Source organism: Streptomyces sp. a15 (genome assembly GCF_059026085.1).
Genome location: NZ_JBWLKM010000023.1, coordinates 72217 through 128456, shown reverse-complemented (window position 1 = coordinate 128456; position 56240 = coordinate 72217). Strand labels below are relative to the sequence as shown.

Here is a 56240-nt window from a genome sequence, read left to right as displayed (position 1 = left end):
GTGCCGACCATGGCGACCCGCTTGCCGCGCAGGTCGTAGTCGTGGTCCCAGCGGGCGGAGTGGAAGACCTTGCCGGGGAAGGTGTCGAGCCCCGGGATGTCCGGGATGCGCGGATCGGACAGCGGACCGGTGGCGGAGACGACGAAGTCCGCGGAGAGCGGGCCGGCGGCCGTCTCGATGTCCCAGCACAGCCGCTCCGCGTTCCAGGTCATCGTCTTGACCTCGGAGTCGAAGCGGATGTGCGGGCGCAGCCGGAAGACGTCGGCCACGTGCTCCAGGTAGGCGCGGATGTGCTGCTGCCCGGAGAAGGTGCGCGGCCAGTCGGGGTTGGGTGCGAAGGAGAACGAGTACAGGTGCGACGGCACGTCACAGGCGCACCCCGGATAGGTGTTGTCCCGCCAGGTCCCGCCGACACCGCCGGCCCGCTCCAGGACCACGAAGTCGGTGACACCCTCGCGCCGCAGCCGCACGGCGGCCCCGAGTCCGCCGAACCCCGACCCGATCACCGCCACCCGGACATGTTCGTGCTCGTGCTCGGCCATCCCGAAGCCTCCACGCATCGCCATGAACTCCGCCAGTGAACACTGGCGCAATGGGGAGAGTAGAGCAGCTCCGTACTGATGGGTAGGGGCCGCGCCGACGAAAGTTACCGCGGGTACGACATAGGCTGCGCACGTGACGGAGAAGCGCGAATACCGCATGGAGGAACTGGCACGACTGGCCGGCATCCCCGTACGCACCCTGCGCTTCTACCGCGAACGCAAACTCATCGCGCCGCCCCGCCGCGAGGGCCGTATCGCCTGGTACGACGACCACCACCTGGCCCGCCTGCGCACCATCGCGGCGCTGCTGGAACGCGGCCACACCCTCAGCAGCATCGCGGAGCTGGCGGAGGCCTTCGAACACGGCCGCAACGTCGGCGAACTCCTCGGCGTGGACACCCCCACCGAGGAGGAACCGGTCCGCCTCACCCCCGAGGAACTCGCCGCCCGCTTCGAGGGCGAGGTCACCCCCGAGAACTTCGCCGCCGCCCTGGAGCTCGGCTACCTCGGCACCGACGGCGACGAGATCGTCCACATCAGCCGCCGCCTCCTGGACGTCTCCTCGGCCCTGGTCCGCGAGGGCATCCCCCTGGCCGAGGTCCTCGACGCGGGCAAACGCGTCCGCGAACACACCGACGCCCTCGCCGAACTCTTCGCCGACCTGATCCTGCGCCACGCCCCCGCGGAAGACCTCCCACGCCTGCGCCCGCTGGCACGGAGCGTGGTGGAGGCGGAGCTGTCGCTGGCGATGGACCGGCGGATGCGGAAGCGGGACTAGAGGTCGTAGACCACGGTCACCGGCGCATGGTCGGACCACCGCTCGGCATGCGTGGCCGCGCGCTCGACGTACCCCTTGACCGCCTTGGCCGCGAGACCCGGCGTCGCCACTTCGTAGTCGATGCGCCACCCTGAATCGTTGTCGAAGGCCCGCCCCCGATACGACCACCACGTGTACGGCCCGTCGACGTCCGGATGCAGCGCCCGCACGACGTCGAGGTACCCGCCCTCCGCCGGGTCGAAGACCCGCCCCAGCCACTCGCGCTCCTCCGGCAGGAACCCGGAGCTCTTCTGGTTCGCCCGCCAGTTCTTGAGGTCGGCCTGCTGGTGGGCGATGTTCCAGTCGCCGCAGACGAGGACCTCGCGGCCGTCGGCGGCGGAGCGCTCGCGGAGGTCCTTGAGGTAGGCGAGGAACTCGTCCATGAAACGGACCTTCTCGTCCTGGCGCGTGGTGCCGACCTCGCCGGAGGGCAGGTAGAGGGAGGCGACGGTGACGCCGGGCAGGTCGGCCTCGACATAGCGCCCGCTGCCGTCGAACTCGGCCGAGCCGAAGCCGACCCGGACGCGGTCCGGCTCGCGGCGCGTGTAGAGGGAGACGCCGGCGCGGCCCTTCGCGGCGGCGGGTGCGTGGACGACGTACCAGCCGTCGGGCGTACGGACGTGCTCGGGCAGCTGCTGCGGCTCCGCGCGCACCTCCTGGAGGCAGAGCACGTCGGCGGAGGTCTCCGCGAGCCACTCCACGAAGCCCTTCTTCGAGGCGGCGCGCAGTCCGTTCACATTGGCTGAAGTCACAGTGAGCACCCCGGCACGATACCGGCACACTGGACCGAGTCCTTGTTCGAGTATGAATTAATATACGGTGATCAGTATGAATATCCGCCGCGTCCCCTTCGACCACCCGGACGCCGTCAAGCTCAACGACCAGGTCCAGGCCGAGTACCACCTGCGCTACGGCGACGGCGGCGACGCCACGCCCCTGGACCCGTCGGACTTCGACCCGCCGAACGGCGTTTACTTCATCGCGTACGACGAGGACGGCACCCCCGTCGCCACGGGCGGCTGGCGCTGCCAGGACACCAACGGCGAGGGCAACCTGGACGGGGACGCCGAGCTCAAGCGGATGTACGTCATAGACGCGATGCGCGGCCGCGGCCTCGCCCGCCGCATGCTGGCCGCGCTGGAGGAGGACGCCCGCGCGGCCGGCCGCAGACGCATGGTCCTGGAGACCGGCACCGAGCAGCCGGAGGCGATCGCCCTCTACACGTCCAGCGGGTACGAGCCGTGCGGCAAGTTCGGCTACTACCGGCACTTCGAGTCGAGCCGGTGCTTCGCCAAAGAGCTGTAACGCCGTAGCGCCGCCCAGTCGTCATGAGGCTGCCGCCGCCTGGACGGCGGCAGTCACTCAGCCCCGGCGGCTTCCTCGGCGATCTGCTCGAACCGTGCCCCCATGGCCTCGGAGAGGGCCCGGGCCGCCGAGAGCGGGCGGACCATGACCATGAAGTCGTCGATCCTGCCGTCCTCGTCGAAGTGCAGGAAGTCGCAGCCCGTGAGCTGCTTGCCGTCGACGGTCGCGGTGAAGACGAAGGCGTGGTCGAGCCCGTCGGGGTTCGCGATCTCCCGGGTGTAGGTGAGGTCTTCGAAGACCTGCGACACGGCGCGCAGGATCGCGGCGGTGATCGCCCTGCCCTCGTACGGCTTGAAGACGACCGGACTGGTGAAGACGACGTTCTCCGCCAACAGGGCGGCCACCGCGTCCATGTCAGCGGTCTCGACGGCTTTCCGGAAGGGATGCATGAGATCCTCCACCTCTCCCCTGATACCCACTTGGACTTGATACTCACTTTTTTGATTAATCAACGGGATGCTAGCATCGGATCATGGCTCTGCGTCATGCGGTGATGGCCGCACTGCTGGAGGGCGAGGCGTCCGGGTACGACCTCGCGAAGGGATTCGACGCCTCGGTCGCCAACTTCTGGACGGCCACCCCTCAGCAGCTCTACCGGGAACTGGAGCGCATGGAGAGCCAGGGGCTCATCTCGGCCCGCGTCGTCGAGCAGGAGCGGCGCCCCAACAAGCGGCTCTTCACCCTCACCGAAGCCGGTCTCGAGGCCGTGCGTGCCTACACCGCCGAACTCCCCGGCAAGCCGACGGCGATCCGGGACGAGCTGATGGTGAAGGTCCAGTGCGTCGACGCCGGCGACACCGAGGCCGTACGCGCCGCGATCGCCGAACGCATGGAGTGGGCCACGGCCAAGCTGGCTTCCTACGAGCGTCTGCGCCGGCGCCTGCTGGACGGACGGACCGAGGACGAGTACGTCACCACCGCCGAGCGCATCGGCCCCTACCTCACCCTCATGCGGGGCATGGCCTTCGAACGGGACAACCTGGAGTGGGGCAAGCTGGCCCTGAGGCGGCTGGAACAGCGCGCCTCGGCCGCCAACGGGCGGGCCTGAGAGGGCGATTGGCGAGGCGGAACACAAAGATCCCGCCCGATCGGTCAGATCGGACGGGATCTCGTCAACTGCCCCCGGGTTACCCCGGAACAGTCGTTGCGGTGGACCTGTGGGGATTTGAACCCCAGACCCCCTCGATGCGAACGAGGTGCGCTACCAGACTGCGCCACAGGCCCTTGCAACGAGTGAAACTCTAGCATCCCCGTCCGGGTGCTTGGAAATCCGTTCCCGGGCTGGTCAAACACCTCGGGTTACTCGTTCGCGGCCCGCGGCCGGTCCCCGTCCTCGTACTGGTCGAACAGCGGCGTACGGCCACGCTCACGGGCGCGACGGGCGGAGGCGGCGCGACGGGCGTCACTGCGACCGTCGGCCGCCGGTTTGTCGTCCGCGTCGGCGGCCTGTTCCTCCGCTCCCGCGTCCCGCGCCCCGGGCCGCGCCTCCTGCTCGGGCGTGACGGCGCTGGACCGCGCCGAACTCCACGCGTCCGGCGCCCCGAGGTCCACGTCGGAGGTGGCCCGCGGAGCGACCGGCGCGGTCACGTACGTCGGCAACGGCACCGGCACCGGGTCCCAGCTGTCACCGTGCGCGGGCCGCTGCTGGCGCTCCCGCTGCTGGTCCACCCACTCCGCGTGGTCGGTCTGCTCGACGAGCGCACGCCGGTCCGCGGCGAGCGCCGACATCCCGGGGTCCGTCTCCGGCTCAGGGCCTTCGTCCGGCTCCTCGGAGTCGGCGCCGGCGTCGACGGCGGCGCGGCGGCGGGGCTGGCGGGTGCGCTCGCGCAGTCGCTGCGCGGCGGCCTCGGCCTGGCGCCGGTCCATCTGGTAGGCGAAGCGTCTGCGCTCCTGGGAGCGCAGGTACGCGATGTACCCACTGAGCAGGACCGCGGGCACGCCGGGCGCCCACAGGAAGGCGAGCCCGCCGACCGCGGCGACGATCGCGCCGAGCGAGAAGGCGATGAAGAGCATGACCGTCGTACGCCGTCGGCGCGCGAGCACCTTCGTACGCCGGGCGCGCGCCGCGGCCGCTTCTTCGGAGGGCGTGCGCCGGGGACCCGGTACGCGCTTGCGCGCGGGCGGCGCGCTGTCGGATGCGCGCGCCGGTTCGCGCACCTGCTCACGAACCTGTTCGCGCTCCGGTTCACGCGCTTGCTCACGAACCTGTTCGCGTACCTGTTCCGACCGTGCGGGCGCCTGTGCCTGGACCGTTGCTTGTGTCTGTGGCCGGGTCGGAGGCATGGCGAAGGCCCGGACGTCCACCGAATCGGTGACCGCTCCCGGGTCCACGGCGCTGGGCTCCCCCTCTTCGGTGGAGCGCGCCCGCAGGTCCTTGGCGTATCGGCGCTCCATCCCCGCCCGTCCGGACAGCAACCGGATGGCTGTGCTGAAGCGTTCCGTCGGACGGGCCTCGTTCAGCTCGTCCTGCCTACGGAGCCACATCGGCACCAAGTAGGCGGCCCAGGCCCCGACAATGACTGCGTAGATGAGGCCGCTGCTGCTCACGCCTCACACGGTAGAGGGGTTTGCGTGAGGCCATCTGCCAATTGAGCCGGTGTGTCGCACGATCTGGCTGATATTTCGAGCTTTTTTTGTGACCGATGCGATCAACAGGTCGCCCAGGTAGCGAATTCAACGCCCCGAGGCGGTCATCCGCCGATCAATTTCGAACACTTATTCAATTTCCTGGCTATGCGGGATTGTCGTGGGGCGTGCTCCTGGATCGTGCCCGCTGCCAGCGCCTCAGCAACCCGTCGGGCACCTCTTCCGCGGTGAGTGCGAAGACGAGGTGGTCGCGCCAGGCGCCGTCGATGTGGAGATAGCGCGGGCGCAGCCCCTCCTCGCGGAATCCGAGTTTCTCCACGACCCGGCGACTGGGCCCGTTCTCCGGGCGAATGCAGACCTCGATGCGGTGCAGACCGACGGCTCGGAAACAGTGGTCCACGACGAGCGCCACGGATGTCGGCATCACTCCGCGGCCGGCCACCGACTCGTCGACCCAGTAACCGACATGGCCCGAGCACATCGAGCCCCAGGTGATTCCGGCGACCGTCAGCTGTCCGACCAGTCGCCCCTGGTACTCGATGACGAACGGGAGCATCCGGCCCGCGTTCGCCTCGGCCCGCAGATGCCGGACCATCTGGCGGTAGGTCGGCCGGTGCGCGATGGGCCCGCTGGGCGTGGGCGGCGGGATCGTCGCCTCCCAGGGCCGCAGCCAGTCCCGGTTGCGCCGGTTGACCTCGCGCCAGGCCCGCTGGTCGCGCATCTTTATCGGCCTCAGGACGACATCGCCGTCCACGAGCACGACGGGCCAGGATGGGCTGTTCAGCTCGCACCCCCACTACTGGCGGCGGGTCTGGGGTGATCGCCGCCGCGGATCTGGTCGACGGCGTGCGCCAACAGGGGCTCCAGGACGGCCAGTCCGTCCTTCACCCCGCCGGAAGAACCCGGCAGGTTGACGATCAAGGTCCGCCCGGCGACTCCGGCCAGGCCCCGGGAGAGCACCGCAGTCGGCACCTTCTCCCGTCCGAACGCCCGGATGGCCTCCGCGATGCCCGGCACCTCGTGGTCGATGACCCGGCGGGTCGCCTCGGGGGTGCGGTCGGTGGGTGAGATGCCGGTGCCGCCGGTGGTGACGATCACGTCGTACCCCGCGTCGACGCCGGCGCGCAGGGCGGCCTCCACGGGGTCGCCGTCGGGCACTACCTGCGGGCCCTCGACAGTGAAGCCGAAGCCCTTGAGGCCGTCGGCGATCAGCGGGCCGCCCTTGTCCTGGTAGACACCGGCGGCGGCCCGGTTGGAGGCGGTGACCACGAGGGCGCGATACGTCATGCCCGGCTCCAGTCGCCCGACTTGCCGCCCGTCTTCTCTTCCACCCTGACGTCCGTGATGACCGCTCCCTTGTCGACCGCCTTGATCATGTCGATCACGGTGAGCGCGGCGACGGAGACGGCGGTGAGGGCTTCCATCTCGACGCCCGTGCGGTCCGTCGTCTTCACCGTGGCCAGGATCTCCACGGCGTCGTCCGCGACTCTCAGGTCCAGTTTCACACCGGACACCGACAAGGGGTGGCACAGCGGGATCAGATCAGGGGTGCGCTTGGCGCCCATGATGCCCGCGATCCGCGCGGTGGCCAGGGCGTCGCCCTTGGGTACGCCCTCGCCGCGCAGCAGCTCGATCACGCGGGGCGAGACCAGGACGCGGCCGCTGGCGCGGGCGGTGCGCGCGGTCACGTCCTTCCCGGACACGTCGACCATGCGGGCCGCGCCCGCCTCGTCGATATGGGTCAGTCGGTCCTGCGTACTCATACTGTGTCGTGCTCCCGGTCCGGGCCTGTTGTGCGCGACACGGTACCGCCAACCAGGAGTGCTCAGCCGAGCAGGACGACCTCGACCTCGGCGCCGGGCTCCACGGACTCCACGTCCTCGGGGACGACGATCAGCGCGTCCGCGTGCGCGAGGGCCGCCACCAGGTGCGATCCGGCGCCCCCGACAGGGGTGACCGCGCCGTCCGCGTACGTCCCGCGCAGGAACTGCCGGCGGCCCTTCGGCGAGGTCAGCGCCTTGCCGGTGGTGAGGGTCGCCCTGGTGGTCGGCCGGTGGACGTCGTCGAGCCCCATCAGGGTGCGGATCGCGGGGCGGACGAACAGCTCGAAGGAGACGTACGACGAGACGGGGTTGCCGGGCAGCGCCAGCAGCGGTGTGTGGTCGGGTCCGATGGAACCGAAGCCCTGGGGCTTGCCGGGCTGCATGGCCAGCTTGCGGAACTCGATGCCGCTGCCGGGTTCGTCCTCGTCGCCGACGTACGACAGCGCCTCCTTGACGACGTCGTACGCCCCGACGCTCACGCCGCCCGTGGTGACCATGAGGTCGGCGCGGACGAGCTGGTCCTCGATCGTCGACCGGAGCGTTACGGCGTCGTCGGCCACGGCGCCGACCCGGTAGGCGATGGCGCCGGCGTCGACGGCGGCGGCGGTGAGGGCGAAGCTGTTGGAGTCGTAGATCTGGCCGCTGCCGAGTTCCTCGCCGGGCTGGACGAGTTCGCTGCCGGTGGACATGACGACCACGCGCGGGCGCGGGCGTACGCGTACGGTGGCGCGGCCGATCGCGGCGAGCAGGGCGATCTGCGGCGGGCCGAGGACGGTGCCCGCTTCCAGGGCGCGGTCCCCGGCCCGCACGTCACTGCCCTTGGCGCGCACGTGCGCGCGTGCCTCGGCCGGCCGGTACACCTGCACGTGTCCCTCGGCGCCGTCGGGTGACAGGGCGCGGGCGCGCATTCCGGTCACCGGGCCCTCGCCGAGGCCGCCGTCGGTCCACTCCACGGGGACGACGGTCTCGGCGCCGGGCGGCAGCGGGGCGCCCGTCATGATGCGGGCGGCCTGGCCGGGCCCCACGTGCAGCAGGTCGGCCTGGCCCGCCGCGACGTCCCCGACGACCTCCAGGGCCGCCGGGAACTCCTCGCTCGCGCCCGCGACATCCGCGACCCGCACCGCGTACCCGTCCATGGAGCTGTTGTCGAACGGCGGCAGGGAGACCGGCACCGTGACGTCTTCGACCAGGACGCAGCCCTGGGCGTCGAGGAGTTGCAGCTCGATGGGTTCGAGGGGGCGGACGGTCGCGAGGATGTCGTCCAGGTGCTCGTCCACCGACCACAGCTGGTCCTGGCCGGTGGTGCGGGGCGCGGCGCTGCTCAACGTTGCTACATCTCCTCGGCTACGTAACTGCGAAGCCAGGTCCGGAAGTCCGGGCCCAGGTCCTCACGTTCGCATGCGAGTCTGACAATGGCACGCAGGTAGTCGCCGCGGTCGCCGGTGTCATAGCGGCGGCCCTTGAAGACGACGCCGTGCACGGGGCCGCCGACCTTCTCGTCCTCGGCGAGCTGCTGGAGGGCGTCGGTGAGCTGGATCTCGCCGCCGCGGCCGGGCTCGGTCTTGCGGAGTATGTCGAAGATGTGCGGGTCGAGGACGTAGCGGCCGATGACCGCGTAGTTGGACGGGGCGTCCACCGGGTCGGGCTTCTCGACCAGGCCGCTCACCTTGACGACGTCGCTGTCCTCGGTCTCCTCCACGGCCGCGGAGCCGTAGAGGTGGATCTGCTCGGGGGCGACCTCCATGAGGGCGATGACGCTGCCGCCGCGCTGCTCCTGGACCTCGACCATCCGCTTGAGCAGCGGGTCGCGCGGGTCGATCAGGTCGTCGCCGAGGAGGACCGCGAAGGGCTCGTGTCCGACGTGCGGGGCGGCGCACAGCACGGCGTGGCCGAGGCCCCTGGGGTCGCCCTGGCGGACGTAGTGCATGGTCGCGAGGTCGCTGGACTCCTGCACCTTGGCGAGCCGGTCGGCGTCGCCCTTCTTCTGAAGAGCCGATTCAAGCTCGTAGTTGCGGTCGAAGTGGTCCTCGAGGGGGCGCTTGTTGCGTCCTGTGATCATGAGGACGTCGTCGAGGCCGGCGGACACGGCCTCCTCGACCACGTACTGGATCGCCGGCTTGTCGACGACCGGCAGCATCTCCTTGGGAGTGGCCTTGGTGGCCGGCAGGAACCGGGTGCCGAGACCTGCTGCGGGAATGACAGCCTTGCTGATCCGAGGGTGCGACTGAGTCATGCCCGCAACCTTATCCGGTGTCTTTGCAGGGAATCTGAGGCTCCGGTTAATTAGCTCTCATATGAGCGTATTGGAAGGGTACGGGTGCAACCTTTGAGTCCCGTCGGACGTCCGGCCGAGCCTGACAAGCGTATGTTGCGGCAAGAGATCCTCGCTGTGAGGAACACGTTGACGGCCGGTGACGTGCGGGAAGCCGCCGTCGCGCTGGCCGGGCGGGCGCTGGAGCTGCCCGAGCTGGCGCGGGCGCGCACGGTGGCGGCGTACGTCTCGGTGGGGAGCGAACCCGGGACTCTCGCGCTGCTGGACGCGCTGCGCGCGCGGGGCGTGCGGGTCCTGCTTCCGACGCTTCTCCCGGACAACGACCTGGACTGGGGCGCGTACACCGGGGAGGGCTCCCTCGCGCGCGTCCAACACGGCTCGAAGATGGCCCTCTTCGAGCCCACGGGGCAGCGTCTGGGCCCGGACGCCGTGTCCTTGGCCGACGCCGTGCTGCTGCCGGGCCTGGCGGTCGACGCGCGCGGGATGCGTCTGGGGCGCGGCGGGGGGTCGTACGACCGTGTGCTCGCCCGTCTGGAGCGCGCGGGCGCACATCCCTCCCTGGTGGTGCTGCTGTACGACTCCGAGGTCGTCGCGCGCGTGCCCGCCGAGGCGCACGACCGGCCGGTGGACGCGGTGGTGACGCCGTCGGGGGTGCGGCGCTTCCGGCACGGTTCCTGAAACGTGAAACGCCGAACGGCCCTCCACGCGCGCGTGGAGGGCCGTTCGGACGATGTCGCGTCAGCCGCTCGGCTTCAGTTCCAGCGTGTCGCTCGTGTTGTCGTCGACCGCCTTGGACGAGAAGGACCAGTCCAGCAGTTCGCCCTTGACCCACTTGCCCGTCTGGTCGATGTAGTGGGCGCTGTAGGCGTGCCCGGAGGCGCCGGTGAGGTTGATCCACTTCGACTTGTCGAGGTCGTCGAGGTTGACCACCATCCGCATCGACGGCACCCAGACGACGTCGTATCCGCCGGCCGCGTTCCAGCCGGTCGCGTTGACCGCAGCCTCGCCGCCGCTGAGCTTCCAGGGGCCGCGGTTGAGCATGTACTGCAGGAAGCCGGGGCCGTCGGTGCCCAGGGTCTGGTTCTTCAGGAACAGGCGGTGCAGCCGGCCCCAGCTCCAGGTGTCGATGTCCTTGCCGAGCTTGGCGGTCAGCTCCCAGCGGGCGTCGATCATGGCGCGCTCGAACAGCTTGTCGCGGTTCTTGGCGACGCCGATGCGGTTGCGCGATTCGGGCGTCGTCCACCAGTCGCTTTTCTCGTCGTCCATCAGGTTGCGGACCACCTCGAACCAGCGGTCGCCGCCGTCGGGCTGCGCCTGGTCGGCGTCACGCTGACCGCACTCGCGCACCTTGCCGGTCTCGTCGACGGGTGCGGTGGTGCTGACCGGATCGACCCACAGGCACTGTCCCTCGACCCGCAGCTCCTTGGGCAGCTTGTTGCCGAAGGCGAGCTTGAGGATGTTGCGCCAGACCGAGTTGAAGTACGCGGCCGCCGCCGAGTCGGCGTCCTGGGTGTAGTCCCAGCCCTCGAGGAGTTCCTGGGCCTCACGGACGTCGGGGTCGTCGACGTTGATCTTCAGCAGCTTGGGCACGAGCAGTTTGGCGATCTCGCTGCTGTTGTCCAGCTGCATCTGGCGCATGTCGTCGGTCGAGATCTTGCCGCCGCCCTTGATCTTCGACTCGATCAGGTCGGTGATGCGCTGGCTGCGGGTGCCGTAGCCCCAGTCCGTGGTGAGCGTGTAGGGGTACTTGTCCTTGTCGATCACGGCCTGGTTGGCGGTGACGATGTAGCCGCGTTCCGGGTTGTACTCGTAGGGCAGCTCGTCCTGCTTGATGTAGCCGGTCCACTCGTACTTGGAGTCCCAGCCCGGCGCCGGGATGGAGCCGTCGTCGCCCTCCGCGCGCGTGGGGATCTTCCCGGGCAGCGTGTAGCCGATGTTGTCCTCTGTGTCGGCGTAGACCAGGTTCTGCGAGGGCACGTCGAACAGGGCGGCGGCCTTGCGGAAGCCGGTCCAGTCGCTCGCCTTGTCCATCGCGAAGACGGCGTCCATGGAGGTGCCCGGGTCCAGCGCGGTCCAGCGCAGCGCGATGCCGTAGCCGTCTCCGCGGTCGGGTGCGGAGGTGCCGACGGCGGCCTTCTTGCCGACCTTCACCAGCTCGTCGTTACGGTCGGACAGCAGGGGTCCGTTGTTGGTCTCCCGGACGACGATCTTCTTGGACTCACCGCCGGCGACCTTGATGGTCTCCTCGCGGGTGGTGAAGGGCTTCACCTTGCCGTCGTAGAGGTAGCCGTCGCCGGAGAGCTTCTCCAGGTAGAGGTCGGTGACGTCGACACCGGAGTTGGTCATGCCCCAGGCGATGTCCTGGTTGTGGCCGATTATCACGCCGGGCATTCCGGCGAAGGTGTAGCCGCTGACGTCGTACTGGCACGTGCTGGAGACGGTGCGGCAGTGCAGGCCCATCTGGTACCAGACGGACGGCAGCGAGGCCGACAGGTGCGGGTCGTTGGCCAGCAGCGGCTTGCCGGTGATGGTGTACTTCCCGGCCACCACCCAGGAGTTCGAGCCGATGCCGTTGCCGTTCACGCCGACGGCCGTGGGGACGTCGTCCAGGACGTTCTGGAGGTCCGACAGCTGGCTCTCCAGGGCGGAACCGGCCGTGGACGACTGGGTGCCCGTTCCGGTGCCGCCGGCGCCGCTCGTGGAGTTCTCGTCGCCGGACGTGCCGCCGCTCCCCTCGAACGTCCCGGTGAGCTCGTCGTACTGGCCCTGCTGGACGATCGTCTGGTTCCGGCTGTACGGGTACTGCGGGTACAGATCCGCGATCTGCTGGGGGCCGAGGCGGCTGGTCATCAGGGCGCGGTCGATCTCGTCCTGCATGTTGCCGCGCAGGTCCCAGGCCATGGCCTTCAGCCACGCGACCGAGTCGACCGGGGTCCACGCCTCGGGCTTGTAGTCGTTCTCGAAACCGAGGGCCGCGTACTCCAGGGAGATCTCCTTGCCGTCCTTGCCCTGGAGGTAGGCGTTGACTCCCTTGGCGTACGCCTGGAGGTAGTTCTTCGTGGACGCCGACAGCGTCTTGTCGTACTCCTCCTTGGCGACCCGGTCCCAGCCCAGGGTGCGCAGGAACTCGTCGTTCTTGACCTGGCCCTTGCCGAACATCTCCGACAGACGCCCGGAGGTCATGTGACGGCGCACGTCCATCTCGTAGAACCGGTCCTGCGCCTGGACGTAGCCCTGCGCCATGAACAGGTCCGCGTCGGAGTCGGCGTAGATCTGCGGGATGCCGTAGCCGTCGCGCTTCACCTCGACCGGCCCCGACAGGCCCTCGATCGTGATCGAGCCGTCCGTCTGTGGGAAGGAGGCACGGACGGTGCTGACGGACCAGTACGCCCCGTAGGCGACGCCTCCGATGATGGCCAGCACCAGCACGAGGACGAACAGGCGGGCTTTGCGCCCCTTTTTCCTGCCGGACTTGCCGGGCTTCTGGCCCGAAGAGGCGGTGGTGTTGGGGGGCATCGCTGTCCTTGCTGTCCTAACGCGAGCGGCAGGGCGGGCTGTGCTTTTGACTGAACGCTGGAGCAACCATAGGCGCAGCGCCCAGGGGCCCTTGACGCGGAGTCGGGAACCAGAACGGACGAACGTTCGCTCACACCTCGGGGAGCGTCAAGAAATCGTCAAGAGTTAGGTAAGGTAACGAAGTACTTGGGTGCGGAGAACCGCCGCTTCGTGTCCTATGTACGTGAGCTCCCGCGCGCGCGAAGCGCGGAAGCCAGGGAAGGGAACGGCCGCTGACTGTCCACGACCTCAACCAGCTCCTGCTCGTCTGCTCGCTCGTCCTGCTCGTCGCCGTGGCAGCGGTCCGGATCTCCTCGCGCAGCGGGCTCCCCAGCCTGCTCGTGTACCTGGGGATCGGCATCGCCATGGGCCAGGACGGCATCGGCGACATCCACTTCAACAACGCCGAACTCACCCAGGTCATCGGATACGCGGCCCTCGTCGTGATCCTGGCCGAGGGCGGCCTCGGCACGAAGTGGAAGGAGATCAAGCCGGCCCTGCCGGCCGCCTCCGCGCTGGCGCTGGTGGGGGTCGCGGTGAGCGTGGGGGTCACGGCGACGGCCGCGCACTATCTGATCGACCTGGAATGGCGCCAGGCGCTCATCATCGGCGCGGTGGTGTCCTCGACGGACGCCGCGGCGGTCTTCTCGGTGCTGCGGAAGATTCCCCTCCCCGCGCGCGTGACGGGCACCCTGGAGGCCGAGTCCGGTTTCAACGACGCTCCCGTGGTCATCCTGGTGGTCTCCTTCTCCACCGCGGGCCCGGTCGAGCACTGGTACCTGCTGATCGGCAAGATAGTCCTCGAACTGGCCATCGGCGCCGCCATCGGCATCGCGGTGGGCTGGCTGGGCTCCTGGGGCCTCAGGCACGTGGCGCTGCCCGCCTCCGGCCTCTACCCGATCGCCGTCATGGCGATCGCCGTCACGGCGTACGCGGCGGGCGCCATGGCACACGGCAGCGGCTTCCTCGCCGTCTACCTCGCCTCGATGGCGATGGGCAACGCGAAGCTGCCGCACTGGCCCGCCACCCGCGGCTTCGCCGACGGGCTCGGCTGGATCGCCCAGATCGGCATGTTCGTCCTGCTCGGCCTGCTGGTCACCCCGCACGAGCTGGGCGACGACATCCTGCCCGCCCTGGTCATCGGACTGGTCCTGACGATGGTGGCGCGCCCGCTGAGCGTGGTGCTCTGCCTCACGCCGTTCCGGGTGTCGTGGCAGGAGCAGACGCTCATGTCCTGGGCCGGACTGCGCGGCGCCGTGCCCATCGTTCTCGCGACGATCCCCATGGTGGAGGGTGTCGAGGCCAGCCGCCGGATCTTCAACCTCGTCTTCGTCCTGGTCGTCGTCTACACCCTCGTCCAGGGGCCGACCCTGCCGTGGCTCGCCCGCAAGCTGAGTCTGGGCGGGGACGCGGAGGCCGCCGACCTCGGCATCGAATCGGCCCCCCTGGAGCGGCTGAGCGGACATCTGCTGTCCGTCGCGATCCCCAAGGGGTCGAGGATGCACGGCGTCGAGGTCGCCGAGCTGCGCCTGCCGGCCGGGGCCGCGGTCACCCTGGTCGTACGCGAGGGAAAATCGTTCGTACCGTTGCCCACGACCGTGCTGCGACGGGGCGACGAGCTCCTCGTGGTCGCCACCGATCCGGTCCGGGACGCGGCCGAGCGACGGCTGCGCGCGGTCGGGCGCGGCGGCAAGCTGGCCGGATGGCTGGGCACGGACGGCACCGACACCGGGCGTTAAGGGCGTGTTTCACACGGTTCACGCCCCGCCCATCGCAGGTGAACGCATCCATGGTGCTCGTTTTCACAGGCCCACCAGGCTTGATCCCTGTATGATGAAGGCGCATTCCGATCGAACCACCTCTGCCTGACGCAGTGCTGGCGCGACCGTATGGCGGCCGGGGCGCCCCCGCAGTGGGCGACGGCATCTACCGCAGTCGGCGCAAGAGGACAGCTCTCGGTGCCGCCCCAGAAAACGGGGGCCGCGCTACCAGGCGGCAGAAAGGCACGGGCCGTGGCATCCACGGTCACCTCCCGCCCCGGCTACGGGCAACTGCTGCGCACGCGCGGCGCCTGGACGTTCCTGCTCCCCGGCTTCGCGGCACGCCAGCCGTTCGGGATGCTCACCGTCTCCATCGTGCTGCTCGTGCAGCACACCACCGGCTCGTACGGCGCGGCCGGCGCCGCCGCGGCCGTCACCGGTGTCTCCATGGCACTGTTCGCGCCCTACACCGGCCGGCTCGCCGACCGCCACGGACAGCGCGCCGTACTGATCCCGGGCGTGCTCGTGCACTCGCTGTCGGGCCTGGCCCTGACCGTGCTCGCGCTGTCCCACGCGCCCCTGTGGGCGCTGCTCGTCGCCGCCGTCCCCACGGGCGCCTCGCAGCCGCAGATCGGCCCCATGGTGCGGGCCCGCTGGGGCGTGAAGCTCAAGGACTCGCCCCTGATGTCCACCGCGGCCGCGTTCGAGTCCGTCACCGACGAGCTGACCTTCGTCGTCGGCCCGCTGCTGGCCACCGCCCTGTGCACGGCCGTCCACCCGGCCGCGGGCCTGGTGACCGAGGCATCGCTCACCCTGATCGGCGGGCTGCTGTTCGCCGCACAGAAGAGCACACAGCCGCCGGTCGCCGTCGACGGGCACGCACGCGTGGAGCACGGTTCCGCACTGCGCATCCCCGGGGTGCGGGTCCTGATCGTGGCTTTCCTCGGCATCGGTTCCGTCTTCGGCGGTATGCAGGTCTCGCTGGCCGCGTTCTCCGAGTCGATCGGCGAACCGGGCATGAACGGCGTCCTGTACGGCACCTTCGCCGCGGGCAACATGCTCTCCGGGCTGGTCTGCGGCGCCGTCGCCTGGAAGGTCGCCCCGCAGCGGCGCCTGGTCGTCGGGTACGTCGCCCTCGCGCTGACCGCGTCCGGCCTGTGGGCCGCCGACTCGGTGCTCGTCCTGGCCGGCCTCGGTCTGCTCGTCGGGATGTGCATCGCGCCCGCCCTGATCACCGGCTACACCCTGGTCGAGGGCCTGGTTCCGGCCGGCGCCCGCACCGAGGCCTTCACCTGGCTGACCGGCGCGGTCGCGCTCGGCCAGGCGGCGGGCGTCACGGTCGCCGGACAACTGGAGGACGGCTTCCGGGAGGGCGCCGGGTTCCTGGTGCCAATGGGCGGCACGCTGCTCGCCCTGGCGACCGTGCTGGCGCTGCGCTCACACCTCGCGGTGCGGCCGCACAGCCGCACCGTCGCACGTGGCGTCGGTCACCGCGTGCCGGTGGCGGTGGACTGATCCTCGGGAATACGTCACTATGGACCCTCGTTAGCACTCATTGAGTGAGAGTGCCAGGAGGAAGACAGTGCCCACCTACCAGTACCAGTGCACCGAGTGCGGCGAGGGCCTCGAGGCGGTGCAGAAGTTCACCGACGACGCCCTTACCCAGTGCCCCAGCTGCAGTGGACGCCTGAAGAAGGTGTTCTCCGCGGTCGGCATTGTCTTCAAGGGCTCCGGCTTCTACCGCAACGACAGCCGCGGCTCCTCGTCGAGCAGCGCGCCGGCGTCCGCGAAGTCGTCGACGTCCTCGGACTCGAAGTCCGACTCGAAGTCCGCCTCGACCTCGACCTCGTCTTCTTCGTCGTCCTCGGACTCGAAGCCGTCGAGCACCGGCACCTCGTCCAGCAGCAGCTCGGCCGCGTAAGGCGTACAGCTCGCTCACGAAACCCCGCCCTCGTACGACGGCGGGGTTCTCGTTGTTCCCGAACCCGTGCTCCGGGTTCCCGAACCCGTGCTCCGGTCCCGGACGACGCCGGTTAGTGTGCTGGTCATGGCGAACGCAGAGATCGGCGTAATCGGCGGCTCCGGCTTCTATTCGTTCCTCGACGACGTGACCGAGATCCAGGTGGACACCCCCTACGGGCCACCCAGCGACTCCCTCTTCCTCGGCGAGGTGGCCGGTCGGCGCGTCGCCTTCCTGCCCCGGCACGGCCGCGGCCACCATCTGCCGCCGCACCGGATCAACTACCGCGCCAACCTGTGGGCGCTCAGGTCGGTCGGCGTGCGCCAGGTCCTCGGCCCGTGTGCGGTGGGCGGTCTGCGCCCCGAGTACGGGCCGGGCACGCTGCTGGTGCCGGACCAGCTGGTCGACCGTACGAAGTCCCGGGCCGGCACGTACTTCGACGGGCTGCCGCTGCCGGACGGCGCGGTGCCGAACGTGGTGCACGTGTCCCTGGCCGACCCCTACTGCCCGACCGGGCGGGCGGCCGCGCTGAAGGCGGCCCGCGGACAGGACTGGGAGCCGGTGGACGGCGGCACGCTGGTGGTGATCGAGGGGCCGCGCTTCTCGACTCGCGCCGAATCGTTGTGGCACCAGGCACAGGGCTGGTCGGTGGTGGGCATGACCGGCCATCCGGAAGCGTCTCTCGCCCGTGAACTCGAGCTCTGCTACACGTCGTTGACCCTGGTCACGGACCTCGACGCCGGCGCCGAGACCGGTGAGGGCGTCTCCCACGACGAGGTGCTGCGGGTGTTCGCGGCCAACGTGGACCGCTTGCGGGGCGTGCTGTTCGACGCGGTGGCCGCGCTGCCTTCGACCGAGGAGCGGGACTGCCTGTGCACGAACGCGCTGGGCGGGATGGACCCGGGGTTCGCGCTGTCGTAGCGGAACGGGTGGCCACTGTTGTCGTAATGGCGGGGTGACGGCTGTTGTCGTAGAGGAGCGGGCGGCGGCCGTGTCCTGGCGGAGCGGGCCGCATTCATGTCGTAGCGGAGCGGGCCGCGGCTGTGTCGTAAGGGCGGAACTTCCCGTTCGGGTGAGCGAGTTGTCCACAACCCGCCAGTAGCCCACCGGCCTCAGCGGGGATCGGTGCGAAGCCTCATCGTGGCAGGGCAAGCCGATCCCTCGTCGCAGGTGGTGGTTCTCATGCCGTACGCCCCTTCTCCCTCCTCCTCCCCTTCTTCCTCTCCCGTCCCCCCGCGCCCGCTCGGCACGGACGCTCCCCCCACGTGCGAGGTGCCGCACTTCGCCCCCGTGCGGGTCCGCGGCGGGCGCTATCAGCTGCAGCGCCTCGTACGGCAGCGGAAGCGGGCCGTCGCGGTCGGCCTCGCCGTCACCGCGGCCGCGCTCGTGGCGGCGGGCCCGCGCGACGCGGAGCGGACCCGTGGGCATCCACCGGCGGATCCCGGCCGGGAACGCCGCGCCGTCCAGACCGTGACGGCGCCGGTGCGAATCGCCGACGGGGCCACGGTCCGACTGCTGCGGCCCGGCGACCGGGTGGACGTCATCGCCGCCGAGGAGACGGCGACCGGCGGCGACGCGCGCGTGGTCGCACGCGGGGCGCGGGTGACGAAGGTGCCGGAGCCGCTGGACGGCGCGACCGAGAGTGGGGCGCTGGTCGTGCTCTCGGTGCCGCGCTCCACCGCGGCGAGCCTCGCCGGCGCGAGCGCCACGGCCCGGCTGGCGGTGACGCTGTGCTGAGCCGCGCGGTTCCTGCCCCGCGCACTATCCCGTCAAGCCCCTCGTCGGAGCCACCCAATTGGACAGGGTCGCCTCGCCCTGACGTAGGTTGCGGAGCTGTTTGCTCCACAACCTGCGTGTGCGGCGCGGCGGCGGCGAGGAGAGTCCCCTACTTGAATCCTCCCCTCCCTAAAGGGAGGGGATTCCTGGCTCACGATGACTGCGGACCGGCGGTCCGGCAGCTCTTACACGATCAGCACCAGCCGGGTTGAGACCAGCCCGGACGAGCATCACGCGGGCGGAGTTCTTGTCCCTGGGGGACACGGCTCCGCACGCGGTGCAGACGTAGGTTCGTTCTGAGAGAGGCAGTGCGTGCTTGGTTCTCGCTCCGCACCGTGCGCAGTCCATGGTGGTGTGCGCGGGGTGTACGAGGTGCAGTTCACGGCCGTGCTTGCGGGCCATTTGAATCAGCGCCTGCTTGGTCGCGCCGATCGCGGCGTCGGCGGCCTTGCGGGCCATGGTGGACTTGGCGAGGAACTTCGGGCGGAAGTCCTCGACGGCCAGGCGGTCGTGGTCGGTCACGACCTTCTTCGCCCACTTGCGGCCGGTGTCCTCGCGTTGCCGGGCGATCTTCTTGTGCAGCTTGGCCGTGTGCCGCTTCGCCTCGCGGTAGCCCTTCGACCCGGGCTGGCCCTTCTTCGGCTTCCGGCGGGCCATCATCCGCTGGTAGCGGGCCAGGCGCTGCGCGGCGTTCTTGCCGTGCTGGGCGTGCGGGAGGTCGTGGGCGTCGGAGGTGGTGGTCGCGGTCTCCTTGACGCCCCAGTCGATGCCGATGTCCCGCCCGGTGGCGGGCAGCGCCTCGCTGGTCGTCGCCACGACGAACGAGGCGTACCAGTGCCCGAGGCTGTCGCGGTAGACGCGGACGGAGGACGGCGGCTTGGGCAGGTCCCGCGACCACACCACGCTCAGCACGATCCCGCCCGCGAGGTGCAGGCGCCCGCCCTTGATGCGGAATCCGCGCTGCGTGTAGTTCAGCGACGGGTCGGCGGCGCGCTTCTTCTTGTACTTAGGCATCCCCGCGCGCTGCCGCTGCGGCAGCCCGGCCTTGATGTCCTTCAGGGCCTTCGTGCGGGACTTGGCGAAGTCGCGGATGATCTGCTGCTGCGGAACGCTGCTGCCCGCGCGCAGCCACGCGTTCGCGCTGCGGGCCTCGGTCAGCATCTTGTCCAGCCGGGCCGGGCCGCACTTCTCGTCCTCGGCATGCGCCTTCTTCGAGCGGGCACAGCACTCGTTCCAGATCCACCGGCACCGCGCCCACTCCGCGAGCAGTGCGGTACGGGCGGTCGACGACACGCGGAGCCGGTAGGTGTACCGGGCGTGCCCGGCATCCTCGCTCAAGTCCTGTCGTGTCGTCATGGTGTCAATCTTCCACTTCTTAAGTGTTGGGAAACAACTACAGTGGGGTCATGGATGAAGAGAAGCGCATCACCCTCCGCCTGCCCGTCGGTCTCCACGAGTGGCTGGTCGCCGAGGCAAAGTCCGCCCGCAGGTCCCTCAACTCCGAGATCGTCTACCGGCTGGAAGTCGAGCGCGACACCGCCGTGGCGGACGGCGACTCGCCCTGACGGCGACTCGCCTTTCTCTGCCCTGCTCCGCAGGAGTCCGATTCCTCCCCGGCCTGAAGGCCAGGGCATCCTCGGAGGAGCCAGGTGAGCGAGAAGAAGCCGAGCGTCTGGGAGGGCTTCAAGGCCTTCCTGATGCGCGGGAACGTTGTCGATCTGGCAGTGGCGGTGGTCATCGGCGCCGCTTTCACCAACATCGTCAACTCGGTGGTGAAGGGGCTCATCAACCCGCTGGTCGGAGCGATCGGCACCAAGAACCTCGACAACTACAGCTCCTGCCTGAGCGACAACTGCCAGGGCGCCGTGGGCATCCAGCTCCATTGGGGCTCGGTCCTCGGGGCGACGCTCACCTTCGTGATCACCGCGACCGTCGTCTACTTCCTGATGGTCCTGCCCATGGCGAAGTACCTGGCCCGGCAGGAGGCCCGCAGGAAGGCGAAGGAGGGCGCGCACGAGGTCATCGAGGTGACCGAGCTGGAGGTCCTCAAGGAGATCCGCGACGCGCTGATCGCACAACAGCCGCAGCGCGGCTCGGGCCACGACGAGCCGTAGCGGTGGGGCGGGTGGGCTGCGGCCCGCCCGGGCTCACAGGTGGTGGGGCGGCTTCTCGTCGAGGAAGCGCTTCAGGTCGGCCGCGCTGTCGGTGCCGGGTCGCTCGCCCCACCCGCGGTCCGTGTCGTCCGAGGACTGCTGGTCGAGCGGGTCGTCGAAGATCAGCGCGGGCTTCGGCGCACGCGGCTCCGGCTTCGGCTCGCGCAGTTCGGGCTTCTGCTCGCGCGGCTCGGGCTCGGGGGCGGTGGTCATGCGTCCAGGGTACGGCCCCGGACTTCGGGCCCCTACCGAGCTGCGAACCCGTTCACAAGTAAGGCGGGGCGCGCGCTGGACGACACTGGCCCCATGACAGTCGACGCTTTGACGGACGTCGCCGGTGTGCGCGTGGGGCACGCCACGCGCACCGGCGACGGTTGGCTCACCGGCACCACGGTCGTGCTCGCCCCGGAGGGCGGCGCCGTGGCCGCCGTGGACGTGCGGGGCGGCGGACCCGGCACCAAGGAGACCGACGCCCTCGACCCGCGCAACGTGGTGCAGAAGGTCGACGCGATCGTGCTGACCGGGGGCAGCGCGTACGGGCTCGACGCGGCGTCCGGGGTGATGGCCTGGCTGGAGGAGCAGCGGCGCGGGGTGCGGGTGGGACCGGATCCGGCGCACGTCGTGCCGGTGGTGCCGGCCGCCTGTGTCTTCGACCTGGGGCGCGGCGGCGACTTCCGGGCCAGGCCGGACGCGGCCACCGGCCGGGCGGCCGTCGAGGCGGCCGCGGCGAGCGAGCCCGGCGCACGGGTGCGGGAGGGATGCGTGGGCGCGGGTACGGGCGCCGTGGCCGGGCCGATGAAGGGCGGCGTGGGTACCGCGAGCATCGTCCTCGATTCGGGGATCACGTTGGCCGCGCTGGTGGTGGCCAACGCGGCGGGATCGGTGACGGATCCGGAAACGGGGGTGCTGTACGGGGAGTTGTTCCAGGGCCGGGTGACCTACCCGGAGGCGCGCGTGCACGACGCCGCCCGCCTGCGCCTCGCCGACCTCGCGGCGAAGAGCGCGCCTCCCCCGCTCAACACCACGCTCGCGGTGGTCGCCACCGACGCGGACCTGTCGAAGGCGCAGGCGCAGAAGGTGGCCGGCACGGCCCACGACGGCATCGCGCGGGCCGTACGGCCGGTGCATCTGCTCCACGACGGCGACACGGTGTTCGCGCTGGCGACCGGGGCCCGCCCGCTCGACACCGAGCGTCCCCTCCCGCTGAACGAGATCCTCGCGGCGGCCGCGGACGTGGTGACCCGCGCGGTCGTGCGGGCCGTACGCGCCGCCGAGTCGGTGGACGGGCCGGGCGGGGTGTGGCCGTCGTACGAGGAGTTGTACGGGAGCCGCTGACGCGAAAATGTGTCCTGGTTCTGTCACGTGATGGCGTTCACGGCGGTCTGTGGGAACCCGACCACCGACCGATCCCCTCTTTCTCCACGGACTGGAGCGGATCGAACACACCACCTGAACCTGGAGCAGCTCGTGACAACGCCGGACAAAGCAGCGCGGCGCGTACTCGGGGCCTGTGCCGCCCTGATGGTCGGCGCCCTCACCCTCACCGCGTGCGGTGGCAGCACCGATGCCGGGAAGAGCGACGACAAGGGCGGCGGGGACTCCGCCACGTCCTCGGCGGCGAAGATATCCATCTCGGCCGAGGACGGCTCGACCCGTGCGTCGATCAACACGACCGGAGTGAAGGTCAGCGACGGGAAGCTGACGGACGTGAAGATGACGGTGGCGGACGCCGGGACGGCCGTACCGGGGGCGATATCCGCCGACGGTGTCAGCTGGAAGCCGAAGGAGCAGCTGGAACGGGGAACGAAGTACGAGATAACGGCGAGGGCGAAGGACGCGAACGGGCGGGCCACGGCCGCCGAATCGACCTTCACCACCGTCAGCCCGGCGAACAGCTTCATCGGGACGTACACGCCGGACGAGGGGACGACGGTGGGTGTCGGGATGCCGGTGTCGTTCAACTTCGACAAGGCGATCAGCGACAAGAAGGCCGTGCAGTCGCACATCACGGTGTCGTCGAACAGTGGGCAGGAGGTGGTCGGGCACTGGTTCGGGGCGCAGCGCCTCGACTTCCGGCCCGAGGAGTACTGGAAGGCCGGCTCCAAGGTCACGATGAAGATCGACCTGGACGGGGTCGAGGGCGCGAACGGCGTCTACGGGGTGCAGAAGAAGACGGTCAGCTTCACGATCGGGCGCTCGCAGGTCTCCACGGTGGACGTGAGCAAGCAGACCATGACGGTCGTGCGGGACGGCAGGACTCTCAGGTCGGTGCCGATCTCGGCGGGCAGCCCGGAGTTCACCACGTACAACGGGCAGATGGTGATCTCCGAGAAGTTCACGAAGCTGCGGATGGACAGCAGGACGGTCGGTCTCGACAACGCGTACGACATCCCGGACGTACCGCACGCGATGCGGCTGACCCAGTCGGGGACCTTCATCCACGGCAACTACTGGTACAACAAGGGCAACCCGCCGTTCGGCCGCGAGGGCACCAGCCACGGCTGCGTCGGCCTCCAGGACGTGCAGGGCGCACAGGGTGACACTCCGGCCAAGTGGTTCTACGACAACTCGATCCTCGGGGACGTCGTGATCGTCAAGAACTCCCCGGACAAGACGGTGTCGCCCGACAACGGGTTGAACGGCTGGAACATGGCGTGGAACGAGTGGGTGGCGGGGAGCGCCGAGTGAGCGCGGACCGTCGCACCAAGTAGCGTCTGACCAGCACTTTTTGACGAATGATCGGGCCGCGTGGGAACTTTCCCCGCGGCCCGCGCGTTTTTCGGGCGTACGTTTTCTCGGTTCCCGGACATGATGTCCGACCGAGGGGCTACGGTATGCACCCACAAGGTGACATGCAGCAACGCCGGGAGAAACCTTGAGCGTTCCGTACGAGACGGCAGCGTACGAACCACCCGAGTCGCCCGAGTCTCCGGAGGAGCATCTCGCGCGGCTCCTCGGCCGTGCCCTGAACTCCTTCGAGCTGCCCGACGAGACGATCCAGCGACTGGACTGCGCGCTGGCCCACGACAGTTCGCTGCACTCCGCGCACCACAGCGCGGGGCTGCACCGCGAGACGTACCGCCACACCTGGCTGCTCGCCGACGGCTCGGCGCTCACGCTGTGGGAGCTCGTCCACAACACCGCCCCGGGCAGCGCCCCGCAGCACGAGGTGTATGTGGACGAGGAGGAGCTGCGCGCCGCCACCGCGCGCCTGCCCCTGCCGGCGGACGCTCCGGACTTCGAACTGCCGGTGCTGGTGCAGCTGTCGCCGATCCCCATGCCTCGGCACGCGTATCTGCCCGACGACTCGGCGGACCACGCGCGCCGGGTGCTGCGCCGGGCGGAGAACACGGACCGGCCGGACGCGGAGACGGCCGCGCTGCTGAGCACCGCGTTCGCGCACCAGATCACGCAGGCCTTCGGGCGCCCCAGCCGCACCGGCCGGGCCGGCTTGTCCTTCTCGCTCTACGAGCACGCGTTCCTGCTGCGTGACGGAGCGGAGGTCTCCCTCTGGGAGGTCGAGCACACGGCGACGCCGGACGGGCGGCACATGTGCGAGGTGTACGTCAGCGAGGACGCGGCCAGGGACGCCATGGAGCGACGGGCGACGCAGGTCTCCTGAGCGGAGTCACCTGTGCGGAGTCGCTGTGCGGGGTCTCCGGAGCGGCACTCCGGATCAGTTCCGCCGCGCGGGTCAGCGGCCGGCGCTGAGCCGTCGTACCAGTCCCGCGAACTCGTTCGCTTCCGCCGGGGTCAGCTCGACGGACTCCCGCTGCGGGCCCACCCGCCGCTGGTGCGGCAGTCCGGACAGGCTCTGGGCCTGCCACAGGGCGGCCTCGACGCGGCCGCGGCGCAGCATGAAGACCAGGCCGGCCACCCATGCGACGGCCACCAGGACGAGGAAGGTCATACCAAGCAGCTGGTAGACCGAGACGTGCTCAGGCATGCGTTCCAGTAGACACCACGGTCCGGGACCGAAGTCCCGGACCGTGACGTATCTCGCATGTGCCGTGAACAACTCACAGCATCCCAAAGGGCTGTGCCGCTAGGCCGCGACCGGCTGCTTCCGCTCCGCCGACGGGGCGGCCGAGCCGCTCTGAGCCGCCTCGGCGGCCACGGCTCCCGGTGCCTTGCGCATGCTCTTCAGTACGACGACCAGCGCCGTCGTCACACACACGCCCGCCGCGATGGCGATCAGGTAGAGGAAGGCGTGGCCGATCAGCGGGACCACGAAGATGCCGCCGTGCGGGGCACGGAGCGTGGCGCCGAAGGCCATGGACAGGGCGCCGGTGACCGCACCGCCCGCCATCGAGGCCGGGATGACCCGCAGCGGGTCCGCCGCGGCGAACGGGATCGCGCCCTCCGAGATGAAGGAGGCGCCCAGGACCCAGGCGGCCTTGCCGTTCTCGCGCTCGGTCGGCGTGAAGAGCTTCTTGCGGAGGGTGGTCGCCAGCGCCATGCCCAGCGGCGGGACCATGCCCGCCGCCATCACGGCGGCCATGACCTTCATCGCGGAGTCGCTGGGATCCGCGACAGCGATACCTGCCGTGGCGAAGGCGTACGCGACCTTGTTGACCGGGCCGCCGAGGTCGAAGCACATCATCAGGCCGAGCAGGATGCCGAGCAGGATCGCGTTGGAGCCGGAGAGGCCGGAGAGCCAGTCCGTCATGCCCTTCTGGGCCTCGGCGATGGGCTTGCCGACCACGACGAACATCAGGAAGCCGACGACGATCGAGGAGATCAGCGGGATCACCACCACCGGCATGATGCCGCGCAGCACCGGCGGGATCTTGATCCGCTGGATCGCGAGGACGACACCGCCCGCCAGCAGACCGGCGACCAGGCCGCCCAGGAAGCCGGCGGCGATCTGCGAGGAGATCATTCCACCGACGAAGCCGGGGACGAGACCGGGCCGGTCCGCCATGCCGTACGCGATGTATCCGGCGAGGACCGGGATGAGGAAGCCGAAGGCGACCCCGCCGATCTGGAACATCAGGGCGGCCCAGCTGTCGACCTGGGTCCAGGAGAAGTGCTCCATGACCGAGGGCGCCTTGTTGATCTCCCAGCCGCCGATGGCGAATCCGAGAGCGATCAGCAGACCGCCCGCGGCGACGAAGGGGACCATGTAACTGACACCGGTCATCAGCCACTTGCGGAGCTTGGTGCCGTAGTTGTCGCCGGACTCACCGGCCCGCTCGACGGGCGTACCGCCCTTGCCGGCCGCGGTGACCTCGCCGCGCTCGGCCCTGCCGCGCACGTCGGCGATGAGTTCGGCGGGCTTGTTGATGCCGGCCTTGACGCCGACGTCGACCGTCGGCTTCCCGGCGAAGCGGTCCTTTTCTCGTACGGGCACGTCGTGGGCGAAGATCACGCCGTCCGCCGCCGCGATCACGGCCGGGTCGAGCCGGGTGAAGCCGGCCGAGCCCTGGGTCTCGACGACGAGTTCGACGCCCGCCTCGCGGCCCGCGTTCTCCAGCGACTCGGCCGCCATGTAGGTGTGGGCGATGCCGGTGGGGCAGGAGGTGACGGCGACGATACGGAACGGGCGCTCTTCGCCTGCTCCGGTGTCGCCGGCGTCGTCGCTGCCCGTGGCGGCGCCGGCGGAGGCCGCCGCCGGCGCCGCCACGGAGTCTTCGGAGGCGGCCTCGGCCGCCTCGGGCTCGTCCCCGCGGATCAGGGCCGCCGCGCCCGCCGCGTCGCCGGCCGAGCGCAGCGCATCGGTGAACTCGGCGTTCATCAACTGCCGGGCCAGCGAGGACAGGATCGTCAGGTGGGCGTCGTCGGCGCCCGCGGGGGCGGCGATCAGGAAGATCAGGTCGGCGGGGCCGTCGGCCGCGCCGAAGTCGATGCCGGCGGCGCTGCGCCCGAAGGCGAGCGTCGGCTCGGTGACGTGTTCGCTGCGGCAGTGCGGGATGCCGATGCCGCCGTCGAGGCCGGTCGGCATCTGTGCCTCGCGGGCGGCCACGTCGGCGAGGAAGCCCTCCAGGTCGGTCACCCGGCCCAGGGCGACCATGCGCTCGGCGAGGGCACGCGCCGCCGCTTCTTTGGTGTCGGCGGACAGGTCGAGGTCGACCAGGTCCGCGGTGATCATCTCGCTCATCGCGGGCTCCTTCGCACGCGTATCGCCCGGGGGATGTGGTGGGCGGGGGCGGGGACGGGGGTGCAGTGGGGGTTCGTGGGGTTGGTGGAGGAGGCGGGACCGGGGAAGCCCCGCCCCCTCCGGGCGGCGGGCCGGCTCAGGTGGCCCTGCCTCCCTTCGGCCGCGGCGAGTAACGGGGAGCCTCGCCGCTTCACGGCCGGTCCGGTGAGGACGCCGGTGCGGGCGCCAGTGAGGACGCCGGAGGATACGAAGCAGGTCATGACACCGGCTCCTTCAGTACGCGGTCCACCGGCACCTCGGCCGTGACCGTCACGGCCGCCGGGTCCAGGTCGGACGGCGTCGGCATCACGCTGCCGGGCAGCTGGACGGCCGCCGCGCCGTGCGCGACCGCCGAGGCGAGCGCCTCGGGCCCGCTGCCGCCGGCGATCAGGAATCCGGCGAGGGAGGAGTCGCCGGCGCCCACATTGCTGCGTACGGCGGCCACCTGTGCGCTGCCGAACCAGGCGCCCGCGTCGTTCACGAGCAGCTGTCCGTCGGCGCCCAGGCTCGCGAGGACGGCGCGCGCGCCCCTCTCGCGCAACTCCTCGGCCGCCTTCACCGCGTCGCCCACCGTGGACAGGGGCCGCCCGACGGCTTCCGCGAGCTCCTCGGCATTGGGCTTCACCACGTCGGGCCGCTCGCGCAACGCGGCGAGCAGCGCGGGCCCGGAGGTGTCCAGCGCGATCCGCGCGCCGGCGGCGTGCGCCCGCGCGACCAGCTCGGCGTACCACTCGGGCGCGAGCCCTCGCGGCAGACTTCCGCAGCAGGCGATCCAGTCCGCGTCCCGCGACTGCGCGCGCACCGTCTCCAGAAGGAGCTCCTGCTCCTCCACCGACAGTTCGGGACCCGGCGCGTTGATCTTCGTGAGCACTCCGTCCGACTCCGCGAGCGCGATGTTCGAGCGGGTGGCTCCGGCGATCGGCACCGGCGCGACCTCGATGCCCTGCGCGTCCAGCAGGTCGGCGACGAGCGCGCCCGGCGCACCGCCCAGGGGCAGTATCGCGACCGTGCGCTGTCCGGCCGCCGAGACGGCCCGGGAGACGTTCACGCCCTTGCCGCCCGGGTCCATGCGCTCGCCGGTGGCGCGGATGACCTCGCCACGGTCGAGCGAAGGGACCTCGTAGGTGCGGTCCAGAGACGGGTTCGGGGTGACGGTGAGGATCATGCGCGCACTACTTCCGTGCCGCCGCGCTCGATCGCGGTGGCGTCTTCGGGGCTCAGCCCGCTGTCGGTGATCAGCAGGTCCACGTCGCTCAGGTCACCGAAGCGGGCGAAGTGCTCCTGGCCGTGCTTGGAGGAGTCGGCGAGCAGCACCACACGGCGGGCCGCGGCGATCGCCGCCCGCTTCACCGCGGCCTCGGCGAGGTCGGGGGTGGTCAGGCCGTGCTCGGCGGAGAAGCCGTTGGCCGCCACGAAGAGGACGTCGGCGCGGATCTCGCCGTACGCCCGCAGCGCCCAGGCGTCCACGGCGGCGCGCGTACGGTGCCGTACGCGTCCCCCGACGAGGTGGAGCTGGATGCCGGGGTGGTCCGCGAGGCGGGCGGCGATCGGCAGGGAGTGCGTGACGACGGTGAGCGCCGCCTCCAGGGGGATCGCGCCGGCCAGCCGCGCCACGGTCGTACCGGCGTCGAGGACCATCGTGCCCTCGGTCGGCAGTTCCGCGACGGCCGCCTTGGCGATGTGGTCCTTCTCGTCGGCCGCCGTCGTCTCGCGTTCGGCGAGGTCCGGCTCGAAGTCGAGGCGGCCGGCCGGGATGGCGCCGCCGTGCACCCGGCGCAGGAGGCCGGCGCGGTCGAGAGCCTTCAGGTCGCGGCGGATCGTCTCCGCCGTGACCTGGAACTGTTCGGCCAGCGACACGACGTCCACGCGGCCGCCGTCGCGGGCGAGCCGGAGGATCTCCTGCTGCCGCTCCGGTGCGTACATGCCCGTTCGCCTCCGACCTGTGCCCGAACTTGTGGTTTCGCCTGGGAGGCTACGCCCGGATTTCGGGAAAGTAAACAGGTTCGGACGTGATTCGGGCATGAACGGACTTCTGTATGGGTCGAGGGCACACAGACGGCCCGGCACCTGTGGGTGCCGGGCGCACATGAAGGGTCCGGCACTGTGGGTGCCGGACCCTTCATGGTCGTGGCGCGCCGCACGGCGGCATCCGGCTCAGGACACGAGCGCGGGCTCCTTCTCCGCCACCGTCCCGGATTCCGGCCCGGACCCCTCCACATGCTGGGCCGGCCGCTTCGGCAGGGCGAACATCAGCAGGAAGATGGCACCCATGACGACGGCCACCCAGCCCAGCGCGTTCTGGAAGGCGTCCACGAAGGCCGGGCCCAGCCGGGGAGGCAGCAGGTCGTCGCCGATCTCGCCGTAGAAGACCACCGACACCAGGCCGAGCCCCAGCGCGTACCCCATCTGCTGCACGGTGTTGAGGAGTCCCGACGCCGAACCCGAGTGCTCGCGCGGGACCTCCGACAGGATCGCGTCCGTCAGCGGGGCGACGATCAGGCCCATCCCCACGCCCATCACGACCAGCGGGAGTGCCATCTGCCAGGAGGCGATGCCCAGGCCGTAGCGCTCCGACTCCCAGATGTAGAGCGCGACGCCCGCCGCCATCGCCAGCGCGCCCGCCTGGAGCACCTTGCGGCCGAAGCGCGGGACCAGCTTCTGCACCGACAGTCCGGCCGCCGTGGAGACGGCCAGCGAGAACGGGACGCCGGTCAGCCCGGCCCGCAGCGGGCTCCAGCCCAGGCCGAACTGCATGTAGAGCGTCCATACCAGGAAGAAGACGCCGAGCCCGATCCCGAAGACGGTCTGCACCGCGATGCCGGCGGCGAAGCTCTTCACCTTGAACAGGGACAGTTCGATCAGTGGGGAGCCGTCGCGCGCCGTCTTGCGCCTCTCATACGCCACCAGCGCGCCGAACACGACGAGCGAGCCGGCCATCGAGAGGTGCCCCCACAGCGGCCAGTCCAGCTCACGCCCGCGGGTGAGCGGGTAGACCAGCATCAGCATGCCGAGGGTGACGAGGGCGACACCGACGAGGTCCAGCTTCAGCGCCTTGGGCGCCTTGGACTCGGTGATGAAACGGCGGCCGAGGACCAGGCCCGCGATGCCGACCGGCAGGTTGATCAGGAAGATGGGCCGCCACTCGAGACCGAACAGGTTCCACTCGGTCAGCAGGGCGCCGAGCAGTGGACCGGAGACGGCCCCCAGCCCGACGATCGCCCCGAAGAGGCCGAACACCTTGCCCCGCTCGTGCGCCGGGAAGGTGGCGTGCACGATCGACAGGACCTGCGGCACCATCAGCGCCGCCATGCCGCCCTGCAGGATCCGGGAGGCGACCAGCATCTCCGGGTTCACGGCGAAGCCGCACAGCGCGGAGGCGAGGGTGAAGCCGCCGATGCCGACCAGGAACACCCGCTTGCGGCCGTGAATGTCGCCGAGCCGCCCGCCGGTGATCAGGCCGGCGGCGAAGGCGAGCGCGTATCCCGCCGTTATCCACTGGATCTGGCTGTCGGAGGCGCCGGCCTCCTCCTGGATCGACGGGATGGCGATGTTGACGATCGTGACGTCGACAAGGTCCATGAAGGCCGCGGTCATCACGATGGCGAGGGCGAGCCAGCGGCGGCGGTCGCCTGCGGCGGGCTGAGCACCCGGTGGTGTGGTCTTGGTGGAGGTCATGTCCCAGAAGCTATGACCGCATTAGGTCAGGTCATGTCCTAGTTCTGCGGCATCCTCGGACTCATGACGACGGACACTCCGGCCCGGCTCCTCCAGCTTCTCTCCCTCCTCCAGACACCCCGCGAGTGGCCCGGCGGCGAGCTCTCCGACCGGCTCGGGGTCTCCCGCCGTACGGTCCGGCGGGACATCGACCGGCTGCGGGAGCTCGGCTATCCCGTGCAGGCGACCAAGGGTGCCGACGGCGGCTACCGGCTCGTCGCGGGCAAGGCGATGCCGCCGCTGGTGCTCGACGACGAGGAGGCGGTGGCGATCGCGGTCGGCCTGCGGGCCGGCGCCGGGCACGCGGTCGAGGGCGTGGAGGAGGCGTCCGTACGGGCGCTGGCCAAACTGGAACAGGTGCTGCCGTCCCGGCTGCGCCACCGCGTCTCCACCCTCCAGGCCGCGACCACCCCGCTGACCAGCGGCGACGGGGCGAGCATCGCGCCCGAGACACTCACCGTCATGGCCTCCACGGTCGCCGGACGGGAGCGGCTGCGGTTCGCCTACCGCGCGAAGGACGGGGCCGACTCGCGACGCGTGGTCGAGCCGTACCGACTGGTGTCCACCGGGCGGCGCTGGTACCTCGTCGCCTACGACCTCGGCCGCGACGACTGGCGCACCTTCCGCGTCGACCGGGTGAGCGACCCCTTCGCGACCGGGGCACGGTTCGCCCCGCGGGAGCTGCCCACGGGCAACGCGGCGGAGTACCTGCGGCGTTCGATCCACGGGCAGCAGGAGACATACGACTTCGCAGTGACCTTCGACGCCCCGGCCGAGGCCCTCGCGGCCCGGGTCCCGGCCTGGCTCGGGACGCCCGAGCCGCTGGGCGAGGGGCGTTGCCGGTTGCGGGGTTCGGCCGGGTCCGTGGAGTGGCTGGCGGTGCGACTGGCGATGCTGGGGTTCGACTTCACCGTGCAGGAGCCCGGGGAACTCGCGCGGTACGTACGGGAGTTGGGCGCGCGGATGGTTCGGGCGGGGTCGGACCCGGAGGACCAGGAGAACCCGGAGGCCCCGGCCTGACCGCGGACTGACCGCGGTTCGGAGGACAGTCGAACCCGGAGGACCCGGCGACCCCGGCCTGACCGCGGTCCGGAGGACAGTCGAACCCGGAGAACCCGGAGGCCCCGGCGACCCCGGCCTGACCGCGGTCCGGAGGACAGTCGAACCCGGAGGCCCCGGAGGCCCCGGCCTGACCGCGGTCCGGCGGGCGCGTCCGTTCAGCCCCGGCGCCCCTCCCACGGGAACTCCCCCAGCGCCCCGAGATTGCGCAGCGCCAGTCCCGCCGGTCCCGCCGGTCCGGAGGCCGGGGCGTCCCCGGTGGCCCATGCCTCAACGGCCGTACGTACGGCGGCACTTGCCACGGCGGCGGCGAAGCGCAGGTGGGGCCGGGCGGGTAGAGAACCGGCAACGTTGTCGTCGCCCGGCGTGAGCCGCTCCGCCAGCACCTCGGCCAGCGTCCGCTCCCCCGCCAGGCAGACCTCCGCCCACACCTTGCGCAGACTCGGGCTCGCCTCCGCCAGCCGGATCAGGGTGCGCACCCACTCCCAGGACGCCGCCGACACTCCGGCGCCCGGCATCAACGTGTGCCGGACCGCGTGCTCCAGGGCCTGCGGCACGGACAGGCCGGCGGGTGCCTGGCGTACCGCCTCGGCCCAGAGCTGGGCGCCCGCCGCGTAGAGCGGGGCGACGGACTCCTCCTTGGTCGCGAAGTAGCGGTAGAAGGTGCGCGGGGCGATGCCGGCGGCCTGGGCGATGTCCTCGGCCCGGGTGGCCCGCAGGCCGTGTTTCACGAAGAGTTGGGCAGCCGCCCGGGCGATGTCCATGCGGGTCGCGGCCTTGCGCCGTTCGGTGAGGGAGACGGGGGTCGCCGCCGCGGGCGAGCGAGGGGTGGGGCTGCTCACGTTCGGCAGGGTATGCCCATGTGGCAGAATCTGCCATCCGGCGGGCCACCCCGGGGTTCAGGTACGGGGTGGCCCGCCGTTTTCACCTTGCCCGGGTACGGAACCGGCGGCAGCGGCGGCCGGAAAGAACCGGGGCACAGCGGCCGGAAAGGCGGAGGCGAGCCCGAGCTGCGCAAAGAGAGAGCCGGACCCCGGCGCCCGGGGGGAGGGCGCCGAAGCCCGGCTCGGGAGAGTCCCGGCGCCGGGGGGATGTATGCGTCGGGACTGTGGCTCGGTGGGTCGCAGCGGCCCGGAGGCCGCTCGGTGGGTCGGCAGGGCATGGAGGCGGCGGCGGGACGGGTCCCGGCCCGCTCGAACTCCTGGGCCCTGAAGTCTTGTTCCCGGGGCTTCGCCGGTTGAAGCGGCGTTACAACGCCATGTTTGCGCTGTCTTTCGCCACCCGGCGTGCGCGGCACCCCCAGTCGTACGCCTCCCGGCGCCGCGCCCGCCCGGGACGGTCACGCCGCCGCGTCGAACCCGGTGTCCCGCGCCAGCTTCTTCAGCTCCAGCAGTGCGTGCTTCTCGATCTGGCGGATCCGCTCGCGCGTCAGGCCGTGTTCCTTGCCGACCTCGGTCAGCGTGCGCTCCCGGCCGTCCTCGATGCCGTACCGCATCTTGATGATGGAGGCGGTGCGCTGGTCGAGGCGCCCGATGAGGTCGTCGAGTTCCTCGCTGCGCAGCAGCGTGAGCACCGACTGCTCCGGCGACGCCGCCGACGTGTCCTCCAGGAGGTCGCCGAACTGGGTCTCGCCCGCGTCGTCCACCGGCATGTTCAGGGAGACCGGGTCGCGGGCCCAGTCCAGGACGTCCGTGACGCGGGCCGGGTTCGAGTCGAGTTCGGCGGCGATCTCCGCGGGCTCCGGGTCGCGGCCGTGCTCGCGGTTGAACTCGCGCTGCACACGGCGGATCCGGCCCAGCTCCTCCACCAGGTGGACGGGCAGGCGGATGGTGCGCGACTGGTCCGCTATCGAGCGGGTGATGGCCTGACGGATCCACCAGGTCGCGTACGTCGAGAACTTGAAGCCCTTGCGGTAGTCGAACTTCTCGACCGCGCGCACCAGGCCGGCGTTGCCCTCCTGGATCAGGTCGAGCAGGGGCAGGCCGCTGCGGGGGTAGCGGCGGGCCACGGCGACGACCAGGCGGAGGTTGGAACGGATGAAGACGTCCTTGGCCCGCTCGCTCTCGGCGACCAGGGCCTCGAGCTCCTCGCGGGTGGCGTCCGCCTTCGCCACTTCGTCCCCGTCGAGAATCTGCTGTGCGAAGACACCCGCCTCGATGATCTGGGACAGCTCGACCTCCTTGGCGGCGTCGAGCAGCGGTGTACGCGCGATCTCGTCGAGATACATGCCGACCAGGTCGCGGTCGGCGATCTCGCCGCCATGGGTGCGAACACTGCTTGCCGCGTCGGTCCCGCCGGTGGCGGACTGACGACGGGCGACGGCACGGGTTGCCATGCGTGCTCCCTTGCGATGGTGAGGTCAGCGGGTGGTCCTTGGACGCTGGGCACTCTCCTCGGGTGCCCTGCTTCCGATGGAAACAACGACTGGAATCCGGACAGAATTCCCAACCCACCCCACTATTTTTCTGATCATGCAGTACCCTGCCTGGCCACACGAGGAGGCACGATGGCGTCGGAACGTATTGAGGTGCAGGTCAGGCCTGGAGTCGAAAGCGACCTCACAGCCCTCACCGACATCTACAACTACTACGTTCTGGAGACGCCCATCACATTCGATACCGCGGTCTTCACTCCGGAAGAGCGCCGCCCTTGGCTGCTCTCCCACCCTGAAGACGGCCCGTATCGCCTGAAGGTTGCCACCCGGGCGGACACACAGGAGATTCTGGGTTACGCCACATCCAGCCCTTACCGCGCGAAGCCCGCCTACTCCACCTCCGTGGAGGTCACCGTCTACCTCGCCCCGCACGCGGGCGGCCACGGTATCGGCACGCTCCTCTACAAGGCGCTCTTCGAGGCCCTGTCCGGCGAGGACGTGCACCGCGCCTACGCGGGCATCGCCCAGCCCAACGAGGCGTCGAGGCGGCTGCACGAGCGTTTCCGGTTCCGGCACGTCGGCACGTACCAGGAGGTGGGCCGGAAGTTCGGCCGCTACTGGGACGTGGCCTGGTACGAGAAGGAGCTGTAGCGGCCTCGAGAAGGAGCTGTAGCGGCCTCGAGCCGAAACGCCCTTCAGGTCAGCCGAACTGCACCGACCGCTTCGCCATCCCCATCCAGAACCCGTCGATCACCGACTTCTGCGTGTCCATCTCACCGGCCACGTCCGCCGCGCCCATGGTCACGAACAGCGGCGCGAAGTGCTCGGTGCGCGGGTGGGCGTACCGGCCGGCCGGGGCCTTGTGCAGGAAGTCGAGCAGGGCGTCCCAGTCGCGGGTCTCCAGGGCGCGGCGGCCCCAGTCGTCGAACTCGGAGGACCAGGTCGGCACGCCCGGGCCGGTGTGCCGCAGGGCGGCCAGGTTGTGGGTGAAGAAGCCGGAGCCGACGATCAGCACGCCCTCGTCGCGCAGCGGCGCGAGCTTGCGGCCGATCTCCATGAGGCGGACCGGGTCGAGGGTCGGCATGGAGATCTGGAGCACCGGGATGTCGGCCTCGGGGAACATCTCGACCAGCGGGACGTAGGCGCCGTGGTCGAGGCCGCGGTCCGGGATGTCCTGGACGGGGATGCCGGGCGCGCGCAGCAACTTCCGTACGGATTCGGCGAGTTCGGGGGCGCCGGGAGCGTCGTACGTCACCTGGTAGTAGTGCTCGGGGAAGCCCCAGAAGTCGTAGACGAGGGGGACGGGCCGGACGGCGCCGAGGGCGAGCGGGGCCTCCTCCCAGTGGGCGGAGACCATGAGGATCGCCTTGGGGCGCGGCAGGCCCGCCGACCAGGCGGCGAGTTCGCCGGGCCAGATCGGGTCGTCGGCCAGGGGCGGGGCCCCGTGGCTGAGGTAGAGGGCGGGCATGCGCTCCTGGGTGGCGGCGGACATGGCGGGCGGCTCCTCCGTGGGTCGTGCCTGGGTCACTGCTTCAAGTGTGAAGCTCCACTTGCTTCAACTTTTAAGCTTTCTACATCACGACTCTACGTCCTACTTGTTTAAGATTCAAGAAGAGCCCTCGTACAGTGGAGTACATGAACACGGCATCCGCACCCGCTGAAGAGCCACGTTGGCTCACCGAAGAGGAGCAGCGCGTCTGGCGCGCCTACGTCCACGCCACCACGCTCCTCGAAGACCACATGGACCGCCAGCTCCAGCGCGACGCGGGGATGCCGCACACCTACTACGGCCTCCTCGTCAAGCTCGCCGAGTCCCCGCACCGGCGGCTGCGCATGACCGAGCTGGCCATGCACGCGAAGATCACCCGCTCCCGCCTCTCGCACGCCGTGGCCCGCCTGGAGAAGAACGGCTGGGTCCGCCGCGAGGACTGCCCCTCCGACAAGCGCGGCCAGTTCGCAGTGCTGACGGACCAGGGCCGGGAGATGCTGGAGCAGGCCGCGCCGGGCCATGTCGCGGCCGTACGCAACGCGGTCTTCGACCGGCTCACCCCCGAACAGCAGAAGTCCCTCGGCGAGATCATGGAGATCGTCGCCGAGGGACTTCAGCCGAACGAAGCGGGTGCGGACCTGCCCTGGCTCCGCTGAGGGCAGCCAGGGCAGGTCCGGTGGGACGTACGTACGGGGCGTCCCCTCCCCGTACGTACAGATGGCCCGAAGGGGTACGACCGGACGGCCGCCGTCAGTGCGCGATCACCGGGATCGGCAGCTCGTCCTCGGCGCCTTCGCCGGAGCCGGTCACCGTGGTGGAGCCCGGCTTGCCGGTGTTGATGAAGGTCGCGGCGACCACCGCGGCCAGGACCAGGATGCCGACGGCGAACCAGATCGCGTTGGTGTACCCGTGCACCTGGCCCTCCAGCTGGACCAGCTGCTGCTGGGCCTGGGAACCGGCGCCGCCGATGTGGTCCTTGATGTACGCGGTCGTCGCCGAGGCGGCGATCGTGTTCAGCAGGGCCGTACCGATCGCGCCGCCCACCTGCTGCGAGGTGTTGACCATCGCGGAGGCGACACCGGAGTCACGCGGCTCGACACCGTGCGTGGACAGGGACATGGCGGGCATGAACGCCGTACCCATGCCGAGGCCGAGCAGCACCATTCCCGGCAGGATGACGCCGGCGTACGAGGTGCCGAGCTCCAGCTGGGTGAGGAACAGCATGCCGACCGCGGCGACCAGGAAGCCCGGAGCCATCAGCAGGCGCGGCGGGACCCGGGTCATCAGGCGGGTGCCGATCTGCGTGGAGCCCACCATCATGCCGCCGATCATCGGCAGGAAGGCGAGGCCGGTCTTGACCGGCGAGTAACCCAGCACGAGCTGCAGGTAGTAGGTCAGGAAGAGGAACAGGCCGAACATCGCGATGATCGCGAGACCGAGGGAGAGGTAGACGCCTCCGCGGTTGCGCTCGGTGATGACGCGCAGCGGCAGCAGCGGGGCCTTGACCTTGGACTCGACGAGGACGAACGCGGCGAGCAGCACGACCGACGCGACGAACAGGCCGACCGTCGTGGAGTCGCCCCAGCCGTCGGACTCGGCGCGGGTGAAGGCGTAGACCAGCGTGACCAGACCGAGGATGGACAGGACGACGCCCGGGATGTCGAGCGGCGAACGGTTGCGGCCGCCGGCCGGCTCACGGATGACGAAGTACGCGCCCGCGGCCGCGACGACCGCGAACGGGATGTTCACGAAGAACGTCCAGCGCCAGTCGAGGTACTCGGTGAGCAGGCCGCCGAGGATGAAGCCCACGGCGCCGCCGCCACCGGCGATCGCGCCGTAGATGCCGAACGCCTTGGCGCGCTCCTTGGGCTCCGTGAACATCACGGCGAGCAGCGAGAGCGCGGCGGGCGCGAGCAGCGCGCCGAACGCACCCTGCAGGGCGCGGGCGCCGAGCATCATCGCCTCGTTGGTGGCCGCCCCGCCGAGCGCGGAGGCGGCGGCGAAGCCGACCAGACCGGCGACGAAGGTGCGCTTGCGGCCCCACAGGTCGGCGATGCGGCCGCCGAAGAGCAGCAGACCGCCGAAGGCGAGGGCGTAGGCCGTGATGACCCACTGCCGGTTGCCGTCGGAGATGCCCAGGTCCTGCTGTGCGGACGGCAGGGCGATGTTCACGATGGTCGCGTCGAGGACGACCATCAGCTGAGCGAGCGCGATGAACGTCAGCGCTTTCCAGCGGTTTGCGTGTGCTGTTTCAGACATGGGAGTACCCACTCCGGGACTTCGTGACGGAAATTCGGGACGTAGTGGTGGAAGTGGAAAGAGACGTATTGACGGGAAAAGGCGTCCAAGGAGAGCGGCTCGTCGACGGTGACGGCCGAAGTTCGGTGTGATGACCGAGCCGGTGGGGCGACTGAGTCCCTGTAATTGCTTGCTTGTGCGATGACTCGTGGGGAGTGCTGAACTAATCGGTCAGGACTGCCGCAGGTCCTCCATGGTCACGGCCGATCCCGGCAGGGTGGAGCGGGCGGGTGCCCGCAGTCCGTCCAGGAGCAGCTGCAGGTGTCGGTGTACGAAGCGGTCGGCGCTTTCGCATCCGGTCCCGGCCGGAGGCCGGCTGAGCTGGGCCACGACGACCATCACGTCGCCGACACCCACGTCGGTGCGGAGCTGCCCGGCCACCTTGGCGCGGTCCATGAGCGCGTCGATGATGCCCTCGAGCCGCTCGCGCGCCGCCTCCAGGTCCGGGTGGTACCGGTCGAAGGTGGTGGCGACCATCGGGCACAGCGCGCTGATCCGCTCGTCGGCGGCGACGTGCACGAAGCGCTCCAGCGCTCCGAAGGCGTCGCCGGTCTCGGCGAGCGCCTGCTCGGCCGCCTCCGCCGTGCGGTCCATGATCGAGCAGACGACCTCGCGGACGAGGGCGTCACGGTCCGGGAAGTTGCGGTACACCGTGGCGTTGCCGACGCCGGCCCGGCGGGCGATCTCGTCGAGCGGCACGTCGGGGCCGAACTCGGTGAACATCACCCGGGCGGCGGTGACGATCCGCTCCCTGTTGCGCAGGGCGTCGGCGCGCGGCCGGGGCGCCTTGCGGCGCACGGGGGTGGCGGTCTCCACGGCGTACTCCAGAGGCTGTTGGTGTGCGATCCGGGGAAGTGCTCCCCGTTTCGCTCGGACACATGGCTAAACGGGGAAGTGGTCCCCGGTTATTTCCCGCTCACCGGAACATTCCGTGTGACCTGAGTCACGTAACCCCCGGGCGAGAAACCCACGTTCGGGCTCCTCCAGCGCGCGCCCCCGAATCCCTCGCCACAGGGTGATCGAAAGGGCGCAGCTTCGGACTCCAGAGCACCGGCTGCCGCGGACCGAAGGGGCCATGCATGCAGCCGAGCCGTCGGATACGCCCGCGCCGCGTGGCCGCCCTCGCGTCCGTGACCGCGCTGACCCTCGCCGTCAGCACGTCGGCCGGCACGGGACACCTCACGCCGGGCACCACGACGGCCGGCGCCGGGCCGATCGCCCTGGCCCGCACCTCCGCGCACGGCCCCTGCATGATCAGCGGCGGCCCCACGGTCCAGATGTCCGAGGGCGTCCCCACCCCCGGCGGCTACTCCCGCTCCACCGGCACCGTCCGCGCCCTCACCCTGATGGTCGACTTCTCCGACGCCCCCGGTGCGGGCAGCGCCCTCGACCGCTTCCACGAGTTCTTCCCGCAGACCCGGGAATGGTTCCGCACCAGCTCCTACGGCCGCCTCGACTACCGCCCGGAAACCCCCCTCCCCGACTGGCTGCGCATGCCCAAGCCCTTCCGGGCGTACGACATAGACCGCGGCGCCCCCTTCGACCCCGGCTACCGGCAGCTGGTCCAGGACATCGTGGCCGCGGCCGATCCCCAGGTGGACTTCCGGACGTACGACTTCCTCAACGTCCTGGTGACCCCGAACGCCGGCCCCTCCGCCCTGGACACCGTCCTGTCGGTGACCTTCGCGGGCAACGTGGAGGCCCCGGTCGCGGACGGCGTCCCCGTCGCCAACGCCTCGTTCGTCTACTCCCGCCAGGACGACGGCTCCGGCTCCTACGACCGCACCGGCTACCGCGTCCTCCCCCACGAGAACGGCCATGTCTTCGGCCTGCCCGACCTCTACACCCAGGAGGGCGGGGGCGCGGTCGGCCACTGGGACATCATGAGCGAGGACTGGGGCACCAACAACGACCTCCTCGGCTGGCACAAGTGGAAACTGGGCTGGCTCGACGCGACCCAGGTGAACTGCGCCTCGACACCCGGGACGACGGAGTACACGCTCACCCCGCTGGCCCGCTCCGGCGGCGCGAAACTCGTCTTCGTCCCCCTCGACCGCCGCACCGGCTACGCCGTCGAACTGCGCACCCGCGAGGGCAACGACGAGACGGTCTGCCGTCCCGGCATCCTGATCTACAAGGTCGACGCGGACGTCGACACCGGCCGGGGCCCGGTCACGGTCTACGACTCCCACCGCGACAGCGGCGGCTGCACGCGCAGCCCGAACGTCCACGCGGAGCTGTCGGACGCGCCGTTCGTCCCCGGGGAGGAGTTCCGGGATGTGCGGCGGGGGGTGCGGATCGCGGTGGCGGGGGCGGAGCTTTCGGAGGAACACCGGGTGCGGGTGAGTCGTGGGTAGGCGATGCCTCTGCGGACTCCGGATGCGGACTCCGGATTACGGTGGGGCTGCCCTGACCGCCGTACGGGATTACGGTTGGCCGTCCTGACCGCCGTACGGGATTACGGTTGGCCGTCCTGACCGCCGTACCGGATTACGGTTGGCCCGACCCGACCGCCGTACCGGAGACCCGATGCCCGCTGAGACGACCGTGACGTCCTGGACGTCCTGGGACGCCGTACCGTCGGCCGACTCCCCCGCCGTGCCCGCCGAGGCGGTCGCCCCGCTGATCCGGGGGGTCGGTGTGCTGCGGCGGCTCACCGAGGCGGACGGGACGATGAGCGCGAGCGGGCTGGAACGGGCCACCGGCCTCGCCCGTTCCACGGTCGACCGGATCGCCTCCACCCTCGCCCGCATGGGATACGTCCGTCTCGACGGCCGGGACGTGATCCTGACCCCCCGCCTGATGGAACTCGGCAACGCCTATCTGGCCGCCCTGCGTCTGCCGGCGCTGCTCGACGCCCGCGCGGACACCCTCGCCGACGAGCTGGACGAGTCGGTGTCCCTGGCCGTCGGCGACCGCGACGGCATCCGCTTCATCCACCAGGCCACCCGCCGCCGCGCCATGTCCCTCAGCTTCCGCATCGGCGACCTGCTGCCGGCCGAACGCACCGCGCCCGGCCCGCTGTTCGCGACGGAATGGACGGAGGCCGACTGGCAGGGCTGGCACGCACGCCGGGCGGCGGACCCGGAGGACCGGGGCTTTCCGGCCGTACCGGCGCGTGAACGGGCGGGTACGGATGAGGAGTTCGTACGGGGGGTGGCGCTGGCGCGCGAGAACGGCTGGGCGCTGGACGACCAGTTGATCGAGCCGGGGCTGGTGGCGGTGTCCGTCCCCGTACGGCATCCCCGTACCGGTCGGATCGCCTGCGTGGCGAGCGTGGTGAGCCACACGAGCCGGCACTCGGCGGCGGACCTGCGCGAGACGCTGCTGCCGCGGCTGCGGGCGGCGGTGGCGGAGATGGAAGGGGAGTTGGAGAGGGAGCTGAGCCGGACGACGGTGGAGACGACGGTGATCCCGTCCGGCCTGGCGGCCTGGACGGGAGCGTCGAAGCACGAACTCGGCAGGGAGTTCGTCGAGTCCCTCGCCCGCGGCCTCACCGTCCTGACCGCCTTCGGCGAGGGCCGGGCCGAGCTGACGCTCACGGACGTGGCGAAGGCGACGGGGCTGGCCCGGGCGACGGCCCGGCGGGCGCTGATCACGTACGAGCACCTGGGCCTGGTGACGCCGGGCAGCACGCAGCGGACGTTCAGGCTGACGCCCCGCGTACTGTCCCTGGGCTTCCCGCCCCTGTCCCGTACGTCCCTCTCCCGCATCGCGACCCCACACCTCGCGGACCTGTCGGCCCGGGTCCACGAGTCCGCGTCACTGGCGGTCCTGACCGCATCCGGCGAGGAGATCCAGTACACGGCCCGCGCGAACGCGAGCCGCGTGCTGAGCGCCGACATCACGATCGGCACGCGGCTGCCGGCGGCGGCGACGGCACTGGGCCGGGTGTTGCTGGAGGACGTGCGGGAATCGGGCTACGCCCTGGTCGACGAGGAGCTGGAGAAGGGCCTGCGCTCCATCGCGGTCCCGATCCGCGACCGCACGGGCCGGGCGGTCGCGGCGACGAACGTGGCGCTGCACGCCGCGCGTCGGACGGTTGAGGAGATCGTGCGGGAGATCCTGCCGGAGCTGAGGGCGACGGCGGACCGGATCGAGGGGGATCTGAGGGTGGCGGGGCAGTTCACGCGGGTGGCGCTGTCGTGACGACGGCTCGCCGCTCTTCGGTGCCTCAGCCGTCGTACGGCCGGACGGCCCGCCCCTCCCGAAGGGTCAGCCCCCACCAGGCGAGCTGGTCCAACAGCACGGCAGCGGCCTTGGCGGTGCCCTCCTCGTCGTACGGCCGACCGCGCTCGTCGAACCGCTCCCAGGCCATGTGAAAACTGACGGTGTCGCGCACCGTGACGGCATGCAGCTCGGCGAAGACCTGCCGCAACTGCTCCACGGCCCGCTGCCCGCCGGCCATCCCGCCGTACGACACGAACCCGACCGGCTTGGCCCGCCACTCGCCGTACACGTAGTCGATGGCCAGCTTGAGGGAGGCCGGGTAACCATGGTTGTACTCCGGCGTGATCACGACGACCCCGTCGACCTCCCCGATCCGCCGCGCAAGCCCCGGGACCCCGTCCCCGCCACCGCCGCCCCGCTCGAAGGAGAGCCTGAGCTCGTCGACGAGGGCCGGCTCGGCCAGATCGATCACATGAACTTCCATGTCGTCCCGCTTCCGCACCTCGTCGATGAACCAGGGAGCGACCTTGTCGGCGAAGCGGCCGGCGCGGGCGCTGCCGATGAGGATGCCGATCTTGAGGGGGGACGGGTCGGTGTCAGCCGTGATGTTCGGCGCAGTCTGAGGCATGAACCAGAACGTAGAACCTCGACTTAACTTGAGGTCAAGCCCACCCCACCGCCTCGACCCCCACCCCTTCCCCCCGCCCACCACTGAAGGACCAGCCCCACCCGCTACACTTACGCCGTCGCCTTCGTGGGGCTTGTAGAAAACTCCGTCGCCGCAGGTCAGCGGGTGGCCAGGAGATCGCTCCGGAACGCACAGCCCTCGATTCGGAAACGCTCGGTTGATCGCTGCAGGCCAGGATGTGTCCTAGCTGTACTGACCCGAGAGGTTAGGGACGCGGCTAGCGGGTGGCAGCCCCTTCAGGGCGGTGTGTCTCCGGTGATGGTTGTAGGTATGGAGCCAGCCGGGGTACGCGTCGCGGCGTTCCTGCTCGCTGAGGTAGGGCTTGGCGTAGGCCCATTCGTCGAGGAGGGTGCGGTTGAAGCGTTCGACTTTCCCGTTGGTCTGTGGGCGGTAGGGGCGGGTGCGTTTGTGGGTGATCCCTGCGTCGGCCAGTGTGTTGGCCCAGGTGCGTGAGCGGTAGCAGGAGCCGTTGTCGGTCAGGACGCGCTGGACGGTGATTCCGGCCTGGCCGAAGAAGTTCTGCGCCCGGGTCCAGAACGCGGAGGCGGTCTCCTTCTTCTCGTCGGCGAGGATCTCGCTGTAGGCCAGGCGGGAATGGTCGTCGACGGCGTTGTGGAGGTAGCTGTAGCCCCCGCCGATCCGGTTCTTGCGACCGGCTTGGCGGCCCAGCACTTGATGGCCGCCGCCGTTGGGGATGTTGCCGAGCTTCTTGATGTCGACATGTATCAAGTCGCCTGGTGCGGCGTGCTCGTAGCGTCGGATGACACGGCCCGTCGCGCGGTCCAGGTGCGACAGCCGGACGATCCGGTATCGGGTAAGTACTCGGTGCACGGTGGAGGGATTGAGGCCGAGCAGGTAGGCGATGCGGGCTGGTCCCCAGCGGTGCAGGACGCGGACTTTGATGATGCGCCGCTCGGTGCGGGTCGGCGTTTGACGCGGGCTGAGGTGCGGGCGGCTGGAGCGATCCGTCATCCCGGCGGGTCCCTGCTCGCGGTAGCGGTCGGCCCACCGTTTCGCTGTGGTGGGTGAGACTTGGAAGCGTTCCGCCGCGCGGCGGAGTGGCCATTGGTCGTCGACGACGCACTGCGCCAGGCGCAGGCGGCCGGTCTCGGTCAGGGGTGCGTTGCGGTGGACCATGCGGGTCTTTCTGGCTCAGAAGATGACGATGGCCGGGTGCACGAGTGATGTCTCGTGCACCCGGCCGTTGGATGGGCGCCGGCAAGTGGTGAGGTTCGCTGGCGGGTTGTGAAGACGTGGGTGGGCTCGCGCGGAACGCGTGCGCTATTCGCGGGTCGCCAGCTCTCTCAGACGGGGCTCGCCGATCATGCTGAGCATGTCCGTGTGGTGTGGGGTCCACCCCAGTTCCTGGCGGGTGCGTGGCGCGCCCACTGCCACCTCGGCGCTCTCGCGCGCGCAGAGTTACCAGGCGACGGCTCCCTCGTCGTCGAAGAAGCCGCCTCGGGGGCCGTCGTCGGGCAGGGTGGCGAGGCGAAGGGCGATCGCGGCGCCCTGCTCGGGTGTTCGTTCCCCGGCGAATCCGGTGAAGTCGGTTGCGACGTACCCGGGGCATGCCACGTTCACGATGATGTTCGTGTCAGCGAATCGGCGGGCGTACTGTGCTGTGACGCTGTTGAGCATCGACTTGGAGGGTGCGTAGGCGGCCATGACCGGGCCGGTCTGCAGCGTCAGCGAGCCCATGTTGCTGGACATGTTGACGATCCGGGGCGAGGCGGCACGGCTGAGCAGCGGGAGCATCGCGTTCGTTACCCGTACAACCCCGAACACGTTCGTCTCCAGGACTGTGCGCAGGACATCGAGGTCGAGGGTCGTGGGATCCTGCGCCCCGTCCTCGAACCGGCCGGAGATTCCTGCATTGTTGACGAGGAGGTCGAGTCGCCCGGCTTCCTTCTCGATGCTCGCGGCCGCTGCGGCGACACTGTCGTCGGAGGTGACATCGAGCGCGACTCCGAACGCATCTATTCCTGTGGCACGCAACCGCTCCACGGCCTCCTCTCGTCGGGCGTCGTCACGCGCCCCCACGGCGACGGTGAAGCCAAGGGTTCCGAGGCCCTGAGCGATGGCGAAGCCGATTCCCTTGTTCGCGCCGGTGACCAGCGCTGTCTTGGTGTTGTTCACGCTGACCATGCTCAGCGCGGGGCGTCCGTTTCGTCCAATATCGATCAAGTACGCTGTGATACCCGGCAGGTATCACGAGGTGGATAGGCTATGCGCATGGACGACCTGGAGACCCGTGAGCTGCGGTACTTCGTTGCGGTCGCCGAGGAGCTGCACTTCGGGCGCGCGGCCCAGCGGCTCGGGATAGCGCAGCCACCGCTGTCGCGCGCCATCCAGCAGATGGAACGTCGGCTCGGTGTCCAGCTTCTGGACCGGGATCGACGGGGGGTGGCCCTCACCGGCGCCGGCGAGGTGTTGCTGCGCGAAGCCCGGGTGTCCCTCGATGCGGTCGCGGCTGCCGCGCGCCGGACCCGGCGGGCAGCGGATCTCCAGCGGCCGCTGGTACTGGTGACAAAATCCGGCGCATCACACGAGCTGCTGCAACGGCTCCTCGCCTCGTGGGCAGCCGACACCGATACGGCACCGGTCGAAGTCGTCCTTTGCGAGGTCGGTGAGCAGGCACGGTACCTGCGCAGCGGGCGCGCGGATGTGGCCCTCATGCACCGGCCGGTCGATGACCTGGCCGGGTTCGATACCGAAGACCTCTGCACCGAAGGCCAAGTCGCCCTCCTCCCGTCGGGACACCCGCTCGCCGCACGTCCCCAGCTCACCCTCGCGGACGTCGGCAACGTGCCTGACCTTCCCATCGCCCGATGGCCCCGGCTCGACGGCTCCTACCCCGACGGCCCCGGGCCAGAGGTGCACACCCAGTCACAACTCGCTCAGCTCGTCGCGCTCGGCAAGACCCTGCTCGTCATCCCTGCCTCCAGCCGCGCCTGGCAGTGGCCCGACCATGTCGCGGTGCCCGTCGTCGACGCCCCGGACATCGCAACCGTGCTCGCATGGCCAGCTGGCCACCACTCATCGGCCCTCGCCGCACTGGCCCGAGCCGCGGCCGAGCTTCGCAACAGCCCACCAACTGCGCCCACGCCCTGAACCTCCTCGCCACCCGACTCCGCGGAGGTCAACGGGAGGCCAATCAGAGTTATATCGTCACCAACCTCTGTGAACAGAACACCTAGCCTGCCGCCAGGAAACGCGTCCCCCACGCTCGGCTGCCACTCATCGGCTGCCCGGTGGCTTCGGCCAAGGCCCTCCCGTGGCAGCAGCGTCCAGCAGATCGCCGAGGTGCAGCCAGGCTGTCGGCCCGGAGTAGGTGGCTGGGCAGTTCGCGAAACGGTCCCACGTGTCCTGATCGGCGCCCAGGGCATCACGTACCGCGGAGACCACTGACGGATGTGCGCGTCCGTGACGGCCTCCCCGGGCGCGCAGCGCTGACCAAGCCGGGAGGGCACGTACCAGTTCCGGCCTGATGTCCGGTCTGGCCAGGACCAGGCGGGTCCAGGCCTCGCGCCACGACGGCCCGCCACCGAGATCCCCGCGCAGGCCCTCGGTGAGACGGAGAAGCACCGTGTCCGGGGAACCATGCCGACGCAGTACGTCCTCGAAGTCGTCGTCGGACCGATGCCCGCTCGCGGCACAGGCGAGGAGTGCCTTCTCGACGAGGGAGTCGTCACCGGGGTGCCGGTCCAGGTACTCAGTCAGCGCCTGTGCCTGGACGCCGGCCAGTTCGCGCACGGTCACCTCGCCCGGGGCGCCGAGTGCGCTTCGGCGGCGATCCGTGCCGACAGACGACGGCGGGTCGGCAAGGACACGCTCGATGATGTCGAGGATCTCCTCGATCTCGCGGCGCTGGTCGTAACGCGGCTGAAGGCCGGGATGGCGAGGGTTCAGTCGTTTGCGCGCATGCCGGACGATCGGGCGGACCCCGGCCTTGACGTCCTCGGTGACCGTCGGAAGGTGGAGCAACATGTCACGTACCCAGGCCACCTCGTCCGCATTGGTGGCCGAGTAACGGTCTTCGGCCTCCCAGAAAGGAAGGGCACGGGCAGCCGTCTCGGCGAACCTCGCCGCGAGGTCGGCGAGCGTGGTGGCGGAGGCCCGCCAGTCGACCGATCGGTAACCGTCCTTGGCCTGCGCCGGGTTGAGGAGGTGACGCCAGGTTCCGGATGCGGTGTGCTGCACCCAGGTGACGGGGGCCCGGCACCCGTGGTTGGACGGGGTTCCGCCCTCCTGTGCCACTGGGTGTAGGGCCTCGGGAAGGATCTGCGCCGCTTCCCCCGGCTCGCCGCTTCCTCCCTGATGGCACACACCATCACTGGAGAGAATCGAGGGACGGCATCACCGGAGCACCTGGCGCGCAATGCGGCTGACGCGTTGCAGCGCTCCCCTTGCTTCTCGATCAATTGGCGGCCGCATGAGTCCTCGCCTCGTGGAGCGTTGCTGAGGAGACGGGAGATACACGCTGGATACTGGGCTCCAATCGTGTCTGACTCGCGCCGCGGGAAATGAGCGGGCTCTGGCGCAGCACGCTCGCACTATCAGCCCTACGAGCTGGTGGCGACACCGCAGTTGCCGCCACTAGGGGCGAGCTGTGCTCCAGGTAAGGACGTTGTGGTCCTCGGCTTCGATGCGAGTCTCGCTAGCGGTCCTGAAGAAGCGGTCGATCCCACGCCCGTTGCAGACCCCGCAGCGGCACGTAGCCGGATTCGCGTTCGCGTACCGGTTCGACAACGCCTCGGCGCCCTTGGAGCACATGAGGACCGACATCAAGACATGCGGATACTGAGGACCACCGGGCCTGTTGACCAGTGCCCGCTCGCCGGACGCCACGCCATGCCGTACGGCGCTCGAGGCGCCAATCCCGGCGCAGGGTGCGCCGTGGGCCCTGACATCGAGCGCGGCAAGGTCTGTCCGCAGCAGCATCATGTTCTCGGCTGCGGACATGATGCTACGGAGGTTCGTCGGGAATTTTACGGGTCACCGACCGGCTACTGGGAGCGCGCCGTGGCGGTCAGGAGAAACCACGCGGTGGGCGGACCTGCCAGCGCCACTCCCGTCGCTCCCGGTGGCTTCGCCACCGACTGGGCGGGCTCACCCGGCGTCTCGTCCGAGCAACTGCCCGCCTACCACAGGTTGCGCGCCGTCGTGGCGCCCGCTGAGCCACGCAACTACATGAGGCCGTGTTCGCATGGGGGGATCAACCGTGAGCAGTGCCGACACTGTTGGCGACGACGTCAGGCGCCGGGCTGCCAGCGGTGGCCGGGAGGGCGGCGGTGACCTGCCAGCCGCGGTCGGGGCGTGGCCCGGTGCGCAGTTCGCCGCCGAGCGCGGTGACGCGTTCGGTGAGGCCGACCAGGCCGAAGCCGCCGCCGCGGGCCGCCGCAGGCAGCGCTGTGCCGCCCTTTCCGTTGTCGAGCACGGTCACCTCAAGGGCCTGCCCGTCGTGGGTGAGGTGGACGGCGATGTCGGTGGCGTCGGCGGCATGGCGGCGGATGTTGGTGAGGGCCTCTTGCACGACGCGGTAGACGGCGATCTGGATGTCATGGGGCAGGTCGTCGGGGACGGACGCGTCGCGGTGGAGAACGGCTTTCGGGCCGACCTGGCCTCCGAAGCCCTCGACGAGTTCGGGCAGGGATCCCAGCGTGCCCACGCGGCGCTCGGCGGCGGCCTTGCCCGCGGTCGTCTCCTCGAGGCTGTCGCGCAGGAAGCCGACGGTGCGGCGCATGGAGGCGAGTGCTTCCGTGGCGCCGTGTACGACTCCCTCCAGGAGGTTGTCGTGCTGCTCGGGGTCGGTGGTGCGGATCATCTGTGCCATGCGGGCCTGCATCAGGATGCCGGTGACGTGGTGGGCCACGAAGTCGTGCAGGTCCGCCGCCATCGCCAGGCGCTCGGCACGCTGGGTCGCGGCGATGGCCGCGCGGCGGCGACCGCCCAGGGCACGCAGATAGCCACCGAGTGCGGCCGGGCCGGCGCACAGGAAGACACCCGCGAAGCCGGTCTGGGTGAGGAGCGCGGCGGTGACGAGGAGGGAGCACGCGACCACCCACCGGGGGCGGCAGTCGCGGACCGCGATCAGTTGCAGACCGAGCAGGGCGGCGAGCACCGCCACGGACGGGTCCTGCTCTCTGGGGAGGACACCGGTCGAGAACAGGGCCTGCATGATCAGGGCCACGCAGGCGGGCACCGTGGTGCGCAGCTCGGCGGTGAACCAGGCCGGCCGCTTGGCGACCGGCCACCCGAGAGCGACCAGGCCAACGGGCAGCACGAGCAGATCCCACCAGAGGCTGACGTACATGTGCCAGGCGATCTTCTGTTCCCAAACGGCCACCAGCACCAGCAAGGCGACAACCGCGGTTCTCAGGAGGCCGCGCCCGCGGATGGGGCGGGCGGCGAGGTCATCGGCGAAGAGCTGCGGCATCACACGTCACCTCTGTGTACGGAGGGCGATTCCGCCGGAGCGGTGGCGGCCGGCCCCGGACCCGGCCGTCGGCCGGATGGCGGGCATTGTGCCCGACCCCGGCCGACAGCCGACGACCGGGGTCGGGTCACGACGCCGGGATGTCCGCGAAGATCAGGCCGGGCCCGAGGAGTCCGACAGGAGTTCGACCGTACCGCCCGCGGAGCTCGCGTCGACCTGGCACTGGATGTCGGTGCGCGCGAGATCCTTGGTCAGGGTCAGCTTGCGGCCGTTGGCGCCGTCGATGGGTTCCAAGAAGGTGAAGCCGTCGTCCCCCTCCACCTTCCGGTACCACGTGTAGCTGATCGAGTCGGGAGCCTTGCCCTTCCAGCGCGGCAGATGGCAGGTCAGCTTGGAGCCCGCCTGGTGCCGGCCCGTCATGGCGAGCTTTCCGGCGGGCATGGGCGCCAGCGCGGGCCGGGCGTGGGTGAGCCACGCCCGCAGCTTCGCCGCGTCGGCGAAGGCGCCGGGATAGCTCTGGCCGCACTCCTTGTCAGCCACCTCGCCGCCGAAGCTGACGATCCCGACGAGTTCGGGACCCCGTCGCCCGTACTTCAGCAGCGGACCGCCGCTGTCCCCCGGGCAGAGGGTCGCGCGGGGAGTCTGCGCGCACAGCACGGACTTGCCCTCCACCACGCCCGCCAGCCGGGTGTTGCAAGTGCGGTCGCTGATGACTTTCATGTCGGCGCTGCGGAGGGCGTCTCCGACGGGGTGGGGGTTCTTCTCGGTGGGCGGCTTCGTCCATCCGTGACCGTAGACGCGCACGCTGCTGCCCACCGCGGGGGCCTTCCGCTCGATCGGGACCGGGTGCACTCCCGGGACCGGCTTGGTGAGCACGATGATGGCCACGTCGTCGGCGGCGCCCGACTTCTCGAAGCTGTTCGGGTCGCTGGGTGAGGGGACGAGCCGGTAACGGGGGTGGACAGCGAAGCCTCGCATGTGGACGAGCCGTCCGGGATGCGACAGGGAACCGCCGCCGACGCGTATCTCCAGGTCGCTCGGGTCCGCGTGGTCAAGGCAGTGCCCGGCGGTGGCGGCCCTGGTCGGCGAGATCATCACACCTCCGCACTGCTCCCGCTCGGCAGGGGACCCCTCGCCCTTGGTGGAGATGGTGACCATCCAGGGAGCAGCCGACGGGGCGCGTACCTCGTGTCCCCCCGCGATGGCGAACGCGGGGGTCACGGTCCCCGCCGCGATGCCGAGCGCGGCCAGCCAGGTCGCGGTTCTGCGTAGCAAGATTCATCCTCCAACTGGTCAAGGCAGGGATACACAAGAAGGGCCATCGGGCCTCGGCATGAGGGCCGGGGCCGCGGCGCATCCCGTCTGTCCCATCGCCTGGGCCGGCACCGCTGCGGTACCGGCATGGCGTCCAGACTCGTCGAAGGGCGGTGATCAGCCGTCCGCCGTACGGCGAGAGTCGTATACATCGAAGGATGTACGGCCGTGATCAGGGGGAAATCCGGGCAGGACACCACTCGGCTGCTCGAGCGGATGGCTTCCCGGCCGGTCAACGACGAGGCGCCAGGCCGCGGGGGCCTGGCGCCGGTAGAGGACGTTCGCTCCGTCGGGGCCGAGTCAGTGGACAAGCTCGGTCGTTGCCGCTTGCCCGCTCGGCATGCGGGAATCCGTCATCGTCACTCGCGCGCAGACGTAGGACAAGCCGCGGTGCTGCGACGTCTTGAACAGCGCGATGAGCGAGACCACGGTCAGGACGCTGACCACGAAGGACAACTGATCGAACTCGCTCAGGAACAGGTAGCCGCCGATACCCGTCAGGCTGCGCACCAGTCTCGCCTTCACGTCGGGTCGGCTGCCGTCGGCAGTGACCGCCTGCAATCGGACGATGCGCTGCCCGAGACTGGCTCCGCTGCCTGCCAGGGGAACTCCGACCGCGATCACGAGCCACGGCAGCCAGAACCCGACGAACTGGACGGTTCCATGGTCGAGGAAGTCCCAGTACGGAGGAGTGTCACTGGCGGACAAACCACCGTGCCACATCCACACCAGCATCGCGCAGACCGCGTTGACCAACATCTCAGCGAACATGAAGATCATCAGGTCGCACACGCACGCCAACAGTCGCCGGCGCCAGGTGATCGGGCGCGGCTCTCCCGGCTCGGTATCGATCCGCTGGCCGGGCACGAGACTGAGCAGCGGGGCGGCCAGCGCGCCGAGCAAGCCTCCCAGGCCGTTCGCGATCAGGTCGTCCACATCGAACAGCCGGTACGCACAGGGATAGATGAACCAGTCACCGGTCAGCTGCGTCGTCTCGATCAGCAGGGACACACCCAGGCCGATGGCCGCGGTGACCGGCACGCTGCGCCCGAACATGTGCCGGACGAACATGCCCAAGGGTACGAAAAGCGCCACGTTCAGCAGCACTTGGGTCAGCGCCGGGTTGTGCAGCGTTGCCGTGACACCGCTGCCGGGGGCGAACTTCCGCATGTCGTGAAGGAAGTTGAACGGAATCAACTGTGGTCGGTGGATACCGATGGCGGCACAGAAATTGGTCCTCAGCGGCGGGAACGGGGCGAATACGTAGAAGAACAGCCCCAGGCCGTAGAGAGACCCGGAGAACGCCAACGTCAAGTTGCCGAAGCCCAGTTGGCCACGCCGTCGGTACTGCACGGCGATATAGGGAACGAACAGCACGAAGGAGGCCACGAACATCAGCAGAGCGGCCAAGATGGCCGGCGCCACTCTGTCACTCATGAGCGGTTTCCTCTCAGCGCCGAGTGCCTGGTCGGCGTCGGCGCACGAAGTGTGGGGATTACCGGGAGGGCAGTACGCCGATGACGAACAGCAGCGCGCAGATGCCGAGATTCAGCAGCCGGTGCGACAGGAAGATGGCCACGAATTCGCGGATCGTCGCGCTCGGCCAGAAGTAGCGGGCCGTCGGTGAGCCGATGACCTGTGCGTTGACCTTCTCCTTGCGTGCCATCTGCGCGGCGCGCATGGCGTGGAAGTTGTTGGTCACCACCAGGGCCCGGTAGCCCGGTGTGCTGTCCTGCATCAGCGCCTTGCTGAAACGCAGGTTCTCCTGGGTCGTGCGGGACCGGTCCTCGACCAGGATCCGGTCGGCGGGCACGCCGCTCGCAATGAGGTAGTCGGCCATCGCCCGCGCCTCGGGGAGCTCCTCGTCCGGCCCCTGGCCGCCGGACGTCACCAGCATCGGGTCCCGGCCCCGGTCCCGTTCGGCGTCGAAGGCGGCACGTCCCCGGTCCAGTCGGCTGGCCAGCAGGGGCGGGACCCGTGAGCCTCCGATCAGCCCGGACCCGAGCACCACGATGAAATCGACGGCGCGCCGGTGCGGGATCCTGCCGTAGACGAACGAGTACAGCAGAAAGCACGTGAAGAGCAGGGAGACGTAGGCGAGCACGCCCTCCACCGCATCGAACGCGATGTCCAGCGGCTTCCATCGGGTGTAGTAGGCCAGCGCCTTGAGCCCGACGAACAGGAGGATGCCGACACCTGCCGCCAGTGACAGCAGGTTCGCCAGACGCCTGCCCTCCCGGCGCAACATCGTCACTCCGTTGGCGATGAGGAAGACCCCGAGCACGAACGGCATCAGGATGAGGAGGACCAAGACCGCCACGACCAGGATTGTGGCCGCCACCTCGGACATCGACCCCAGAACCATCAGCAGCGCCCCGGCCAGGAAGACCAGCGCCAAGAACAGGGAGACGCCGTTGCGCACGAGTCTTCGGTCATACAGGAAACCGCAGGCGAACACCAGGAAGAAGACGCCTGCAGGAGCAAAGACGATCACGTACTGGCCCCTTGTGTGTCATTGGGCATGCCGGAAGGTCTCCGGCTGAATCGGGGAGAAGGAGGGGGGGACGCGCCGTGGAGAGGGCACGAAACGTGTGTCAGGCAGCGTCATACCGCTGGGCGCCGGCCGGTCGCCGGAGACGCAGGGCGGTTGCAGGACGGTGTGCCGTTCGGGTCAGACTTCGCCCGCCTGGTGAACCAGGATCGCGATCTGGGTGCGGTTCTCCAGATCGAGCTTGGTGATGATGCGGCTGATGTGGACCTTCACCGTGGCCTCGCTCATGTGGAGCGTGCGGGCGATCTCCGCGTTGGCGGCGCCGGTGGCCACGGCGGCGGCCACCTCACGTTCCCGGCCGGTCAGCCGGGACAACTGCCTCTTGGCGTCGGCGACTTTGCTGCCCGCACTGCCGGCGAACCGGGTCAGCAGCCTCCTGGTGACGGCCGGGGCGAGGACCGCCTCCCCCTTGGCGACGACCTCGACGGCACGGGCGATCTCCTGCGGAGGCGCGTCCTTGAGCAGGAACCCGGCAGCACCGGCCTGCAGGGCCCGGTACACGTACTCCTCCAGGTCGAAGGTGGTCAGCACCACAACCTCGGGCGGGGAGGGCAGCGCGCGTACCCGGCGGGTGACTTCGAGGCCGTCCACGGCGGGCATGCGGATGTCGGTCAGCAGCACGTCGGGCCGGTGCGCCTGCACCAACTCGACCGCGCGGGTGCCGTCACCGTCCTCCGCCACGACCTCGGCGACCCCCTGGCTCTCCAGGATCATCCGCAGCCCGGCGCGCACCAGCGGTTCGTCGTCCAGCAGTACGACTCGGATCATGGTGAGTACCTCGGCAGAGTCGCGGTGACCAGGAAGCCTCCCCCGGGCCGGGGGCCGGCCGTCATCCTGCCACTGGCCAGCTCCACCCGCTCGCGCACCCCCAGCAGTCCGAAACCCGTTCCGCCCCCGCCCGCCGAGGGCGCCACCGCGGGCCCGTTGCGCACCGAGACGGTGACCTCCTCGTCCGACACCTCCAGCGTGACGTCCACCTCGGCGCCGGGAGCGTGCTCCGCCGCGTTCGCCAGGGACTCCTCGGCCAACCGGTACAGCGCACGCTCGGTCGTACCAGGCAGCTCGGGCACTTCGTCGGGCACGTTGATGCGCACCCGGCGGCCCGAGCGGGACGCCTCTTCGACCAGCCGGCGCACTTCGTGAAGGTTCGGTACCGGGTGCAGCGGCACCTCCTCGTCCCCTGGTCCCAGCACGCCCACGAGGTTGCGCAGTTCCTTCAGTGCCGTCGCTCCGGCTGCCCGGATCGCCGTCGCGGCCTCGACCACGGCAGCGTCGCGGCAGGTCATCTCCAACGCGCCCGCGAGCAGCGTCATCTGGCTGATCCGGTGCGCCACCACGTCGTTGAGTTCCCGTGCGATGCGGGTGCGTTCCTCGCCGACGGCATGGGCAGCCAGCAGACTCCGCTCGCGCTCGGCCTGTTCGGCACGCTCGCGCAGACCGGCGAGCAGTTGTGAGCGCTGCCGCAGCCACAGCCCGAGCCCGACCGGGGCCCCGACAGCGGTGACCGCGACGCCCGCCATGACCGGCAGGCCCAGCCCCGAAGGCCAGGTGCTCCACGATGAGGCGACCACCACACCGCTCACTGCGGAGGTCACCCAGGTGACGGGTCCGGCGCCGTACCGCCTCGCTACCGTCCAACAGGCCACGGGCACCGCGCACAGCGTGCCCACGAGCACCCAGCCCAGCAGCGCGGCCACAACCGCGGTGAGCGGGAAGCGGCGGCGTACGGCGATCACGCACGCCACCGCGACAGGCGCCACAGTCCGTCCACCGGACACCAGCCCGAACGCGGAGCCGTGGGCCATCGCCACGCCGAGGGCTCCCACGACCGCCGCCGCTCCCAGATCCCCGAGCCACAGCCGGACCAAGTCCCCGCCCCACCAGGAGCGGCTCGTTCCGTCGCCGCCGCTCGCGGCGGTCGCGGCGCGCCCGGCCTGTCCGGTGGACGGCATCACACGTCCCGCCGTGCCAGCGTCATGCCCGCGCCGCCGACGACCACCGCGGCCAGCACCACCAGCGGCAGCGGCGCCGCCCACTTGAAGGAAGAGGCATCCACCAGCGATTCGGCGGAGTGGAAGGGCAGCAGCCACCACGCCTTCACCACCGCCGCGAGCAGTTGCTCCACGACCACCGGCAGAACGAGCATCACGATCATGGAGGCGGTCGTGTTGCGGGTCAGCGCCGCGACACCGAGCCCGACGAGGATGCTCAGCACCGCGTAGAGGACCACCGCCACCAGTACGTGCCCGATCCGCGCCCAGTCGTCCGGCGCGCCGCCCCGCACCACCTGGGCCAGCAGTGTCACCAGCACCAGCAGAACGCCGGTGACGGCGGCGAGCCCGGCCGAGGTCAGCGCCTTCGCCGCCATCACCACCGGGCGGGAGTTCAGGGTCAGCATCGTGGTGGTGATGGTCCGGTACCGGTACTCGTGACTGAACGCGCCGACCGCGATCGCCATCGGGAACAGCAGAACCAGGGGCAGCATCCCGGTGTTGAACGAGGCGAGGAAGCGCTGGATCGGAGTCAGCTCGCTGTGGCCGGCCGCCGCAATGGCCACGGCGAACTGCAGGGCCGCAGCGGCGGCCAGGAGTATCCAGGTGGAGCGCACCGTCCGCAGCCGGATCAGTTCGTAGCGAAGCGCGTTGAGCATGAGGATTCTCTCTTCGAAGTTCGCGGCGGTCAGTTCCGGGCCTGCGGTGCGTGCGCCCGGTAGTCGGTCACGCCGGCCGTGGCCTGGAAGAACGCCTCTTCCAAGTCCGCCCGCACCGCGGTGAGTTCCAGTAGTTGCACGGCGGCGCTCCTGGCCGCGGCGGCCACGTCGTCGGTGGTGGCGTTCGCCACGGTGATCCGGCCGTCCTGCCCCTGCGTCGCCTCGAACCCGGCGCCCCACAGTGCTCGCAGCAGCGCCTCGGGCTGGTCCGTACGGGTGATCACCTCCCTGCGTGAATGACGGGCGATGAAGTCGTCGGCCGACTCGGCGGCGATCAGCCTGCCCCCGCCCAGGACGATCAGGGAGTCGGCCAGCACCGCCATCTCGTTCAGCAGGTGCGAGGAGACCAGCACCGCCCGGCCCTCCGCGGCGAAGACCTTCAGCAGGTCACGCAGCCACCGGATATCCTCGGGATCCAGTCCGTTCGCAGGCTCGTCGAGCATGATCGCCGCCGGGTCGCCGAGCAGGGCTGCGGCGAGCCCGAGCCGCTGCCGCATCCCGAGCGAGAAGCCACCGGCACGCCGGTTCGCGGCCGACCCCAGGCCGACCATGTCCAGCACGTCGTCCACCCGCCGACGCGGCAGACCGGCTCCCGCGGCGATCATCCGCAGATGCCCCCGCGCGGTCCGCCCGGGGTGCACGGCCCCCGCGTCCAGCAGGACCCCGACCGTCTGTGTCGGCCGCTCCAG

55 protein-coding genes and 1 tRNA gene (2 of these 56 only partly in view) are annotated in these 56240 nt (G+C 70.3%); 20 read left to right on the top strand and 36 right to left on the bottom strand.

Translation table 11 applies throughout. The features are described from left to right. Window positions 1-542, bottom strand: the beginning of a protein-coding gene (locus AC5P09_RS24185) for a flavin-containing monooxygenase (protein WP_493875882.1). 967 nt of this gene lie to the left of the window's left edge; 542 of the gene's 1509 nt are visible here — the first part of the coding sequence; the start codon lies at window positions 540-542; the stop codon falls past the left edge of the window. A 133-nt stretch (window positions 543-675) separates the two neighbouring features. Between AC5P09_RS24185 and AC5P09_RS24180 the strand changes: the two genes are divergently transcribed. Next, complete coding sequence (locus AC5P09_RS24180; protein WP_493875881.1) at window positions 676-1320, top strand: MerR family transcriptional regulator; 645 nt, start codon at window positions 676-678, stop codon at window positions 1318-1320. Here the strand turns inward: AC5P09_RS24180 and AC5P09_RS24175 are convergent. Beyond that, window positions 1317-2120, bottom strand: coding sequence for an exodeoxyribonuclease III (locus AC5P09_RS24175; RefSeq protein ID WP_493875880.1), 804 nt, complete (start codon window positions 2118-2120; stop codon window positions 1317-1319). The two genes, AC5P09_RS24180 and AC5P09_RS24175, sit on opposite strands and share 4 nt — an antisense overlap. Window positions 2121-2187: 67 nt before the next feature. On the opposite strand from AC5P09_RS24175, the gene AC5P09_RS24170 reads away from it, so the two are divergent. Further along, a complete protein-coding gene (locus tag AC5P09_RS24170; protein ID WP_493875879.1) occupies window positions 2188-2664 on the top strand; it encodes a GNAT family N-acetyltransferase in 477 nt (158 codons plus the stop codon). Window positions 2665-2717: 53 nt separating this feature from the next. Here AC5P09_RS24170 and AC5P09_RS24165 read toward each other — a convergent pair whose 3' ends face one another. After that, window positions 2718-3113 (bottom strand): nuclear transport factor 2 family protein, encoded by a 396-nt coding sequence (locus AC5P09_RS24165; protein WP_493875878.1) that lies wholly within the window; start codon window positions 3111-3113, stop codon window positions 2718-2720. 83 nt (window positions 3114-3196) lie between these two features. On the opposite strand from AC5P09_RS24165, the gene AC5P09_RS24160 reads away from it, so the two are divergent. After that, window positions 3197-3772, top strand: a complete 576-nt coding sequence (locus AC5P09_RS24160) for a PadR family transcriptional regulator (protein WP_493875877.1) — start codon at window positions 3197-3199, stop codon at window positions 3770-3772. 102 nt (window positions 3773-3874) lie between these two features. Here the strand turns inward: AC5P09_RS24160 and AC5P09_RS24155 are convergent. The 7 genes from AC5P09_RS24155 to galU form a co-directional block, all read right to left on the bottom strand. After that, window positions 3875-3948: transfer RNA gene (locus AC5P09_RS24155), tRNA-Ala, on the bottom strand. A 75-nt stretch (window positions 3949-4023) separates the two neighbouring features. Then, on the bottom strand, window positions 4024-5271 hold the full coding sequence (gene sepX, locus AC5P09_RS24150) for a divisome protein SepX/GlpR (protein ID WP_493875876.1): 1248 nt from the start codon (window positions 5269-5271) through the stop codon (window positions 4024-4026). A 184-nt stretch (window positions 5272-5455) separates the two neighbouring features. Beyond that, window positions 5456-6070, bottom strand: coding sequence for a GNAT family N-acetyltransferase (locus AC5P09_RS24145; protein ID WP_266438176.1), 615 nt, complete (start codon window positions 6068-6070; stop codon window positions 5456-5458). Between the two features lie 20 nt (window positions 6071-6090). Continuing rightward, window positions 6091-6597, bottom strand: a complete 507-nt coding sequence (locus AC5P09_RS24140) for a MogA/MoaB family molybdenum cofactor biosynthesis protein (RefSeq protein ID WP_329339857.1) — start codon at window positions 6595-6597, stop codon at window positions 6091-6093. Then, window positions 6594-7073 carry a cyclic pyranopterin monophosphate synthase MoaC gene (gene moaC / locus AC5P09_RS24135; protein WP_391890271.1) on the bottom strand — a complete coding sequence of 160 codons (480 nt, stop codon included), beginning with the start codon at window positions 7071-7073 and terminating at the stop codon, window positions 6594-6596. The genes AC5P09_RS24140 and moaC overlap by 4 nt, the downstream gene beginning before the upstream one ends. A gap of 62 nt (window positions 7074-7135) precedes the next feature. Then, the gene (gene glp / locus AC5P09_RS24130) at window positions 7136-8458 is read right to left on the bottom strand and encodes a molybdotransferase-like divisome protein Glp (protein ID WP_493875875.1); all 1323 of its coding nucleotides are present in this window, start codon (window positions 8456-8458) and stop codon (window positions 7136-7138) included. 5 nt (window positions 8459-8463) lie between these two features. Next, entirely contained in the window at window positions 8464-9366 is a 903-nt protein-coding gene (galU, locus tag AC5P09_RS24125; RefSeq protein WP_493875874.1) for a UTP--glucose-1-phosphate uridylyltransferase GalU, read from the bottom strand. Window positions 9367-9498: 132 nt separating this feature from the next. Here galU and AC5P09_RS24120 point away from each other — a divergent pair, with 132 nt between their 5' ends. Further along, window positions 9499-10083: a 5-formyltetrahydrofolate cyclo-ligase gene (locus AC5P09_RS24120; protein ID WP_493875873.1), complete on the top strand. Its 585-nt coding sequence runs from the start codon at window positions 9499-9501 to the stop codon at window positions 10081-10083. 60 nt (window positions 10084-10143) lie between these two features. Here the strand turns inward: AC5P09_RS24120 and AC5P09_RS24115 are convergent, their stop codons facing one another. Further along, window positions 10144-12921, bottom strand: a complete 2778-nt coding sequence (locus AC5P09_RS24115; protein WP_493875872.1) for a penicillin acylase family protein — start codon at window positions 12919-12921, stop codon at window positions 10144-10146. Window positions 12922-13193: 272 nt separating this feature from the next. On the opposite strand from AC5P09_RS24115, the gene AC5P09_RS24110 reads away from it, so the two are divergent. The 5 genes from AC5P09_RS24110 to AC5P09_RS24090 all read left to right on the top strand — a co-directional run bounded on the left by AC5P09_RS24110 (window position 13194) and on the right by AC5P09_RS24090 (window position 18417). After that, complete coding sequence (locus tag AC5P09_RS24110; RefSeq protein WP_493875893.1) at window positions 13194-14699, top strand: potassium/proton antiporter; 1506 nt, start codon at window positions 13194-13196, stop codon at window positions 14697-14699. 273 nt (window positions 14700-14972) lie between these two features. Further along, entirely contained in the window at window positions 14973-16235 is a 1263-nt protein-coding gene (locus tag AC5P09_RS24105) for an MFS transporter (RefSeq protein WP_493875871.1), read from the top strand. 67 nt (window positions 16236-16302) lie between these two features. Continuing rightward, window positions 16303-16641: an FmdB family zinc ribbon protein gene (locus AC5P09_RS24100; protein ID WP_493875870.1), complete on the top strand. Its 339-nt coding sequence runs from the start codon at window positions 16303-16305 to the stop codon at window positions 16639-16641. 126 nt (window positions 16642-16767) lie between these two features. Next, window positions 16768-17601, top strand: coding sequence for an S-methyl-5'-thioadenosine phosphorylase (locus tag AC5P09_RS24095; protein ID WP_493875869.1), 834 nt, complete (start codon window positions 16768-16770; stop codon window positions 17599-17601). Window positions 17602-17862: 261 nt separating this feature from the next. Further along, on the top strand, window positions 17863-18417 hold the full coding sequence (locus AC5P09_RS24090) for a hypothetical protein (protein WP_493875868.1): 555 nt from the start codon (window positions 17863-17865) through the stop codon (window positions 18415-18417). 168 nt (window positions 18418-18585) lie between these two features. Here the strand turns inward: AC5P09_RS24090 and AC5P09_RS24085 are convergent, their stop codons facing one another. Further along, window positions 18586-19812 carry an RNA-guided endonuclease InsQ/TnpB family protein gene (locus AC5P09_RS24085; protein WP_493875867.1) on the bottom strand — a complete coding sequence of 409 codons (1227 nt, stop codon included), beginning with the start codon at window positions 19810-19812 and terminating at the stop codon, window positions 18586-18588. A 50-nt stretch (window positions 19813-19862) separates the two neighbouring features. On the opposite strand from AC5P09_RS24085, the gene AC5P09_RS24080 reads away from it, so the two are divergent. Beyond that, window positions 19863-20021 (top strand): Arc family DNA-binding protein, encoded by a 159-nt coding sequence (locus AC5P09_RS24080; protein WP_493875866.1) that lies wholly within the window; start codon window positions 19863-19865, stop codon window positions 20019-20021. 84 nt (window positions 20022-20105) lie between these two features. Further along, complete coding sequence (mscL, locus tag AC5P09_RS24075) at window positions 20106-20570, top strand: large conductance mechanosensitive channel protein MscL (protein WP_493875865.1); 465 nt, start codon at window positions 20106-20108, stop codon at window positions 20568-20570. 33 nt (window positions 20571-20603) lie between these two features. Here the strand turns inward: mscL and AC5P09_RS24070 are convergent, their stop codons facing one another. Beyond that, a complete protein-coding gene (locus AC5P09_RS24070) occupies window positions 20604-20822 on the bottom strand; it encodes a hypothetical protein (protein WP_493875864.1) in 219 nt (72 codons plus the stop codon). 93 nt (window positions 20823-20915) lie between these two features. Here AC5P09_RS24070 and AC5P09_RS24065 point away from each other — a divergent pair, with 93 nt between their 5' ends. The 3 genes from AC5P09_RS24065 to AC5P09_RS24055 all read left to right on the top strand — a co-directional run bounded on the left by AC5P09_RS24065 (window position 20916) and on the right by AC5P09_RS24055 (window position 24231). After that, complete coding sequence (locus AC5P09_RS24065; protein WP_493875863.1) at window positions 20916-21944, top strand: P1 family peptidase; 1029 nt, start codon at window positions 20916-20918, stop codon at window positions 21942-21944. A 132-nt stretch (window positions 21945-22076) separates the two neighbouring features. Beyond that, window positions 22077-23297, top strand: a complete 1221-nt coding sequence (locus AC5P09_RS24060; protein ID WP_493875862.1) for a L,D-transpeptidase — start codon at window positions 22077-22079, stop codon at window positions 23295-23297. A 187-nt stretch (window positions 23298-23484) separates the two neighbouring features. Further along, on the top strand, window positions 23485-24231 hold the full coding sequence (locus AC5P09_RS24055; protein ID WP_493875861.1) for a DUF6227 family protein: 747 nt from the start codon (window positions 23485-23487) through the stop codon (window positions 24229-24231). 72 nt (window positions 24232-24303) lie between these two features. Here AC5P09_RS24055 and AC5P09_RS24050 read toward each other — a convergent pair whose 3' ends face one another. The 6 genes from AC5P09_RS24050 to AC5P09_RS24025 form a co-directional block, all read right to left on the bottom strand. Next, complete coding sequence (locus AC5P09_RS24050; protein ID WP_493875860.1) at window positions 24304-24555, bottom strand: hypothetical protein; 252 nt, start codon at window positions 24553-24555, stop codon at window positions 24304-24306. A 99-nt stretch (window positions 24556-24654) separates the two neighbouring features. Further along, on the bottom strand, window positions 24655-26709 hold the full coding sequence (locus AC5P09_RS24045; protein WP_493875859.1) for a PTS fructose transporter subunit IIABC: 2055 nt from the start codon (window positions 26707-26709) through the stop codon (window positions 24655-24657). Further along, the gene (locus AC5P09_RS24040) at window positions 26706-26969 is read right to left on the bottom strand and encodes a hypothetical protein (protein WP_493875858.1); all 264 of its coding nucleotides are present in this window, start codon (window positions 26967-26969) and stop codon (window positions 26706-26708) included. The genes AC5P09_RS24045 and AC5P09_RS24040 overlap by 4 nt, the downstream gene beginning before the upstream one ends. After that, window positions 26966-27913, bottom strand: coding sequence for a 1-phosphofructokinase (pfkB, locus tag AC5P09_RS24035; protein ID WP_493875857.1), 948 nt, complete (start codon window positions 27911-27913; stop codon window positions 26966-26968). Before pfkB ends, AC5P09_RS24040 begins: the two co-directional genes overlap by 4 nt. Further along, complete coding sequence (locus AC5P09_RS24030) at window positions 27910-28671, bottom strand: DeoR/GlpR family DNA-binding transcription regulator (RefSeq protein WP_493875856.1); 762 nt, start codon at window positions 28669-28671, stop codon at window positions 27910-27912. The genes pfkB and AC5P09_RS24030 overlap by 4 nt, the downstream gene beginning before the upstream one ends. 231 nt (window positions 28672-28902) lie before the next feature. Beyond that, window positions 28903-30423: an MFS transporter gene (locus AC5P09_RS24025; RefSeq protein ID WP_493875855.1), complete on the bottom strand. Its 1521-nt coding sequence runs from the start codon at window positions 30421-30423 to the stop codon at window positions 28903-28905. A 63-nt stretch (window positions 30424-30486) separates the two neighbouring features. On the opposite strand from AC5P09_RS24025, the gene AC5P09_RS24020 reads away from it, so the two are divergent. Beyond that, window positions 30487-31482: a helix-turn-helix transcriptional regulator gene (locus tag AC5P09_RS24020; RefSeq protein ID WP_493875854.1), complete on the top strand. Its 996-nt coding sequence runs from the start codon at window positions 30487-30489 to the stop codon at window positions 31480-31482. 197 nt (window positions 31483-31679) lie between these two features. Here the strand turns inward: AC5P09_RS24020 and AC5P09_RS24015 are convergent, their stop codons facing one another. Together AC5P09_RS24015 and AC5P09_RS24010 are read right to left on the bottom strand one after the other, a co-directional pair. Beyond that, window positions 31680-32363 carry a TetR/AcrR family transcriptional regulator gene (locus AC5P09_RS24015; RefSeq protein ID WP_493875853.1) on the bottom strand — a complete coding sequence of 228 codons (684 nt, stop codon included), beginning with the start codon at window positions 32361-32363 and terminating at the stop codon, window positions 31680-31682. 497 nt (window positions 32364-32860) lie between these two features. After that, window positions 32861-33856, bottom strand: a complete 996-nt coding sequence (locus AC5P09_RS24010) for a sigma-70 family RNA polymerase sigma factor (protein ID WP_266438121.1) — start codon at window positions 33854-33856, stop codon at window positions 32861-32863. A gap of 171 nt (window positions 33857-34027) precedes the next feature. Between AC5P09_RS24010 and AC5P09_RS24005 the strand changes: the two genes are divergently transcribed. After that, the gene (locus AC5P09_RS24005; RefSeq protein ID WP_493875852.1) at window positions 34028-34546 is read left to right on the top strand and encodes a GNAT family N-acetyltransferase; all 519 of its coding nucleotides are present in this window, start codon (window positions 34028-34030) and stop codon (window positions 34544-34546) included. Between the two features lie 49 nt (window positions 34547-34595). Here AC5P09_RS24005 and AC5P09_RS24000 read toward each other — a convergent pair whose 3' ends face one another. After that, window positions 34596-35387, bottom strand: coding sequence for a dioxygenase family protein (locus AC5P09_RS24000; protein ID WP_266448384.1), 792 nt, complete (start codon window positions 35385-35387; stop codon window positions 34596-34598). A gap of 143 nt (window positions 35388-35530) precedes the next feature. Between AC5P09_RS24000 and AC5P09_RS23995 the strand changes: the two genes are divergently transcribed. Further along, on the top strand, window positions 35531-36040 hold the full coding sequence (locus AC5P09_RS23995; protein WP_493875851.1) for a MarR family winged helix-turn-helix transcriptional regulator: 510 nt from the start codon (window positions 35531-35533) through the stop codon (window positions 36038-36040). A gap of 94 nt (window positions 36041-36134) precedes the next feature. Here the strand turns inward: AC5P09_RS23995 and AC5P09_RS23990 are convergent, their stop codons facing one another. Then, entirely contained in the window at window positions 36135-37643 is a 1509-nt protein-coding gene (locus AC5P09_RS23990) for an MFS transporter (RefSeq protein WP_493875850.1), read from the bottom strand. A 210-nt stretch (window positions 37644-37853) separates the two neighbouring features. Beyond that, complete coding sequence (locus AC5P09_RS23985) at window positions 37854-38498, bottom strand: TetR/AcrR family transcriptional regulator (RefSeq protein WP_493875849.1); 645 nt, start codon at window positions 38496-38498, stop codon at window positions 37854-37856. A gap of 263 nt (window positions 38499-38761) precedes the next feature. Here AC5P09_RS23985 and AC5P09_RS23980 point away from each other — a divergent pair, with 263 nt between their 5' ends. Together AC5P09_RS23980 and AC5P09_RS23975 are read left to right on the top strand one after the other, a co-directional pair. Beyond that, on the top strand, window positions 38762-40039 hold the full coding sequence (locus AC5P09_RS23980) for a M6 family metalloprotease domain-containing protein (RefSeq protein WP_493875848.1): 1278 nt from the start codon (window positions 38762-38764) through the stop codon (window positions 40037-40039). Between the two features lie 172 nt (window positions 40040-40211). Continuing rightward, complete coding sequence (locus AC5P09_RS23975) at window positions 40212-41831, top strand: IclR family transcriptional regulator domain-containing protein (RefSeq protein ID WP_493875847.1); 1620 nt, start codon at window positions 40212-40214, stop codon at window positions 41829-41831. 25 nt (window positions 41832-41856) lie between these two features. On the opposite strand, the gene AC5P09_RS23970 is transcribed toward AC5P09_RS23975, so the two are convergent. The 3 genes from AC5P09_RS23970 to AC5P09_RS23960 form a co-directional block, all read right to left on the bottom strand. After that, the gene (locus AC5P09_RS23970) at window positions 41857-42480 is read right to left on the bottom strand and encodes an NADPH-dependent FMN reductase (protein ID WP_493875846.1); all 624 of its coding nucleotides are present in this window, start codon (window positions 42478-42480) and stop codon (window positions 41857-41859) included. A 243-nt stretch (window positions 42481-42723) separates the two neighbouring features. Further along, window positions 42724-43677, bottom strand: coding sequence for an IS481 family transposase (locus AC5P09_RS23965; protein ID WP_493875845.1), 954 nt, complete (start codon window positions 43675-43677; stop codon window positions 42724-42726). Between the two features lie 282 nt (window positions 43678-43959). Further along, window positions 43960-44685, bottom strand: coding sequence for an SDR family oxidoreductase (locus tag AC5P09_RS23960; RefSeq protein WP_493875844.1), 726 nt, complete (start codon window positions 44683-44685; stop codon window positions 43960-43962). A gap of 87 nt (window positions 44686-44772) precedes the next feature. On the opposite strand from AC5P09_RS23960, the gene AC5P09_RS23955 reads away from it, so the two are divergent. Beyond that, window positions 44773-45651, top strand: a complete 879-nt coding sequence (locus AC5P09_RS23955) for a LysR family transcriptional regulator (protein ID WP_493875843.1) — start codon at window positions 44773-44775, stop codon at window positions 45649-45651. Window positions 45652-45777: 126 nt separating this feature from the next. On the opposite strand, the gene AC5P09_RS23950 is transcribed toward AC5P09_RS23955, so the two are convergent. From AC5P09_RS23950 to AC5P09_RS23910, 9 genes are all read right to left on the bottom strand, one after another. Further along, on the bottom strand, window positions 45778-46740 hold the full coding sequence (locus AC5P09_RS23950) for a hypothetical protein (protein ID WP_493875842.1): 963 nt from the start codon (window positions 46738-46740) through the stop codon (window positions 45778-45780). A 1015-nt stretch (window positions 46741-47755) separates the two neighbouring features. Beyond that, complete coding sequence (locus AC5P09_RS23945; RefSeq protein ID WP_493875841.1) at window positions 47756-48976, bottom strand: sensor histidine kinase; 1221 nt, start codon at window positions 48974-48976, stop codon at window positions 47756-47758. A gap of 153 nt (window positions 48977-49129) precedes the next feature. Further along, window positions 49130-50251 (bottom strand): S1 family peptidase, encoded by a 1122-nt coding sequence (locus AC5P09_RS23940; protein WP_493875840.1) that lies wholly within the window; start codon window positions 50249-50251, stop codon window positions 49130-49132. Window positions 50252-50590: 339 nt separating this feature from the next. Beyond that, entirely contained in the window at window positions 50591-51727 is a 1137-nt protein-coding gene (locus AC5P09_RS23935) for a VanZ family protein (protein WP_493875839.1), read from the bottom strand. Window positions 51728-51785: 58 nt separating this feature from the next. Then, window positions 51786-52784 (bottom strand): YdcF family protein, encoded by a 999-nt coding sequence (locus AC5P09_RS23930; protein WP_493875838.1) that lies wholly within the window; start codon window positions 52782-52784, stop codon window positions 51786-51788. Between the two features lie 177 nt (window positions 52785-52961). Next, complete coding sequence (locus AC5P09_RS23925) at window positions 52962-53609, bottom strand: response regulator (RefSeq protein WP_493875837.1); 648 nt, start codon at window positions 53607-53609, stop codon at window positions 52962-52964. After that, entirely contained in the window at window positions 53606-54793 is a 1188-nt protein-coding gene (locus tag AC5P09_RS23920; protein WP_493875836.1) for a sensor histidine kinase, read from the bottom strand. Before AC5P09_RS23920 ends, AC5P09_RS23925 begins: the two co-directional genes overlap by 4 nt. After that, entirely contained in the window at window positions 54793-55491 is a 699-nt protein-coding gene (locus tag AC5P09_RS23915) for an ABC transporter permease (protein WP_493875835.1), read from the bottom strand. The genes AC5P09_RS23920 and AC5P09_RS23915 overlap by 1 nt, the downstream gene beginning before the upstream one ends. A gap of 29 nt (window positions 55492-55520) precedes the next feature. Then, a protein-coding gene (locus AC5P09_RS23910; protein WP_493875834.1) for an ATP-binding cassette domain-containing protein crosses the window boundary here: on the bottom strand, window positions 55521-56240 show its 3' portion. Its footprint extends 198 nt past the window's final position; only the last 720 of its 918 coding nucleotides appear in the window; its start codon lies off the right edge, out of view — the gene reads right to left on this strand; its stop codon occupies window positions 55521-55523.

Bases quoted from the DNA above. Each gene is read 5' to 3' on its own strand.
- AC5P09_RS24170 (WP_493875879.1), top strand. From the start codon at position 2,188: ATGAATATCCGCCGCGTCCCCTTCGACCACCCGGACGCCGTCAAGCTC.
- AC5P09_RS24165 (WP_493875878.1), bottom strand. From the start codon at position 3,113: ATGCATCCCTTCCGGAAAGCCGTCGAGACCGCTGACATGGACGCGGTG.
- AC5P09_RS24160 (WP_493875877.1), top strand. From the start codon at position 3,197: ATGGCTCTGCGTCATGCGGTGATGGCCGCACTGCTGGAGGGCGAGGCG.
- AC5P09_RS24140 (WP_329339857.1), bottom strand. From the start codon at position 6,597: ATGACGTATCGCGCCCTCGTGGTCACCGCCTCCAACCGGGCCGCCGCC.
- moaC (WP_391890271.1), bottom strand. From the start codon at position 7,073: ATGAGTACGCAGGACCGACTGACCCATATCGACGAGGCGGGCGCGGCC.
- galU (WP_493875874.1), bottom strand. From the start codon at position 9,366: ATGACTCAGTCGCACCCTCGGATCAGCAAGGCTGTCATTCCCGCAGCA.
- AC5P09_RS24120 (WP_493875873.1), top strand. From the start codon at position 9,499: ATGTTGCGGCAAGAGATCCTCGCTGTGAGGAACACGTTGACGGCCGGT.
- AC5P09_RS24115 (WP_493875872.1), bottom strand. From the start codon at position 12,921: ATGCCCCCCAACACCACCGCCTCTTCGGGCCAGAAGCCCGGCAAGTCC.
- AC5P09_RS24095 (WP_493875869.1), top strand. From the start codon at position 16,768: ATGGCGAACGCAGAGATCGGCGTAATCGGCGGCTCCGGCTTCTATTCG.
- AC5P09_RS24090 (WP_493875868.1), top strand. From the start codon at position 17,863: ATGCCGTACGCCCCTTCTCCCTCCTCCTCCCCTTCTTCCTCTCCCGTC.
- AC5P09_RS24085 (WP_493875867.1), bottom strand. From the start codon at position 19,812: ATGACGACACGACAGGACTTGAGCGAGGATGCCGGGCACGCCCGGTAC.
- AC5P09_RS24080 (WP_493875866.1), top strand. From the start codon at position 19,863: ATGGATGAAGAGAAGCGCATCACCCTCCGCCTGCCCGTCGGTCTCCAC.
- AC5P09_RS24070 (WP_493875864.1), bottom strand. From the start codon at position 20,822: ATGACCACCGCCCCCGAGCCCGAGCCGCGCGAGCAGAAGCCCGAACTG.
- AC5P09_RS24065 (WP_493875863.1), top strand. From the start codon at position 20,916: ATGACAGTCGACGCTTTGACGGACGTCGCCGGTGTGCGCGTGGGGCAC.
- AC5P09_RS24050 (WP_493875860.1), bottom strand. From the start codon at position 24,555: ATGCCTGAGCACGTCTCGGTCTACCAGCTGCTTGGTATGACCTTCCTC.
- AC5P09_RS24045 (WP_493875859.1), bottom strand. From the start codon at position 26,709: ATGAGCGAGATGATCACCGCGGACCTGGTCGACCTCGACCTGTCCGCC.
- AC5P09_RS24040 (WP_493875858.1), bottom strand. From the start codon at position 26,969: ATGACCTGCTTCGTATCCTCCGGCGTCCTCACTGGCGCCCGCACCGGC.
- pfkB (WP_493875857.1), bottom strand. From the start codon at position 27,913: ATGATCCTCACCGTCACCCCGAACCCGTCTCTGGACCGCACCTACGAG.
- AC5P09_RS24030 (WP_493875856.1), bottom strand. From the start codon at position 28,671: ATGTACGCACCGGAGCGGCAGCAGGAGATCCTCCGGCTCGCCCGCGAC.
- AC5P09_RS24025 (WP_493875855.1), bottom strand. From the start codon at position 30,423: ATGACCTCCACCAAGACCACACCACCGGGTGCTCAGCCCGCCGCAGGC.
- AC5P09_RS24020 (WP_493875854.1), top strand. From the start codon at position 30,487: ATGACGACGGACACTCCGGCCCGGCTCCTCCAGCTTCTCTCCCTCCTC.
- AC5P09_RS24010 (WP_266438121.1), bottom strand. From the start codon at position 33,856: ATGGCAACCCGTGCCGTCGCCCGTCGTCAGTCCGCCACCGGCGGGACC.
- AC5P09_RS24005 (WP_493875852.1), top strand. From the start codon at position 34,028: ATGGCGTCGGAACGTATTGAGGTGCAGGTCAGGCCTGGAGTCGAAAGC.
- AC5P09_RS24000 (WP_266448384.1), bottom strand. From the start codon at position 35,387: ATGTCCGCCGCCACCCAGGAGCGCATGCCCGCCCTCTACCTCAGCCAC.
- AC5P09_RS23995 (WP_493875851.1), top strand. From the start codon at position 35,531: ATGAACACGGCATCCGCACCCGCTGAAGAGCCACGTTGGCTCACCGAA.
- AC5P09_RS23990 (WP_493875850.1), bottom strand. From the start codon at position 37,643: ATGTCTGAAACAGCACACGCAAACCGCTGGAAAGCGCTGACGTTCATC.
- AC5P09_RS23980 (WP_493875848.1), top strand. From the start codon at position 38,762: ATGCAGCCGAGCCGTCGGATACGCCCGCGCCGCGTGGCCGCCCTCGCG.
- AC5P09_RS23975 (WP_493875847.1), top strand. From the start codon at position 40,212: ATGCCCGCTGAGACGACCGTGACGTCCTGGACGTCCTGGGACGCCGTA.
- AC5P09_RS23970 (WP_493875846.1), bottom strand. From the start codon at position 42,480: ATGCCTCAGACTGCGCCGAACATCACGGCTGACACCGACCCGTCCCCC.
- AC5P09_RS23965 (WP_493875845.1), bottom strand. From the start codon at position 43,677: ATGGTCCACCGCAACGCACCCCTGACCGAGACCGGCCGCCTGCGCCTG.
- AC5P09_RS23960 (WP_493875844.1), bottom strand. From the start codon at position 44,685: ATGGTCAGCGTGAACAACACCAAGACAGCGCTGGTCACCGGCGCGAAC.
- AC5P09_RS23955 (WP_493875843.1), top strand. From the start codon at position 44,773: ATGGACGACCTGGAGACCCGTGAGCTGCGGTACTTCGTTGCGGTCGCC.
- AC5P09_RS23945 (WP_493875841.1), bottom strand. From the start codon at position 48,976: ATGCCGCAGCTCTTCGCCGATGACCTCGCCGCCCGCCCCATCCGCGGG.
- AC5P09_RS23935 (WP_493875839.1), bottom strand. From the start codon at position 51,727: ATGAGTGACAGAGTGGCGCCGGCCATCTTGGCCGCTCTGCTGATGTTC.
- AC5P09_RS23925 (WP_493875837.1), bottom strand. From the start codon at position 53,609: ATGATCCGAGTCGTACTGCTGGACGACGAACCGCTGGTGCGCGCCGGG.
- AC5P09_RS23920 (WP_493875836.1), bottom strand. From the start codon at position 54,793: ATGCCGTCCACCGGACAGGCCGGGCGCGCCGCGACCGCCGCGAGCGGC.
- AC5P09_RS23915 (WP_493875835.1), bottom strand. From the start codon at position 55,491: ATGCTCAACGCGCTTCGCTACGAACTGATCCGGCTGCGGACGGTGCGC.